A 57,671-nucleotide genomic window follows, 5' to 3' on the forward strand; every position below is an offset into this window, starting at 1 on the left:
GCGGCCTGACTTATACGATAATGCCCGTCAGCTATGGAGGGTACGTCTTTGACCACTGGGCAGACTCGTCAGGTCCGTCGACAAGGAACATTGCAATAAGTTCGGACACAACGCTGACGGCCGTATATAGAAGCTCGTCAGAAGCTCCCACAGCTTGCGCCCCCCAACCTGCTTCCCCTACGGTGGCCCCCGCGGCGAAAGCCGCTCCCACCAGTACTGCGGCTTTGGCGCCCATCCAGTCAACACCGTCCCCCTCATCAGTAACGACAACTGCTGCAACTTCTCCCCAAAGCACCCCTTCAAGCCCTGCACCCGCTGCTCCATCAACGCCCCAGCCAGCTCCTCAACCGCCATCTACTCCTCCCCCCACTCAAGTCTCGGTATCGACAGGCTCATTGACCAAAGTCAGCTCCGGAATCCAGGAATATGATTCGCTCACCAGTGGGAACTTTGACTCGGGTCAACTTGCAGCAAACAATCCAAACTCCTGGATCTACTTCGGCTCCGGGCCATCTCAAGGCGCGCCATATTCATATTCTATGGATGCGTCTTCAGGGCTGAAGCTGGCCGTTCAGGCTCTCGGGCCGGGCCAATGGGCAGGCCTCTATGCCGAAACTCCCAAGGAGCCCTCAAACCTCTACCATGCCGTCCTATCTCTTGGCTCCTCATCTCTTGGCGACAACTCATTCAATACAGGTCTCTATGTGCAGACCGCAAACGGCCTGATCAACTATGTCACCTGCGTGGGCTCACTTACACCATCCGGCCCGGTCTGGGCAGTAATCAGAACCACCGGCAACACTGTGCAGGCAACATCGTTCCAAACACTCTGGATGGATACAAGTTCAGGCCAACCATCATCAAGGGACTGCACTATAGTCACCAACGGCTCCAACTATCTGCAGGTCTACCTGGACGGCAGCCTCGTTTATTCGAGCAGCAGTTTAGACCTCCAAATGCCTGCGCCGTTTAACGCCTACCTGGAGGTCCAGTCGTCAACGCAGTCTGGAATGCTGTCTAGTTCATACAGGGACTACTACTCGGCTGCAAATCAGTACATTACCGTTACAAATGCGCCTCCAGGTGACGTTGTAAAGGTCGTGGGCACTGACTCGAGGGTAGTCTCCAGTGCTACTGTGAGTTCAGATGGCTCCGCGCGGGTCGATGTCGGCGCCTACCATATGCCGCTGGCTGGATCAGTGGTGCTTTACGGCCCTGATGGGAGCACGGCCATTGCCTCAGGCGGCTCAGGCTCGCTGTTCGCCGGCGATGTATACAGCATGTCGGGCGCATAGGACGAAAAGGAAGTCCGGCAAGCCCCGCCCTTCTCTTTTTTTTGCCGTTCTTGCTGAGAATCTCAAGCCGGCGAAATCCACACCGGTCCGCCTCCGTAAGTAGTAGTACTAGCATACACACACAAATTATCTTAAAGCAAACCAGCAACAAAGCGATCATGCTCAGTCCGAAGCGCATTGTCATTTTCGCGCTTCTCGCAGTTGACGGTTTGCTCGCGTTCAGCGTCCTGATGAGCGGACCTACGATCCAGTCAGTCGTGGGGCTGATTTTTCTCAATGCAGTAGTCGGCGGGCCTGCGTACGCAGCAAGCTACTTTTTGTCCAAGCGGTCGCCCAAGATTCCAGACCTCAATCCAAAGCCAAAGACCACGGGTGGTTTGTCACTCAACCTTTCGGGCTTGTTCAAAGCAAAGCCTTCCAAACCAAAGAGCTCAAAACCTGCGGTTCATGCCCCGGTACTTACAAAGAAAGGCGAATCCGTCAGCAGCATTGCAGAGCAGCGAATTGCAGACCACCTATCTGAGAAGGGCGTCTCGTACGACTACCTTGTCCTGTCGCGCCTGGCATCGGGAAGGAGAGTCAAGAGATCAGCATTCTATCTCTCAGACTACTCGGCTTTTGTCCTCTTCCGCACTCGATTAAGCTCTGCAGACGGAGGCGAAGGACTCGCGTCTGACGAAGAGACGGAATGGCAGAGAATGAGGCCGGAAGTGCAGGACCTCAAGTTTATTATATTCAGACAGAAGGACTTGAGGAATTTGGAAAGCTCCCTAAACTCAGTTTTGGCTCAGCTTGACAGCCTGCGGATGCCAAGCTGAGAACTACCTTCTGCCACGCGAAGAACATCACGCCGGCGCAGCTTCCGGCTCGCCCTGTCCTTGCGGGGGGAAGGTGTGGGGTCGGCCCCTCCAGGAGACAGGCTTGGCACCCTTGCCAAATATTATTGGCGCAACTGAATAGGCTGCGCAAACTACCAGGAACAACGCTCCCATGGCGCAAAGCAGGGAGTAGGCTGGCGACTGCCTGTACTTCCAAATGCCCTTCACGGCGGTGGTAATAATGACCGCAAGGCACAGCGCCGAGTCAGCGATAAACAGCGCCGACCACACGCCCGCAGGTTGGTGTGTGCCTCCAGATGCAGCAAGCCCATGGATTGCAGAAAATGGCCACAGCAAGAATGGGAAGATTATCATTCCGATCATGGCAAACTGCTGGAGGAGGGGCGCCCTCTTTTGCCGCATCGCAATCGGAATCACCGTCCGCCTGATTCCGCTCCAAAGAGTCGCAAGATCCCGCGACCACAGTGCTGTCACCAGAGAGTCTATTTTGAACATCTTGATCCTGTATCCGCCCTGCTTGAGAAGCCTGCCCATGCTTGCGTCTTCCTGGATCTCATCCTTGACGCGCGCATAGGTTCCGACACTTTCAAACGCCCTCTTTCGTATCATAAAATAGCTGCCCATGACAAAAGCGACTTTTGATCCCGGATCGTTTGCGTCTGCAATCCCCCTACCAGACACTTCAGAGTAGAGGTTCCAGACTGGCATCACGATCTTTGACCAAAAGTCCCTGAGAGGCAGAAACGGCACACCTGTGAGAACGTCGAGATTCTCTGACAGCATCGCCTCAAGCGTGAGGCGGATAGCTTCCGGGTTATCAAGGTGGCCGTCGGCATCCATGAACAGCAATACCTTTCCCCGGCTGTGAAGATAGCCCTGCTGAGACGCCCATGTCTTCCCGGTCCATCCGTCTGGTTTGGTGTCAATGCTCAACACCCGCAGCTTGCCGCTGAACTGCGTCTGCGCTTCCAATTCCCTCATGATGGCAAGCGTCCTGTCGGTGGAATTGTCGTCTATGGCTATGACCTCGAAATTTGCGTCGCGCTGGAGTAGAATTGAGATTAGGCACTCGCGGATACTTTCCTCTTCGTTGCGGGCCGGGACAATAACACTTACGAGCGGAAGCGGTATTGTGCGGAGCCGCCTCAGCGCTAGCCAATCGCGCTTTGGACGTACGGGGTTCTTTCTGCCCGCTGATTGGATTGAAGGAGTCCTGAAGTGCGAGCTCAGGGACTTTGAGATTAGTACAACCCATGCAGCTGCGGCTGCTAGAATACCGCCCAATAGCGCCGTAGGCAGCACATCGTAATTCTGTACAACAAACAACGAGACGGCGTTCAGAAAGGGGCTGTCTAGCATGCCAGATATGTGGTCAGAATTTGATATAAGCAAAGGCACGAAAAGTACAGTTCAAATCTGACACCTAGTCCGAGACATTCTTGTGCTAAGTCGACTGAGCGGCACCTGACGAGGGTGATTTCTTCATACAGTTGTCCTGGTAGGAAAAGCCCAGCTTCTCATAAAACCGCATTGTCGAGTCGGAGCAGTCCAGGACTATCTTGATACAGCCAGCCTTTTCAGCTTGGAGTACTGCATGTGATACGAGTTTTGCCCCGATGCCTAGCTTTTCAAAGCCCGTTCGAACACTGACATCTTCGATGTGTCCCACCCTGCTTCCTCCAAGAATGAACTTGGGTTCGATAAGGAGGGTTGTCGTGCCAACGACCTGCCTCGATGCAAAGGGTGGCCTCTCCTCTTGAGTCGGAGCACTTGTCGTCGCGACAAAGATTTTGTGTAATGGATTTGATTTGATTTCTTTGAGGATTTCCCTGGCATGTCCGGGCTGAAGCCGCGAAGTGCCAGGAATGAGATTGTCTAGAGAGTCGAGAAAACCCAAAGTAATGTCCTCCTCTTCAAGTTCAGATATCGCGATTTTCGGGATAGCGGTTGCATCAAGAATTCCTCTGGTGGTGCCCGAGGGAGCGGTTGTACTTTGTTCAGAACCAGAGCTTGAACCAGTGACTGGAAGGTCATTCGGCATTATGGCTAGATCCTCCGCCGCAATTCTTATTTGGATTTCAGGCCGCCTCAGCCAAAGAAACGCGTCAGGTTAGTATAATCAAGGAAATTGTAGTTCATTTCTTTGAGGCTCGTTATCATTTCCGACTGGTCTGCCAGCGCGCGGTCGTCATCCTTGGGATGAATAGCCAGTCTGACCATCTGGCTGTTATTCAGAATCTTGTCCCTGAACTTCCGCCTGTTAAGGCCCAAACTCAATGCGTTGAAGTAGGGGGATCCCCTGTCCCAGTTAAGAATGGAGCAGTGAAGCCGGGTATTTTTTCTGAGCAGGAGGATCTCCTGATCAGTTTCAACCAGCGAAAAGCCCGTTTGTTGCAGGGCATCGATGGTGTACTTGTTTACCGCCCATGTTGGCGGAACAAAAACACCCGGGGTGATTCCGGACTTTGAAAGGATTGCTTGGCCTTTTCTCAAGTGGTCAACTGCAGCGACGTAAGAGAAATTGTGGAAATCCTCGATATTGCCCTGGACATCCTCGTGGTAGAGGCCGTGCAGAACTACGGGTTGGTTGTATGACAAAATACTTCCTAGCCATCTCTGATTGTTGCTGATGTCAAACTTTTCATTTGACCTGAAGAGGGGTATCATGGCAAAGCCGAAAGGAACTTCAAGCTTGCTCAGGAGCTCTGCAGCACGAACTATCCTGCTCTCGTACGCGGGAGTCACGTCATGGATTGTAACTGTGGCAAACTTGCTCTTGAGCGCATGTTCGGCGACCCCGAGCTCGTCCATTTCAATCGTCGCCATCTTGTAGTTGACCCAGTAATCCGTGACTACGTCCTTCATGCCGAGCTAGCTTGGAGCTTGAATTTTATTTAACAATGATAAAAGAAATTCATTAGCTAATTTTTCAGCTGTATCAAATGGCAGAGACTGCAGCTCGACTAAAAATTTTATAGCATGGCTCTGCTCTATGGCTACCTGCATGAGTTCCAGTGGGAGTGATGCTAACAGCGGCAAGACAAAGCAAAAATTTGCGTACGCGACAATAAGAATGCCCGACGGATCTGAGCACGAGATACCGCTTGCGCCAAAGCAGTTCAAGACCGGCCGCGAGGGTTACTATTCGCAGGTGCCGTCATTTGTATATGATGGTGAAATCTATGGCGGCCAGATCCAGCTGTGGAAAAAGACAAAGACCGAGTGAGTATTTACGGGCTGCCATAGACTAAACGCGGGCTCATATCAGCCCAAGGTACGCGAGTACGAACCATATCTTTGTCCGAAATGCGATGTACGCCTCTCGCGCAGTGCTCCGGATTAGCATTTGCCAGATAACTTCCTTGGTCGTGACCATCTTGTACTTTTTGTAAACATGGCCCTCCTCGATCTGCTGCTTCTTTGGTACATACCTGGGAACCGTTGCTATCACGGTGCCGGTGCGGCGATACACGTTTGTCTCGAATTTGGGATAATGCTCTGCAAGGTAGTTCTCGACCTTGAGCCACTTCAGGCCTTTGGAGTCAAAATAGTGTTTGGTTGCTGCATCCTCGCCATGCGGGAGGTCGAGGTTGATGTCTTGAAGGTAACTGCGTTTTAGCAACGTCTGTCCGAAAACACCATAGCGCACCTTGGTCAAGTTCTGCACTCGCCTCAGCCTGTAGTACTCTATCCTGCAACCCTCTATGGCGTCGGCCTGGTCCATGTACTTGGACATCTCGTCAAACCATCCCTTTTGAAGCACCATATCCGAGTCAATCACGGCGACCCAGTCCGCCTTTGCGACGCTAAAGCCGAACTGTGTTGCTTGGCCCAGGTTGAGTTCCGGCTTTACGTATATCTCCACGCCGGGATAGCTGGAGGCTATTTTCAGCGTATCGTCAGTCGACCCGCCGTCAACTATGATCACCTTGCGGACGGGGATCTCTGCAAATATCGAGTCAAGACATTGACTCAAGAGTTCTGACGAGTTGCGAGTTCTAATTACAACATCGACAGCGGCATTCTTGTTCTCCTGAGACGATAACAACACTCTGATTCTTGCTTCCTGCAAATTTAACGGTTGAGTGCATTCGTACAAGTGCAAGTAGCATAGTCGGATTAGTGATGATTCAATTCTAAAACTCTTCGCAGAAGCTTTTTGAAGTTCAAGTTGCCTCTGAACCGGAAATTCCATTTGCGCTGCTGTCGCTGCCTGATGAAACGGCTTGAACAGGCCTGTCTGTAGCAGGCAAAACACCTGAATCGGGGGCAACTGCGTTCAGGGTTGCTCTAACCTCTGCAAATTGCTGCAGCCACTCCTGCTGCTTGACAAGTCTAAGCTCATCAATTTCCTCAGTCAGCCTGGGAAGGTTGCTCATTGCTCTCCTGACCGCGGCAGCTATCTGGCCCGGGCTATTGTCAACATAAAGTGTGCCCCTGTCAAAGTATTCCTTCAGTGCAGGCCATGAGGAAGTTATGAGTGGCCTTGCAAGCCCCAGCGCCTCGGCTGCTCCGGAAAGCATCGTGTCGTCGCGGTTTGTAAGTGCCATTACAGCATCGGCGTCTGAGAGCAGCGAAAGGTAGTCGGACTTGGGCAGGTATCCTGTGAAAACCACGTTGCCGTCATTATTTTTGCCGCGAGGAGCCACCCCGAATTTTTCCGCATGCCTGGAGTCGCCTGTGATGTAAAACGTTGCCTCCGGCACTAGGCAGGCAGCCGCGATTACCTCTCTTATTGGCTCGTCGGGCGCAAAGGAACAGACCACTGCCACCTTGAAGGATGATCTTGATGGTTTGCTGAGGTCATTGTCGGTTCGAATCCTTTCAGCAGTGGCAGGCACTCTGTCTGCAAGCACTTGACATCTCTTCACAGAGTACCTCGACATTACCCTTTGCTTCAGCCCGTTATTTGTAACTATGACCAGGCTCGCTCTTCCCAGGATTTTCCTGTGAATGGCCATTAGCCTCGACCAAGGAGGTTCAAAGTCGGCGGTATGGGCGTCCACAATTATTCTTGCATTTCTCTCAAACAGTGAGCGATACAGCAGGGCAGAAATTGTGCAGAAAGGAGACGGCTCCTGGCATATTATTAGGCGAGGTCTTCTCGCTTTCAAGGCTGAAATGCTTTTCATAAGCAGTAGCGGATATTTTACCGGCGTATACCACTTTCTCTTGAACCTGTAGCTAAGGAGGATTAGCTCGGCGCCGAGAGCACTAGAGAGACCTTCTGCTCTTGGGCTTGACGGTGCCCAAACAAGAAACACTGGTCTGACGCGAACGCTGCTTTTCTGAATTGCCGCCTTCGCGGCAACGCTGCCGCCGTCAGATTTTTGTTCATGGTCCCTGCTAGGCTGTTGCATCCGCACATCGCGACGGACGCCGGGCATTTACCAATTAGACAAGAATTCATACACTGATTTAGCCGGAACACATAACCGGAGCGGGATTTCTAGGTTTAACACCCCGGTTGACCAGCCTATCAATTGAAAGTCTGTCACGGCCTCAATTTGCTGAATCTACGTGGCGTTTTCGAGGCTTGTGAAAGTCCGAACTGTCTTCGGTCTGGTTCTTGTCAGCTTCTGCTTCAGACTCGACTATGCTTCCAAACGCGTCAAGGTCTATGGGTTTCTGGAGGCAAACAACCGGGTGCTCGAGTGACCTTACCGACTCGTGCACCACGTCATCCACAAAAGCGCTGATCAAAAGTATCTTTTGCCGCGGCCAGCGGGACTGGATCTCGGCTGCCACAGCAACACCGTCTCTTCTCGGCATCCGATAGTCCAGAATCACTATATCATATGGTTTTTTTGCATTTTCAATCATCTGGAGGCATTCGATGCCATCCTTTGCAATCTCAACCTCGTGGCCTATGGACTCAAGCAGGCTCTTGTAGACAAGAGCTATTGGCTCCTCATCCTCGGCTACCAGCATTCGCAATTTGGGACTAGTTGCGATCCTTGCCCTATAGGCTCATGTCTGTTTAGAGCACTACACTAAACCACAATTTCCCTTTTTGAGGGCTATTGCTTTCAGATATTGTGCAAGAGGCAGAGAATCCTGCTCTTTCTAAGGATATGTATGGATAACATAGTTAATTCACATAGTTAATCTACTCTTAATAGCCCGGGCAGGTGCGGGTATAACCATGGAACCTTCCGCAGGAATGGTGCCCGAGAGGAAACGGCCGGTTATCAACAGCGACAATACCTCAAAACATAACGAGGCCTGGGATAAATTCATGAGAAGGCCCATCTCGCAAGACGTTGTGCCTCCTGCGCGGCCGGATGACGAGGTCTACGTGCACAAGCTGCGCGTGGGCGAGGCAAAATCCACCGATGCAGGTCGCAACATAATCAGGATTGACGCCTCGTCATTAATCCTGCTTGGAATCAAGGTAGGCGATATTGTGGTTATTGCGGGCGCCAACGGTTTCAGGGCCGCAGCCCTCTGCCTCGACTCCGAGATAATGGAGGTAGAGCCTGTAATCAGGATGGATAGGGTGATGCGCACCAACCTTGGCTTGGCACTGGGCGACCTCATGCCCTGCTCATCTATTAAAGTCGTCCAAGCTGTACCCGACTCAACTGAGCGCGAAATAATCCTAGACCCGTTGGTCCCCAAAGTGCCAGCGGCGATTGACGAAGCTTATCTCGCCCGGGCTTTGAGGGGGATGCCGCTTGTGGCAGGCCAGGCTATTGTCGTTCCGTACTTTGGCGGCGTCTGGTATCCGTTTATAGTGCTCCGCATACTTTCCCCCACCTCGACAGACGTGCTGCGACGCAGCAACCAGCCAGAGTTTGTGGCAATAGTCGGCCCAAGCACGCGGCTTGTATTTGGCGCATCAGGCCTTTCGACCTGAACGGAACCCGAAGGCCGACTCCGCGGCGATCATTCTTAATAGCAGGAGGAACGGCTCTAGCAAGGTATTTCAGGAATGAAAGAAGCTATCACTGAGCGCGTCGAGCAAATTTCCAAGCGCCACGACACAACCGATACCCAGCCCGGCTCAATGAAGCCGCTTTTCCCGAAAGCAGAGTTTGAATCGCGGCTTGAAAGACTCCGCCTGGCGATGAAAGACTCAGGGCTCGACGTGGCCATTGCGACGGCGCCTGTCAACATTTTTTGGACGTCAGGTTACCTGGGTTCGCCCTCCCATCGAAAGACTCCTGAATTTATTCATGCCGCAAGCTATCCTTGGGTCCTAGTGCCTCAATCCGGCGAACCCGTGATAGTGGGAAACGCTGGTGCCCTGGTCTCCTATGAAAAGGAGACCACTATCTCCCGGATCTACACCCATCATCCAACGAAGGACAGGGTTCCCTCACTTGTTGACGCTCTGAGAAGCGAGCATCTTATCTCGGACAGCTCGGATGGAAAGAGAATCGGCCTAGATTTCGGAGACTATGAGTCCATGTTGGTGCCTCAATATCAGAACCTAGCCAAGCTGCTTGCTGGATCCGCACGTGTAACTGATGCCACTGATCTTTTTCAGCGCACTCGAATTTTGCGGTCAAACCGGGAGATAGAATCATTGAGGATCGCTTCAGACATCCAGAACAGGGCCTTTGCCATGTTCTTTAGGAATGTGCAGAAAGGCATGAACGAGCTGGAACTCACCGCACTTATGGAAAGATGCCAGTATGATTGTGGTTCCACCGAGTCGGGAAACGCACTCGTATGGACTCACCCCTCATACGCCCTTTTCAAAAGGCAGTACCCCGACAGGCTGATGAAAGATGGCGATGTGCAGTGGGTAGACGGCGGGGCTGTTTACAACGGCTACCATGCGGACTATGACCAGCTTCTTGTCTACGGAAGCGCCAACTCGAAGCAGCTGCACACATTTGGCGCAATGAAAAAAACTTACGATCAGGCAATACCGGATTTCTTCAGGCAGAACAAGCCTTTTTCGGAGATTGCCCGGCAGGTGATGGCTCTCATGAAGAAAAACGGTCTTCAGAATCCGCTAGAGCCAGAAATCTTTCTCGGTCACAACTTGGGTTATCTTATGGTCGAGCCGCCATACTTTGGCACTTTCACTGACCCGAGTCTGGTACTGAAGCCGGGCATGGTGATTGCGCCGGAATGGTTTACCATGACAGAATACGGGCCAATACTCTATGAACGAAATTATGTCGTGCGCCAGGACGGAAGCCTCGAAGAGATCTCTCGATTTGAAAAGGAGCTTGTAGAAGTAGGAAACCGGTAGCGGCGCACCTGTAACCTACACAGATGCGCTGATTTTATTTGAGGCGAAATTATGGTTCAGGTAACGCAGTAGCCGCTGGGCGTCACGCTGCGCAATCCGAATATTATCGGCAAGTACTGCCTTTTTCCCTTTCACAATGCTGACCTTGACAATCGATTCTTCGCCTTGCATCGAAATTGACATATCGAGTTCAGGGCCTTTCATCATGAAACCTTTTATGGGCTCCGCAATCAGGCGGCGGCCCTCATCCGCTAATCGTGGGGAAGAGAACTCCATCTCATGCCGGTTGATGCTGTCCTCGACAGTAAATACGAGTCCACCGTTTTCCTTCTTTAAGAGTCTGAGGACGTATTTCTCTATCGCCTCAACCTCGATAGAGTCGGATACTGGTTCATCGTGAACTTGTGCTACTGCCTTGGGTCGCCAGACCATGCCCTGCCGGGCAACAGTGATGGAGTACTTGCCCTCGCCCCCGCTGACGCGCAAATGCTCGTCAACTGTCTTTTGCAAATCGTCAAGAGGCATAGGGCGGGTCGGGCCCCGGAACCACTGGTTGCGAGCGTCCTCCGTATCCTTTTCGCCGGTGTATCCTAGGATGTAGGTGTCCTTTGCATTCCACCGGCGAACAAGGTTGTACGCCTCGGAAACCGATATAGTTCCAGTCGACGGGTGCTCGTTATAACTCTCCGTTCCGACAATGAGCAGGTCGGGATTCCACATCAGGTTTGCATCGACGTTTGGCAGCGTGAGAAAATCCCAACCACAGATTATCTTACTACCGGCGTACCTGACTACGTAAATAACCGCACCCGGCGAGCTTCCAAAATCGCCCGAGTGCTCTGCCTGAACCGGTACGATCGAAAAGGGGCCGAGATCAAATGACTGAGAAGGAACTACGTGCGAAATCCGTCCGGACAAAGCCGGCGAGTCTTTCAAAATCTGGTCGGCACACTCTTTGGTGCAGTATACCTTCAATTCCCTGCCTTGCGCAGCCGCAAGGATGGACTCGATCCCGGCGTACTGATCCTTGTGCCCATGAGTGATAAGTATCGCATCCGGAGAAGATCCGATGTCATCTGAAGCTTGCTTCAAGCTAGATTCAACCCCCGGACCCGCCCCGACGAGTACGTGAAATCTTCTTCCGTCCGAATTTCCAACTATGGAACAAGAAGAGCATGCGCCTTCTTGTGACTGCTTCGTGAGCACCCCGTTTACACGAATAAGCAAGGCACCTTCCATGTCTAATCCAGTACTAGACAAGGAGCATCCTACTTAAACCTAAAGGCTGGTTCTTCGCTGATTTTCTAGGCCGCCGCTGCCTGACCTGCGATCACCGGCTTTTCCACTTTAGCCTTTACGAAGTGAATCCTCTTGTAGTGGTTCCTGAGTTCGCCCAGGCTGCCGCCAACAACCCTCTTGCATCTGGGACAAACCCACTTCTCGGCGCAAATACCCATGAGACGGTTTATCATGTATGGCTTATAGGAGTTATAGCAGCTGGACTGAGGAGCTGCTATACTCCTGCGAGCTTCACGTGCCCGTATAGCCGGGCATTGTTCAATTCTCCAATCTCGCTTCTCTTGTGCTTTCTACGCTCAAGGACGTATCCGCTGGTGGAATGATAGATTATGACCATGTCTTTTGGATAAAACGAAAGCATTTCGTGGTTCTCAAAATCCGTAGCCATGTGTCTCAAGTGAATCCGCTCCCAGGAAAATAGGTCGTCCATCTTGCCTGCAAAATGAAAAGTGCTCCCGCAAGGGCAGTCTACATCACGCCAGCTGCCTTTGAGGTTGCGCAGCCATACGGAATCATTAGCCCGTTTTGCGTTGTTTTCCATCATAGCAGTGTAGCTAGGACATTGACATTGTCCGATTATTATAGCTAGCCGCCCGTCATTCTCGTGAATCTACTCGTGCTCTGGGTTTCTCTGATATAATCAAGGTTTGCAAGCGCCACCTCTGCGGACTCCCTTACCTCCTCACTCTCGTCTTTTTCCAGGGCCCCAAGCAAGATTTCGCGTGCATCCTCAGACCCTATGACGCCCATGGCCACTGCCGCCTCATGCCTCACGAAAAAACTCGGGTCATGCTTCACGGCCTCACCAAGGGCTCCAATGCCGCTTGTCAGCCCGAGCTGGCCCAATGAAAAAGCCGCCTCGTGACGTACAAGGGCATTCCTGTCGTGAAGCAAAACCCTGCCAATGGGCTCTACTGCGTTCTCGCCGGCAATTTCTGCGAGAATGCATACTGCCCGCGTGCGGACTATGCTGTCCGGGTGCGTTAAAAGGCCCTTAAAGTATCCTTGATTATTGCTCTCAAATTGCCGTTCCATCTCTTCAAAGAGTGAAAGCCTATCCGGTGAGGCCGCACCAGTAGTTGCAGAGGAGGCAGGTTTTGTCGTCATGTTGCAAACCCACTTGTGTCGGTGTTACTTTTTTGTGTTTTGAATCTCAAGGTTATTATAAATAATGCCTGAGGTATCTGTTGCCGATGCGCGTAAGGTTCTGGCGTCTCACAATAAACGACCTGTTAAATGCAAACTATCCGGCCGAAAAAGCCAACCATTGGGATATCAAATGCATGCAGGGCGAGTTCGAGCATTTCGGGGTATTCTGGTTCAGGTACGGAATCCCGTTTGACAAAGAGCCGGTCAACGGACTTGGAGTGTACTTCAACGAGATTCCTAAGCAGACAGTAGAAGGCGTCCTCGCTTTCCTTCAGTCAAAGTTCGGCGGGAGGATAAAGTACCGCCAGTCAAGGGCGTTTCTTGAAGGAGCAAGAGAATTCACGGACGCAAAGTCGATAGGTCTCCTGGCAAACGAGCTGAGCCTCAAGTTCAACGCCCCGGTGGAGCTGACGGTTGAGTTCGAGAAAGCAGACAAGGATGAGGTGGACCAGGACAAGTTTGGCCTGCCTGCGTCAAAGGCTCTCCCAATAACTGGCCCCGATTAGGGTTAAGATCCGCACATGTCTAGCAAGAATGGACAGACAATAATTATATCCCGTCTGCCTGCTAGTACTCGCTGAAGGGAAAGACTCGATGAGCGGAGAAATGACCCTGATGGAGCACTTCCACGAGCTCCGCGGGAGGGTAATTCACATTGCCGTCTCGGTAATTGTAGTCTCGCTCTTCTGCATGAGTTTTGGACTAAGGACGTTCGAGTACGGTGGCGTAACTTTAGTTTATCCATTCCCAGACCCGATTCACAACGTTGCCGTAGGCTTGACTCATTACATGCAGGAATCGCTTCTTCCACATGAAGTGCGCCTCATTCAGACGGCACCAGGACAGGCATTTTTCGCGCAGTTTAACGTTGCATTGCTTCTAGGCGTGCTAGCTTCGCTCCCGGTGATAGTAATGGAAATATCGGGCTTTGTTTCACCGGCTATCAGCAGCAGGACCAAAGGCAGCATCGCCAAGGTCCTGTTCTTCGTCTTTGTTCTCTTTGCGGCAGGAATAATTTTTTCATATCTTTTCGTAATTCCATTTACGCTTGACTTCCTTTACAAGTACGGGCAGGCAATAGGCGTGGAGACATTTCTCAACGTGAATGACTTTATCGCTTTTGTCATGCAGTTCTTTGTGGGCTTTGGCGTGGCGTTTCAGCTCCCGATCATAATGTACGTGGTCTCTCTGACTGAAGCCATTTCACCGAGATTCTGGCGAAATAACTTAAGGTATGCGATAATTGCAATAGCAATATTTGGCGCTGCTATTACCCCAGACGGAAGCGGGATAACGATGTGGTTTGTTTCTCTGCCCATGATCGGGTTATATCTGGCAGGAATGTTTGTCGTTGAGCGCAGAGCCCACAGCCTTCAGGGCCCGGAACGTCAGACCGGCGAAAGACCCGTGCAACTGTGAGTCCCCGGATGCGGACACCTTTACGATAAAGACTATATGCCGGGGAGCGCATTTTAGGATTGGCTATGGCGTACGAGAATGTTATCATTGTAATCGTGGCCGCCGGCATTCTCCTATTCGTCGGGTCGAAGAAACTTCCCGAGCTTGCGAGGGCAGTTGGCCGCGCACAGGGCGATTATGAAAAAGGAAAGAGGGAAGCAGCCGAGGAAATCAAGCGGGCACAAAATCAGGGCTCCTCAGTGGGCAGGGAAAAACTTGAGGAGCTAGCCGTGAGCCTCGGGATCGACTACTCTAACAAGAATGACGACGAGCTGCGTGCCGCGATAGAGTCTGAAATTAGCAAAGGCAAAGCAAAGGTCTGAATGCGCTCTGCATAAGGGGCTTCTTGTATTGCGCCTGCGACCGTCGTACGTCACCATCACCTGCAGTATTCATTAAATATGGTCTGCCAAATGCAGAGCTTTGAGCTAGTATTCATTTGATAACTTTACAGCAGGTATCGTCAATTCTTAACCAGTATGATCCCAAGAAGGTTTCAGTCGCTGCAATAGGCAGCCATTCGGCCCTTGAAATAATGGACGGGGCAAAGGATGAAAACCTCTCCACCATATGCATATGCCAGAAGGGCCGCGATTTGCCGTACAGGCGGTTCAAGCGGCTTGCAGACGAGATAATGCTGGTCGAAAAGTTCTCCGACGTTCTTAACCGAGAAAATCAGGAGCGGCTAAGGCAACAAAATGCAATAATCGTTGCGCACAGAGCATTCACCGCCTACCTCGGATACGACAATATAGAGAACAACCTGAAGGTGCCGGTTTTCGGAAATAGGATGTTGCTGAGGGCAGAGGAGAGAACAGCAGCGCGCAACCAGTACTACCTGCTTGATAAGGCCAAAATAAGGCACCCGAGGATCTTTGCCAGGCCATCGGACATCGACGGACCCGCAATGGTGAAGGTTCAGGAAGCAAAAAGAAATCTGGAGCGAGCCTTTTTCATAGTGACCTCATATGAGGATTACAAGCGCAAGTCTGCAGAAAAAATAGACAGCGGCCGCGTGACGAAAAAGGATTTGGACGCGGCGACGATAGAGGAATACGTTCCGGGCACGTACTTTAACCTCAACTTCTTCCATTCGCCGATTACCGGCGAGACCGAATTTCTTGGGATCGAGCGCAGGCTACAGACGAACCTTCACGACCTCGTTTCAATTCCAGCGCGGCAGCAGCTGGAATTTGACGCCGAGGTCCGCAATATAGAAGTGGGCCACATGCCGGCGAGCATCAGAGAGTCGTTACTTGAAAAGGTCTTTGAAATGGGCGACAAGTTTTCTGTCGCCGCAAGAAAAGAATATCCGCCGGGAATAATAGGGCCGATTTCGCTTCAGAGTATAGTGACTGTCGACCTTGACTTTGTCGTCTACGATGTTTCGCTTCGTGTCCCTGGAAATCCAATCTTGGCCACTACCAGTCCCTACACTAAATACTACTATGGGGAAACCTTTGGAGTCGGACGCAGGATAGCTATGGAAATCAAGAGCGCCACTGCCCAGGGCAAATTGGGCGAGATTGTTACCTAACGCTCTATTGCTTCCTTGAAAAGGCCGCTTCGCACCTTGATAGGCGCGTCGTAATAGGCCGCCAGCGCGATGGCGTCAGATGCCCTGTAATTCCGGAGCACAACTGTATTCCCTCTGTTTCTGAAATACAGATTCGCCCTGATTACGTGCCCCTCGCTGTCAGTTCCGCTCTGGTAGATGTGAACCTCTTCTAGCAGCATGTTTTGAGATACTGCAATTTCCTCTACGAGGTTGTAAATCGTTGGAATGCTGTTCTTGTCGCCCTCCTGGAATCGTGAAATGTGCCGGGCAACCTCCCCGGAAAATGCGCTCATGGTAAACTCCTTTCCGTCAAACGAGGTCAGGACGACAACTCCCTGCAATCCGAGATTGTCCCCATAGCCTACCTTGCTTATCTTTGCATCGACATACTCTTCGCCCTGAATGGAGCTTGACACGACATGATGATATAGTTCACACCAAGAATTAAGGCTTTGTAGAAGCGATATGAATCTGGATTTTTCCTCTTTTCCCATTGTGATTGGGCATTGTCAAGCGGAGTAGCGAGCACGATTATCACCAACGGTTTATTTGGCTGTCCGCGCAAAATCACTGGAAATGGACGCACAGCTCTCGCAGAGCATGCGTGAACGCGGCTTTAGAGTATTGTTCATGGGCGTCTTTTCCCTTGTCATCGCGTTTATCATTTATTCCAGGCTCTCCGGCTCGTCTGAGGGCAATGCGCCATCGCAGCAGCTGGAAAACCTTGCTCTCGGCATGCTGGCCATGACGGCAGCCTCCATGGCTTCAGTTCTATATGGAGCGCGTCTATTGTTCAGGTCCGAGCAACTACGGACCGCAGGAGGAACTGGCTTGATGTCCATGATAACAGGGGCGTTCTTGAGTAAAAGGTCCTGGCAGATTATGGTAGTTGCCGCGCTGGCGTACGGGGTCTTTTTTTCATTTCTGTCTCAAATATTCGTCTATCGACCCGATCTTTCGCTTTCGCAGGAAGGGATTGCGGTTCCCTCAATATCGCTCACCCCGTGCTGCGGAGCGCCGGGTTACATGCCCATGCTTACTGCGTACCTTACCGATCACTTTCTCATTTTGGTAATCCCCGTCAATGTGGTACTTGCTACTGTAGTTTCGCTGATGGTAGGATTCAATGTTTCGCTGAGCGTCTACACGTACGAACTCAGAAAGACAATTCAGGCGAGAACATCGATTGTAAGCGGCATCGGCGCAGCCAGCGGCCTATTCATGGGCTGCCCGACCTGCGCAGGTAGCCTGATTTCCGCGGCCCTTGGAATTGGCGCGGTCGGAGCGGGGACGACGAGCGCCGCGATTCTGGCGCCGTTTCAGACTGTCTTTATTGCTGCGGGTCTTCCCGCACTTGCCATTGCACCTTTTCTAGTGGCAAGGAGCATCAGGGCAATTCATTCCTGCAAGATAGCAGGCAATTGACCGAACGCCATTAGGACTTGATTAAAGCTTGTCTCGCGTGACGCTGCGAGCGGAAGGCGCGCGTGCAGGCATTACTGCTGAAGGATGCGGAACGTTGACCGGTGCCAGAAAGGGAGTGACCTTTTGCGCAATGCTGTCCAAATACATCTGCACGTGGGGCTCCACGTCCCAGATCTTCTTTTCCCCAAAGAGGTATCCGTAGCGCTGTGAGCTGCCAATTTTTTCTCGATGCCGGAGAGCTTCAAGATATACTTTGGTAACGGCGTGTTCGTCGAATCCGTTCTTTCTGGCTATCGCGTCGAGCATCCCATGCATCCCGGAGCCGTGCTGCGCCGCCTCCTTGACCCTGTATGCAATCTCCTTTGGTATGCCAAGAGCTCTGGCAAGATTGCGATGCACTCTCTTGCCGTACATGTCCCTACCATCCCTGATGTTTAACCGCAGGCTGCATTCCATGGCCACACGTATGACTTCTGGATCCAAAAATGGTTCACGGAGCTCGATGCTGTTGGCCATGGTTATCTTGTCTTCACGCTCCAGGGTCTCTTTGTACAGGAGAAGCAGATCTTGCATCATGTGGGACCGAAGCTTGCGATAACCTTCCTTTTCCGCAACTCTGGAATACCATGAATAGCCGCCAAATAACTCATCAGCGCCCTGCCCGGTTAGCATGACTCTCACACCGTCAACGCTGGCAAGCTTTACTGCGCCATAAACCGGCAGAGCAACTTCAACCTGACCGGAATTGCTGTCCTCGATGACATTGAGTACCTCGGGGACTAGGTTCTCGACCTGGATTTGGTCAAGCTCGCATACTCGAAGGTCAAGGTCCAGTTGTTTCGCAATCTGTCTTGCAAAGGTAGTATCGTGTGACCCTCTAATCCCACACGTGTAGCAAACCACGCTTGGGACCAATTGTTTTGCGGCGTGCGCTACCATTACGCTGTCGATGCCGCCGGAAAAAATTATGCCTATACTATCAAAGTCCTGCGTCCTCTTTTTCATGGAATTCATAAATGCCTGCTTGTACGCGCTTACGGCGCCGGACATTGTCTTGTACCGAAGCTTGCCAACCGGCGGAACAGGCTGCGAGACCTCGTATCGCTCAATCGCTCCGTCTTCACTTATGAGGACTGCCTCGCAAGGCATGACTCGCTGCGTCGGTTCGGAAATGCCAATCTTCCAAAGAGCCTTTCTCTCTGATGCAAATGCAACCAGGCTGCTGTCCTGCGCGTAGTACAACTGCCTTACACCGAGCCTGTCACGGACCAGCACGGTATCTCCGGTTACTTCGTCTCGAACTACGATCGCATAGACACCGTCAAGTACAGCGACTGTCATTCTGATGGCGCTAATGAGCACGTCCGAGCTTTTAGCATTAGGCGTATTGATGCGGTTAAAGTTGTCTTCAAGAATGTGGACAATCAACTCACTGTCTGTCTGCGTATGCAAAATATGACGCGGGGTGCCATCAGGGGCTTTCGTTTGCTCAATGCCTGCGCGCAGGTCTTTGTAGTTGTAAATTTCGCCGTTATGCTCTAAAGTAAACCGCCCGTCGCAACTCCGAAATGGTTGGGCGCCGCATGTCCCGCCGACTATGGCAAGGCGTGTGTGTCCGATGGCACTCCTGCCGCTTAGCCTTTCCATGTCAAGGCTTTTGATAGAGTCTGACTTGACGATTCTGCCATCCGCAACGATGCCCGCGCCATCCGGTCCCCTGTGAACCATGCAGCCTAGCATTACACGTACCTTGGCCACTGAATCCTCGCCGTTTTTTGATATTACTCCTGCAATTCCACACATTTTGTTAACTACCACCAAATATTCAAAGGTCGATTTCTCCGCTCAACGCCAGCAGGGATATCGACTTCAATCACATTAAGATGGCGTAAATCACTTTTAAGACTTAAGGAAGGAAAGACAGAACTTTGTACAGGTCGCCATCACTGATTATGTTCTCAGTTGCTTTTGCTATCTCTGGGTCCTTGGGCATGAACGCAATGCCGACTCCCGCGCGCTCTATCATGCAGATGTCCGACTTGGTGTCGCCTATGGCAATGGTTTTGTCGATTCCAACCCGCGTCTGATCGGCAAATTTTTCAAGGTGAAATCGCTTGCATACGGATATGTTGCAAAAGCAGCCTATCCTTTCCCATCCAAGAGGCATTTCGACCCTGCCCGTCGCCCTGCCTTGCTTGATTTCAAGAATATTGGCGGCGACAAAGTCAATCCCTAGCCTGCTGGCCACGTAGCCCGCCACTATGGTGTAGCTGTCGCTGATAATTCCCACGACATAGCTCATTTCTCGCAGCGCGGAAATCGTCTTTTCACAGTTACGCGCAAGCGGGATTGACTCCACCGCATTTTCGATATCCTTGGTTGTCGCGCCGGCAAACAGCGATGCAATCGCGGTTGTCTGCTCGAATCCGGGCTTCCCGCCGAATGCACGCATCCTTTCTCTTACCTTTTCCTCGACGCCTAACTGCCGGGCAAGAGAAAGGACGAGCCTGCCATCGAGAAGAGTCCCGTCCATGTCAAATGCTGCAAGGCCGCGATATAGACCTCCAGAGTCTTTTTGCGTCTTGGCGTCTCCCAATGGCCCGGCTCCCCCAGCGCTATTGGGCCGATATGCTTGCCTTTGAAAGCGCCTTTGCAAACTGCCTGACGTCAACGTCCCTGATGGGCTCTATTTTTTGCAATGGCGGCGGCTCCTCGGTGGCCTCAAGCATAGATTTGCTCCTCAGATGTTCAAGTATCTTTTCCCGCAGTTTCGGCGGGCATATCCTGCTATGATAAATGGAGCCGAGCGATGCAACTATCATTTCCTTCAGGTGCTCGTCTCCCTTGTCCTCATGAAAGTGGGGGTTGCGCGTCTCGACCTGCATTATCTCCAGGCCCTTGTCCATCACATCTTGGTAAGCGGTAGGCACGATGCCGCCAAACTCTTCGAGCGCATTGACAATCTCAAAAGATTCGATTGAAAATCCTGACGAATAGGTGAGTAGCTCCGCGAGCTTGATGGACATGCAGTGCTCTCCGGAATTTCCCGTTCTCATTACCTCCGTTTCAAACCCCGTATAGTACGACATCAACGAATTCAGGTACTGGTTGGTAATTTCAGAGACGCGCCCCCACTTTGAAAAGTAAAGGCCCCCTTCGGAGATCTTGGGCTTGTAGATCCAAGAGACGCGCACCATAACGTAGGGCGTCTTTGACATGGCTATGCCGGATGCAAAAATCTTGACGTACTCGTTCACTGCTCCGGGGACATAGTTATCAGAGTCAATAAACCCGACGTATTCCTTGCCAGCCATTTTCGCGAGCATCATGCCGACCACCATTCCCTCCGCCTTGCCGCTTCTCACTGCACCATCAGGGCCTATCAGGGCGCTGTAGCCCGCCTGCGTCAGTGCGGCCGCAAGACCCGGATCTTTCTGGTGAATTATCAAAGAGTCCCGGCCAACGAACCGGTTGAATTGCTCAAGCGCATCTTTTTCAAGTTTGTAACGGTCCACAGGCTGCCTTGGGCTGTTTGACACAATTATCGTGAGGCAATCGTGGGGAATGCCGCTCAGGACGCCTTCAAGCAACTTCAACCGCTCGCCCTTTATGGGAATAACAATTGCCATCTTGCGTTCGATTTCAGCTATCTGGTCGTTTGAAACCTTTTGAACCCATTCGTTCGGAGACCTGCTGCCGTCGTCAAACCCTGAGTCAATTTCGTATACGCGCTGGACCCCGTGAAGGCTTACCGCCCCAAAGCGCTCCGTATATCTTGGAAGATCCAGCTTCATAGAACGTGCGCTTTCAGAAACGTCGGGATCACATATAGCGATTTCCATAAGTAGATCGCAGCTTTCAGGTCGATCTAGTGCATCTATATTCGAGGTTCTACCAGGCAAGGACACCTTCTGGCAGTCTTTCGATAAGCCAAAGCGCCGCGTCTAGCTGAGACTTTGAATGGTTCAGGTGGCCTTCTCCAAGCTCAATGGTTCCTTGGATCGTGCCTCCCGTCAAAGCCGCCAACTCCCTCAGGACGGTGACGAGCGGAATCTCTCCTTTGCCTAGAGGGAGGCCTTCTCCCTGAACGGTATAGCCGGCGGCATCGCTAATGTGAAGCAGCGCCAAACTGCCCGATAGCATCTTTGCGCATTCTTTCCAGTCAGGGGCAAAAGAGTAGATCTCCCTGTCTAGGTCTCCACACAGATTCCCCCTGCCGTCCTTTAGGTAATTTGAATAAAGCGTATAGTGGGAAAGGTCAAGCACGGTCTTTATCCCTGCCTTTTGGAGGGGCTCGAATTCGTGTGGATGAAAAGGACCGCTGCTTGCAAAGCCGCTACCGTACTTGGGGTAGCTGTTTTCGACTGCGAATTCGCACGAGTCCCTGTACTCTGCCAGCTCATTTTTGACCAGCCTCAGGTATTCTTGAACGGCCTGTGACATCATTTCAAATTTTTCCGTTCTGGTGATCGGAAGGTTTTCGAGTGGCACGTAGTTGGTCAAATGAGAGATTACCATGACTTTGTTTTCAAGCCCGACCAGCCCTGAAACCATGCTTGCTTCCTCGGCAGTACGTATGATGGATTCCCTTATTGTGGGCCCCGACTTTTCGTCCCAGAGATTTTCGCCCCTCTGGTAGATTATTGCATGGTATGACAGGTACTCGATCCTGTTCGACCTGCAAAACAAAGCAATGTCTTCCGCTCTCTTCCGGACTGATGTCTTGTTAAATATCGACGGTATCTGCTGTACCTCGTGTCCGCGTATCCGGCGACCTGTCGTGTCGGAAACTTTACGAATTATTTTTCCGATGTCTGCTAGATCTCCTGCTTTGTGCGATGACTTTAGCTGAAGTAGTATCAAAACGGGCGGCATCTTGCATAGAATGATCGCCCTTATTGCTTTAGCGCTAGCATTCAGCTACCCAAACATCATAACCCAAACATCATAACATCGACCTCTAGAAAGCAGAGTAGGAAGAGCAGACAGGATGCGATCTCGCCTGCCTTTGCCAAATCAATTAAATTATGCTCGTACCAATGCAATGTATTCGCATTGTGATCCCGAGCGTTTGTACGCGTGCCATGTTCCCGGCTACAAACGGCGTTCGCTTGGGGCTGCTGTCACAATGCGAATGCTTGATTCTCCGAATCAGGATTCTTTTGTAACAGTCTTGATAGAGAGCTTAAAGTCCCTGTTCTGAGGTCAATGCTTGCGCCATTGCGCTCCGGGTTTGCAAATGTGATAGCCCTTGAGGCTGATCGGCCCGTTGCATGCCTGACATACCCGCGGTGTCGGTGTCCTCTTTGGCAGATGCTGAAAATTTCCTCTGCTGACCTCGTTAACCGCCTTTTCAAGCGCGACGAGTTTTGCCTGCAACTTTGGAATGCTCCTCTTTGCCTTTCTATTGTGCATTCTCAGGCGCACTTTGTAAATCTGATCATGCAGGTCGCGCAATTTCTTTTTGCGAATGTGGCGGTTCGGGTCTGCCATGCCTCTTATCTCCGTGCAGAAATTGACACTTTAATGTTTCCCGCCCTCAGGGGCCCGTGCAGGAGGGGAGGAAACAGAAGAACTTATCACTAATCTTTTATACCTCTCAAGACGATGTGGCATGAGAGGATTCCTATCTATGTTTATACTCAGCAAAGCTTCTGTATGTTTCTTACATGATCCAAGCCTCGTCTTCTACGAGATCGTCCACTTTACAGTCTTTTTGTCCGGCCAAGGTGCAATTACGCAATGATCGCTTGGCGCAAGTACCGGAATCTGGGACTGACCCTGGCGCTGATTTCGGTTATCCTGACAACTTGTGCTACTGCTGTTTTTTCTGCAAATCTGCGCCAGGTTTCAGGTAGCACCACTAGCGAAGTTCAGCAGTATGACTATATCATTTACACCGATGGCGCAACGACTTATGCGAAGAATGGAACTACCGGTGCAATAGACTATTCCAGTGTGGACGCGGCAACCGCTATTCAAGAAGCTGTGAATTCGCTGCCAACTAAAACCACATACGGCAACCACTACATTTTCATACAGCCGGGACCGAATAATGACACGTATTCTATTGCAGAGACTATCAACGTAACCGGCAGTGTTATGTTCGTGGGAACAGGAATCGACGACGTTTTGGAGCTTCAAAATGGAACCAACAAGCCAATGTTTTCATTCACTAACGGCGGCATTTCGGACGGCCACAACGCCGGACTAGAAAACCTTCGCCTTGAGGGCGACAAAGTCAATCAGAGCGGCGGCGACTATCTCGTGACAATTAGGAACGATTATGATGCGATAATAGAGCACGTCTGGTTCTGGCAGGCGTACGGAGGTGCCTTGCATTTGCAGAACACCGTCCAGGCTCAAGTGTACCGCTCGTGGTTTGAAGATTCGGGTGGGAATGGAAAGGTGGTTCTCGGCGGCAGTGCAGGGACTCAAAGTCCGCCTGCACTCTACGTCGACCAGGGCACTTCACCCAAGATTATTGACAACATTTTCTTTGACAATCCCCACAAGGACATCTATACATACCTGGTCACAACGGACCCCCAGATTCGAGGAAATATTTTTGTAGATTCATTGACCGGCGCCTTGGTGCTTGACGCTTCGAAATACGGGCAGGTGTCAGAGAACTGGTTCGAAGAAAACTCGTTCAACAACGATGGTCTGTATCCTGCAATACTTGTAGATTCCACTTCTCCGGGCAACCGCTGCTCGAACATCGAAATATCCAAGAACACAGGATTTGCCGAGGCTCCAACAAGGCCAAGCTACTTTGTAGATTCAGACGGCAATTGCGATCAAATAGATATTGTTGCAAACGACTTTAGCGGTGCCACCGTTGGCTTGTACCGGCAGGCAACCGGGTCGACCGCCTTTTCCGTATCCGAGAACCGCGGGAATACCAACCAGGGTTTACTCGACTGCAGCTATCAGGTATCGATTACGGGAGCTTCATACTCCGCTCGCAACGGCAGGACGGGCGTCAATGATTTCGTCGACTCAAATGCGACTAGAGTGATCAATAATGCTCTGGCAGCTGGGCCGGGAACAGTCTGCCTAGACCCGGGAACATTCAAACTTACCGGCGAAGTGCAAATGAACTCAAAGGGCGAAGGGCTTGTGGGCCAAGGTCCGGAAGTGACCATCCTTAACCAGACTCGCAGCGGTTATAGCGCACTCCATATCAACGGTGCAAATTATGAGAGGGTATCTGACCTCTCGCTCTATGTGCCCCAAGCCGGCGCAACAGATCATGTCTTGAAGATAACACCATTGACATCTAGTGGAACGACTGGCAGCGTGTTTCAGAATCTGCGGATCCAGAACGGCGATGCAGTTCACTATGGAATATTTGGCCAGAACGTCGACCAGAGCAAGTTTGACAATATAGAAATCTCGAAAGGAATCAACGGCGTCGACTTGGTCGGCAACGATGCCTCAACTACACACGGCCACAATACGTGGTCAGGCATAAAGATACTTACAAGCGGAGCGCCCGCAGGCACGGGTTTTAAGATCGATAAGGTGGGCTCTTTTGCCGAGCGGTACAACAGCATTTCAAACCTCGAAGTCAAGCCAGCCTTGTACACCATCGGTAGCACTGGAGTATCGGTTGCAGGCGATTACAACATCGTTAACACGGCAGACATCGAAAACGTTGATACTGGCATAAACGTCTTTTCCGGAAATAACGTGGGAGTCGTCGGGGCAGAGATTATCGCCAACGGCGAAAGTTCAACATTCAAGGGTGCTGTTTATGTCCAGTCTGCCGCGAGGAACTTTTACCTCTCAGATGCTGATATCCTGCCGGTCGCACCAACATCGGGGAACACCGGGATCCGCGACCAGGTTACTCAGCCTCAGGGGGGATCGGTTTACACTGACGTCCGCGTTGGCAACTTTGCCTCCGGCAGCAGAATCCTGCTTTCGGCGGTATCCGTAACAAAGGGACTTGGGTTGGTAGACGTGCAGTCAGGAAGATATTCAGAAAATGGTGGCACAGCCACGTTCAGCGGAACTGGCTCGAGAACTGCGTTTAGCATCAACCACAACCTCGTCTTCACTCCTACGAACTACGAAGTGGTGCCATGCTCCTCTGCGGCTGCAATCACATTCTACGTGACAGCTTCCAGTACGCAGCTAACCGTAACCTTTACGACGGCGCCGCCTGCAGGCACAAACAATGTTGCTCTCTGCTGGAGGGCATCTTGGACAGACAATTGACTAACCAAGGCCCTCTCTGCACAAAGCACCGTCCATAACGCCTTTTTTCAAATAAAAAATACAAAATCTTGCAAGAAAGTTATTGAAAACTGTAATTGCCTTTATTCATTCCGAAAACCTTATCACCATGGTTGGTTATTTATCCAATTATCTTGGAAAGAGCCGTCCAACACATTCAAGATGCCAAAACAGGCGACCAAAATGCTCCACCTACAAATGATGTCGTCACTCTAATGAGCTCTCCCGTTGGCGAAGTAATGAGAACTGACGTGGCAGTACTGGAATTTGACGCGAGCGTTCAGGAAGCGCTGAACAACATGCAGGAGAAAAACCTCCGCAGCGTACTAGTCGCACATAAGGGCGAAGTCGTGGGCCTGGTAAGCAAGACTGATGTCCTGTTCAAGGTCACATCGCAGGGCAAGAATCCCTCAAAAGTCAGGGTCCGTGAAGTAATGAGCAGCCCCGTCGTTGCTGTCAATCCTCAGACTACCATTCAGGAGGCGCTTGAGATGATGGACAGAAAGAAAGTTCGGCAAGTGATGGTGCATGCGTTTGCGGCCGTCCTTGGGATGGTAACTCGCGAGGATATTTCGGAGAGGATTGAGAAAGCCTCCTTGGCTACCGAGTCAAAGGCAATTTCCGGCGCAGCGGTCTGCATAATCGACACCAAGACTATATCTTATACCCGTGATACGTCAAAGGCAAATTATCAATGCCCCTATTGCGGCTCGCCGTTTGATACAAAGGAGGGCCTGTCAAAACACATCGACAGGCTCCATGAGGAGTCCGGCCTCCTGGAAGGCGATTACCGCAAACTTCACGAGCTCTAGGGCCAGCGCCTTTTCAACCGTTATGCCGTCGCCTTTCCTGCCCGATATGTCTGCCTATTATTACCATGGCGCCCAGCGCAGAGGTAACCAGCAGCGTCGTGAACGTTGACGGAAATTCAGGCACAACCTGTTCGCCGGTTATCACGATGCTGTGAGTGCTATGCATGTAATTTACCGTTATTGAGGTTTCATTAGTGTCGTCATAGTGCTCAACCGTGTAATTCTTAGTCGGCTCTCCGTCTATCGTTACAGAAAGATTGTCCCGGAGTACCGAGCTTAATAGGACTGTAGTGGAGCCACTCGTTCCATGCTCACCGCTAACTCTAAAAGAGATTTGCTTCCTTCCTTCGTCAAAGGCAAAATCTGTCAGGTTAGCCGACGATGTCCTCAGCGCCACTGTGTAGGTGCCGTTCTTTGCAGAAACTGTCTGGTTATAGAACCTGTCTCCGAACAGCTTGTCATAATGGCCCGGTCTGAATGCGTCGATTGAACCTGGCAGCGAGATCGATTTTATTGATTGCTTAAACTGAGGCAACACGCTCTCCCTCGTATCGTTGTCACTTGCAATAAGGCCTATACTGATACTCAAGTCACTGGTAAAGGCGTGGTACTCTTCGATTACTTCTGAACCCAGACCGAACATGTCGCATCTATAGTTCACCTTGCTAAGCGAAAGCCCTCCATTTTCAGTGAAGATGTGTGTTTCATTGACCGGGCCGCAGACATGCCTGCCTGATCTCGGTTTTTCGTTCAACGCCTTGCCGAGGTCCTTGATACTGATATAGAGCGTCGCTTTGGAGCTGTGATCTGGGCTCTGTGGAGCGTAGGCTAGATAGGATGTAAAGTTTCCAATTTCCTGTTTGTAGCCTGTCCAGCCATCCGGCAGGTTAATCGTTAGCCCACTTTGCTTGTCCGATATGGTACTGCCAGAAAGCTTCGTGGAAATATCTTGTGGGATTATCTGGACAGAACCGACTAATTGATTTGCTGTAGGCAAGTAATCAAGGTAGTCAGCGACCGAAGTGGCGTAGGTGGCCATATAGGCTATCCCGTTCCTGACGGCAACGATAACGGCACCCTTTACCTGCAGGCCGCCTCCGGCTGCCGTTCCGAGGTAGGCATCCGAATTCTGCATACTTGCAACGTTGTACGCCACCTGAAGGTTCTGACCTCCCCTCTGATCCGTAGGTTCCTTGACAAACGCGCTAAACACAACCTTGTATGCGGGAAAGCCGCCCAAAGTCGTGCCGGCCGTGTCGACCAACTTGAAGCCATCAAAATTATCCGCGAGCGTATAGGGGAGCACATCCGCAAATTCCTTGGCAGTCATGTTCAGAAACACCGGGGATGCGGCTATGTTGAAGATTCTTGGGGAGCTAGCATCTGTAAAGGTTACGCTGGATGGTGACCCGAATTCTGATGTTTTATGCACGTGCCAGTCTCCGGGGTACTGAAGTTGCATTCCAAGTTCCTTGCTTGAGTACAGGTCAAAGCCAGTCTCGATTTGGTTAGTGTCTATCTTGAAAGAATGTACCATCTGCTGTAGTATCGGAGCGTACAATGAACCATACTTGGTGAATTCTCCAACGAACATTACTACGTATACGCGCTTTTCGACTATTGTCCATATGACGAAAACCGTAACGCGCGTTCCGTCCCTGCTGTAGCCGGATAGCTGAAGCTGCTGGCCAGGATATCCTCCAAGTGAACTAAGTTGAGAACCAGTGGTCGTGACATTTGAAAGGAATTGAGATTGTTCTATTTCGGACGTTAGGCTCTTGGAGTAATCATACAAGCTGATGTCGTACGTAAGATCCTGTACTGAAACTAGGACCGATTCACGGATTACGTCGTTTGCATTATCCAGGGGAGCCTCAAACCCGACCGGAAAGTCTGGCGGTTGGTACTTTGACCAGGTCGACGGATATTGGATGCTAAATCCATAATCCGTGTTGTTGTAAGTCAAAAATTCTGGAAGTCCTCCGGACGTTGCGTATGTGGGAGGCGGGCTGGTGTCAGTCGGGATGTGAAAGCTTGAAAGCGCCGCGTTTTTCTGAGCAGCATAGTCCCCGCTGATATTCTCGGAAACTATGAATGCGAACTCGTATGACTTGCCATTCGCAAGAGCAAACTCTCTGTAAGCCTCAAAGGTTTCAGCAGACGAGGTCTTGTAATTGATAACCAGCAGCCGACCTGCGTCCCCAGAAAGTGTTACCGGCTGCCAGCTGTAACTGAAAGAGTCATACGTGATGTTGTAAAAGTTGACAGTGTCCGCCTGATAAGAGTCAAGTGTCTCTCCTCCTGTCACATTCCCGACAAATACTCGGGCAGTTGCATAATTGTTAAAGAAATACCCATGGTAGGGCGAATAAAATGAAACGCCATCAGAAGAGCTTTCCACCTGCCAGTTTTTGTCATATTGGATTGAATAGCCCAGCTTGTTGTCGGAATAAGAGGCTAGCACGGGCACCCGGGGTGACAGCGGGGTAAGCGTAGTTGCAATGAGCGACGAGAACATCGCAGTGAATGACGGTTCATAATCAGACGCTTTTGATTTGTCAGTAACGGCTTGCATCAGGTATGCGCGGTTTCCGTTGATCGACCAAATCGCCCATCCTTGAACTTCGCCCGTAAATGCCGGGGTGTTTACGTAGGAAGAATAAATTATTTCATGCGCAGGATTGCCTGCGAGCCACTTCCCGGTGGTGAGGTTCTGGATAATGTGAAAATCAGGGTCTGCGGTTTCCCTATAATTGATGTATACGCTTCCAAACTGGTCCAAGGTGACAGAATTGTTTAACTTTTCCTCGACAAAGTTCACGTGTGTGGGGTAGTTGTGGCCAGTGAGATCTGATAATGCAAAGAAAGAGATCGTATTTTCGAAAGCCAAGTAGGTCGAGTTTATCATCCAGTCGGTGGGGTAAGAAATCTGCACTCCCATCGTAGAATTTACATATTTGTTCCAATTCGCCGTCGAGGGAATGGCACTCTGAGCAAAAGCCCGGTTTGAAATGGTTGAGAAGGGCAAGAAAGAGAGACTTGCAGGGACGCCAAGCAGAAGCACCACTAGTGAAATTGCTATTATCGTCTTGTAGATACTTCTAGAGTTATTATCCATGCCCTGACCAAGTACGGGATTTATTTAAAGATACTATTCTGCGCACGGTGGATGCTCGTCAGCTTATCGAAAACTCCGCTTGTGCTGAAGCAATGGGAGAGTAGCCCGAAGCGGTGTGAATGGATGCCGTGTAATTACCGCTGCCTGCACCCGAGTCAGCCCACTCGATTGTCTTTGACTCTCCTGCGTGTAGCAGAGTAATCACCTGGCCGGACACCGGGCTGTAAATCTGCCCGGTGGACTGATTTTTCACCGAAAGCCCAAGATTGAGGTCCGGAAAGGCAAGATCGCTAGGGCCTGAATTCTTTGCCGTAAATGACACCAGCCCGCCTCTGCTATAATGTACCTTTTCGGAACTTAGGATCAAACCCGTATTGCCGCCAGGTTTTCCACTTTCCGAACTCTTTTGATAAAATGCTGCCAAACCCAACATGAGTCCCATGACCGCAAAAGTCAGGATAAAGAGAGCAACGCTTGAGCGCATTCCTATGTAAAATCTAACTGAACGACCATGCAAAAAATATTTCTTCTATGACCATCGGATGCAGGCGTCGGACATCCTGAAGTCATAATGAGACAATGGTGAGTAGTTCCTGTCTGAGGCTCTCAATGATGATCCTTGATGCGGCCTCACCCAAGAGCTTTCCAAGCTTGTCGACGAACTTGTCGGGCTGGGAAACGATGTCGGTATCGCGTAATTTGTATACGAGCCTGAAGGTGTCAAAAATAAGCTCCGCGGTTTCCGCGTCCAGCTTTTTCGCTAGTACATTCCTTATGGCTTCGACAAGTTTCAATCGCTGCAGCGGGCTTATGGTAAAGTCTCGGCGGAGCGAACCATCGTGCTTATCAAGCAGCGCTATCAGGTGGGCTAGAGAGAGTTTGTCGAGCCATTCAGTCAAATACCCGCAAACGAATTGAACATTTTCTGGCAGCCGCTGCGCAAGTATCGATTCATAGTCAATTACCTTTGAATGGTGGTTTGATTGGTCAAAAAAAAGGTCCCCAAGCATTCCGACCGCCACCGCACCGGCGAATCTATTTGTCCTTTTCATTTCGAATAGCTTCTCCCATTGTTTAAACAGGATTGTGCATTCTGTGTCAGCGGAGAAGAAGATTCTGGGCTCGATTATCGTCAGGGCCCCTGTTTCAACGTAACCCTCGATGCCTCCAAGGATCCTCCCCAGTACGGGTATGACATCGACGGCTCTTGGCTCTGCGATGTAAATGACGGCATAATTCGCTTCGAGCAAACCTACGATGTGTCGATGGATAAGAGGACGAAATTCGTCAAGCTTCTGATGGCGCAGAGTGCGTGTGCATGAGGCGAACCATCCATTCTCCTAAAGTGGAGAATTTGAGTATAAATGCCTTGTTAGTCGAATCCTACTATGACAGAGGCGCAGAATGGATGACAAATGGCGTAATTGTCGCCCGTCGCAGACAATACCGTGGACTGATGTTTGAAAAGATACAAGAAATATTGGAGAAGGCCATCCGTGACGCCTATCTCCTCTTTGTGCTTTTTTTGGACTTCTTGGAAGATGGCTTTGCGGGCCGCTTTACCATGCTCTGCCACAGCGCGATCATGTTGCCCTCCGGGTCAGCCCCAATAAATGACCAGCCCATACCCGGTACCTCATTCTTGCCTACGACCTCTGTTCCGCCAGCTGCTTTGAAGGTCTCTATGGCAGAATCTATCTTGTCGACATTGATGTAGTTCCTTGGCGCCTCGTTTGGGGCCATTCGCTTGTACATGCCGCCGCCTACACTCTTGCCCTGGGGGCCAGTAGAAATCAGCCAGTATTCAAATCCTGGCATCTTGGCATCTTTGAACTTCCATCCAAAGCACTTGCTGTAGAACTCCTTCTGCTTTTCAACGTCGTTTGCTGGTATTTCGAAATGGACGACAGTCTTTACGACCATAGTCGCTTGGTAGAAGTGCATGTTATTAAGTTTGATTGCATCGGTTCTCATGCAGCCTCGAAACTTTACTGGGGTCGCACTAATCTATTCAGTACGGCGTTTGAATTCCGCATTGCGCCTAACCATACGAACGGCCGCGTCCGCCTTGAGTGTGTCCTAGAGTAATTCAAAAGTTTGCTCTCTTGCCGGCTTTGCGTGCACCAGGAAACTGATTATCTGCGTCAACTTGCTGGTATTCCCTTCAGCAGACCAACAAGCCGAGAGGCGGTAAGGCCCAATTATCAAGAAACTAGCATCTCTGCAGCCTTTAGGCCGAGTGCCTCACGATAAGGACCGGGCACGATGCGCGCTCGGCGACGCTCCTCGACACGCTCCCGAGCATACCCTTGTTCGAAGTGACGCCGGATCCCACATTGCTTATCACAACAAGTTCCACGCCTTCCTTCTTGGCAAACTCAACAATAGAGTCGACAACGTGGCCCACCCTGACGGCGATAGTGATGCCTATGCCTGTGGTGCGGTACTCTTTCCTCTTTGCTTCAAGCTCTAGGGTGGCTATGTCAATCATTGTATTGTATACTGATCTAATCCTCTCAGAGAGTGCCAACTCTTCTTGGAGCTCCCTTGGGGGCCGCATTGCCGGGTTCTTTTGGGATTTCGGAATCTCGGGTATGACGTGAAGGATAATCACGTGGGAACCAATCACCTGAGCGAGTTTCATCGCGTGCTCTAGAGCCATCAGAGATGCTGTCGAAGAGTCGTATGGAACGAGAATCTTTCCATACACGGCCTAATAACTCCCTGGTCCGGCCAATACGGGGGCTGCGCGCAGGATGCATAAAATGATTGTCTTGCTATTGAGGTATCGTATAACGAATGCCTTGCATTAGACGCTCTGTTCAGATTCTGGTTCTACAAGAGCATGTGTTCAGGGTGTGACATCGACTGGCCGGCTGTTTATTTAGCTCATCTCATAATCTCTCATCGGCGCCGGTGAACCAATTATATTAGTTTTTTCTGAATTTGCTTTATACTTCTTAGTTCGCTGACCACTCATGACAGCAAAGAGGACGTTTCTCTTAGCAACCGCCTCATTGGCAGCAGTTTTTGTTGTTTCAATGATGGCAACACCGGCCTTAGCAGCAGGAACCTACGCGCAGCTCGTTGCGTTTGCGGTTCACAAATTCGGACCAGTCAATGGATATGGCATCCAAGCAGCGACTCCAATACCTAATTCGCCAGCGTCAATTTCGGAGCTTTCTTCATACGCTGTATTCGGTTACGGCTGGCTTGACCACCTGCCGTCGGCTACAAACCCGGCTACCGCAGTACTCGCTACGATCCATCCTGCATTTACCGATTCAACTTATGCAGCTGGCTCGCAATGGCACGCCCACACCGCGACTCTGGTCCTGGACAAGGTAGGAGAAATTTGTGTTGCGGCAATTGCAAGCCCAAGTTTCAAGCTGGGAATTGCAAATGACCTGATGGGCGAAACATTACCGTCGTCAACTGCAGGTGCAATAACCGCAGCAGGCGCAGCCGCATCATATGGCGTAGTCCTGGACGGGTCTAACAGCTGCAGCCCGATAGAGGTAGAGTTACAACAGCCCGATGGGAGCTTTGCGCCCTCAGCTCATACACTGGAGGTCGTCCCCATTTCTGCTACGACAAACAATGTTTTGCCGTAGCCCTCTTTCCTTTTTTGCAAAACCCGCGTCGATGCAGGCGAAGCAGCTTCCTCTTCGAACCAGTTTTTCGGAGCTAGCGCCTATTAGAATTCTGAGCATTGTCCCTCGCCACAATGCCAAAAGGCTGTGGGGTGCGACTGCACTGAATGGCAAAGTACACAAACGGCTTTTATCTATTTCCGAGGTTCTGGCTCATGTTGGAAAATGACCGACTTGAACACAAAATCAATGCCTGAGGGGATGGGATGGCGAGTTGGTGTCACTATACTTGGCTTTTTCGGCATGATTATTGCAGTCGTTCTGTGGCTTTTCTTCTTTGCGGCAAGCTATAACGTATACCAGAACATCGCCGTTCTTATTGCCATTGGCCTGTCGTTTATCGCAACGATGGCTGCCACTTGGGCTTCGTGGGGATTAAGACAGGCCCAGAGGTGCGACCCTGCATGACAAAAGACGAGAACAGGGTTTTAGGGCCCACAGTCATTGTAGCATACCCTTAATCGTCGTATCTGCCATATACTTGCCAGTTCCTTGGCAATTAGACCTCCATTCTATGGCAACGAGTTACAATCGGGAGGCTACCACAAGATGAAGAATAGAACGTCTTTCTACTCTTTGTCTATGAACTCGTCGGGATTTGGCGGCTCTGGATTCAAGCCCTTTCTCTTTCTAATGTCCGCTATCAGGTTCCTGAATACCGACTGCGGGACCGGCTGCCAGGCTTTGAAGAATGTGTTCCACATTGCCTTGCCAGCAGTTCCTCCCCTCATGACCTCGGAAAGGTCGAAGGTCTCTGATGCCGGAACCTCTCCTTGAATGATGGCAATGATGCCCTTCTGCTCTACGTTAATGAGTTTGCCGCGCTTGCCTGAAAGAATCCCAGCCACGGTTCCTATCTGCTCCTGCGGACACTTGATTTCAATCCCGAGCACGGGCTCGAGCAGAACGGGGTCAGCTATCAGCATCGAACCAAGCATGGCTCTTCGCGTAGCTGGCATCAATTGCGCCAGCCCCCTGTGCGCCGGGTCCTCGTGCGGGACAAAGTGATGCAAGACAAATTTCACGCCCCTCACCTGTTCCTTTGCTATTGGGCCGTTGTGAATGACATCGTCAAAGCCAGATCTGATAGAGTCCATAGATTCCTGAAGGAACTGAACACCCTTGGTCTCGTCGATAAGCATGTTGCCCGTTATATCTACGGCTGCAACGCTCCTTGCCTCATCCGCGCTCCAGCCCTTCTCCCTTAGCAGCTTGGCCATCTCCTTCTTGTCCATGTCTTCCTTTATCTTTCCAGTCCGAATCATATCCAGAATGTCGTCTGGAAGCGGCTCGATTCTAAGGAAGATCTTGTTGTGCTTGTTTGGAGACTTGCTCATGATAGGGCCAGCCTTGGCGCGAATTGTCTCCCTGTAGTTGATTAATGGCTGGGTGGTGGTGATCTCAAGTCCCGCTTCCTGCAGAAGCGACGTCGCGATTTCGAGGTGCAAGACTCCCATGCCGGCCATCAGGGTCTCCCCGCTCTCCTCGTTTATCTTGACAACAAGGTTCGGATCCTCAACGGTAATCCTGCGCAGCGCCTCAACGAGCTTTGGAAGGTCCTTCGGATGCTTCGGCTCAACGGCGATAGTGACCACCGGCTCTGAAACATACTTGATTGACTCGAATGCCTGTGTTCCCTTGACGGTCGAGACTGTCTCACCGGCTACGGCATAATCCAGACCCAGCAGCGCGGGAATGTTACCAGCAGAAAGGACGCTTACTACCTCGCGCGTGTTGCCCATGTAGATGTTGACGGACTGTACCTTGCCCGTCCTCTTGGCATCTATCAGTTGAACCTCGTCTCCGTCCTTGATGGTGCCGGAGAAAAGCCTGCCTGTAGCGACCCTTCCAGCCTGAGGGTCAACATTGATGGTGGTGACCATCATCAGGACCGGACCCTTTTCGTCGCAGGCAAGAAGCGACTTGCCGATATCCGAGTTCAAGTCACCGGGCCATATCTTGGGAATCCTGTACTTCTGTGCTACGTGCGGGGGCGGGTGGTGTTCCACAACCATTCCGAGAACCGCGTCGTGCAACGGGGACCTCTCGGAGAGCCCCTTGACGACCTTGGGGTCGTCGCTCGTGTAGGCCTCATATACGTCCTTGAAGCCGACGCCCTTCTTTTGCGCCATCTTGAAGTTAAAGCCCCACCTATCTTTCGCGGATCCAAAGGCGACGCTGTTTCCCTGGATGCTTACCTTCCACTTCTCCTTGAGCTCAGGTTCTGCATACAAGTCCACGAGCCTGTTAAAGTCGGAAATGATATTGGAAAGCCACTTTTGCATGCCCTGAGGGTCAAGTCTCAGCTCCTTGACGAGCCTGTCTATCTTGTTGATGTACAAGACCGGTCGGACGCGCTCTTCAAGCGCCTGGCGCGTCACCGTTTCGGTCTGGGTCATAATGCCCTCGACAGAGTCCGAGACAACGACCACACCGTCAATCGCGCGCAGTGCTCGGGTGACCCTGCCTGTAAAGTCAATGTGGCCAGGAGTGTCGATCATGTTGATGACGTACTCCTTACCTTCGGTCTCGTAAAACAGCGTGACGTTTGCCCCCCTGATTGTCATCTGCCTGTTCTGTTCAAGTTTCATAGAGTCAAGAGCAAGCGCCTGTCCGGCAACCGAGGGTGAAATGATGCCCGACGCAGCCAAGAGGCTGTCACTCATGGTAGTCTTGCCGTGGTCCACGTGAGCGATTACGCCGAAGTTACGGATCTGATCCTTGTTACCGATAATTCTCAGGATATCCTGAGTCGACTTGAACTTTGGCATGAGGGGTGTTTGAAAAAACTTTTGCGCAGGTCTATTAAATGTTCGGTTGGGAGGGCTGTGCCTCACGCGGCCCTTCAGAGCTAATTAAATTACAATTTATAATGTATCCAAGAGCAAGTTAGGAGGCCGGATTGCAATGAAGAAGATACGCCTTGGGCACACGCCGGACGCCGACGACGCGTTCATGTTCTACGGACTTGCATCGGGCAAGATTGCATCAGAGTTTGAAATTGAACATTTCATTGAAGACATAGAGTCGTTGAACAAGCGTGCGATAAACCACGAGCTTGACGTAACAGCAGTATCTGCCCATGCGTACGCGTATCTCCACGACTATGTGATACTTCGCAGCGGCAGCAGCTTTGGTATCGATTACGGCCCGATTGTGATTGCTCCCAAGGAATCGGGAATCACAAAGGATAACCTGAGCAAAAAGACGATTGCCATTCCAGGAAGAATGACTTCTGCAAACCTTCTTCTGCAGCTTGCAATCGGCAGATTCGCCGGAAAAGAGGTGTCCTTTGAAAAGATTCCTGACTCCGTAAGGGCGGGCACGGTCGACGCGGGTTTGATAATTCACGAGGCGCAGATTACCTATGACAAGAACGAGTTCGACGCCGTGCTTGACTTGGGAAAGTGGTGGTCGAATGAGACTCAGTCGTTGCCTGTTCCGCTTGGAATTAACGTAGCAAGCACCAGGACCATGACTGACGAAGAGATACAAGCGTTCAGTACCCTTTTTGCACAGTCGATTGATTTTGGCCTAAAAAACATCGATGCTGCAGTCGACTACGCAATGAAGTACGGCAGGAACCAGCCGAGAGAGACTATTCGCCGTTTTGTAAAAATGTACGTCAACGACTTTACAACGGACATGGGGCCGGATGGCCGAAAATCTGTCGGCACTTTCTTTGACATGGCCTATCGACGCGGGCTCCTGGAGCGGCTGCCTGCAGTAAAGGTCGTCTAGCTAAAGCCGACGCTGACTGCTAGTCGTATCTTTTCAAGATATTAAAGTAAGTGTCTCGCTGCGCGGGCTCTCGCTTGATTTCCTTTATCATGTTCGCAAGTTCCTGAATCGAGGTGCCGGCAGACTTGCCCGCGGCTTTGAAGATTTCCTCTGAAAACGCCGTCCCGACGAGATCGTTTCCGCCGTACGACAGAGCCACTTGGGCGATTTTCTTTCCTAACGCAACCCAGTAAACGGAAAGGTTGCGCAGGCTCCTGCCGAGGAGGAGTCTAGAGACCGCAAGCACGCGCAGGTCGTATGGCGCAGGACTTTCGGATTTGATTATTCCCTTTTGCTCAAGTTCGGTATTCTCGAGACTGAATTTCAGCGGAATAAACGTGGTAAAACCGCCTGTCTTCTTTTGGAGCTCGCGGATCCTGATAACGTGGTCTACGATGTGCTCGGGTTTTTCTACATGACCAAAAAGCATGGTGCAGTTGCTTTTCAGGCCGACCTCATGCGCCTGCTTGGCCGTGTCAAGCCACTCCTCGCCGGAGCACTTGCCAACCACTATCTGCTTTCTTGCCTCCGGATGAAAGATTTCGGCGCCTCCGCCTGGAAGTGCATCGAGCCCCGCCGCCTTGAGCCGGAGAAGCACTTCCTTGACTGAATTGTGGGTAAGCCTGGCGATAAAGAAAATTTCTGCAGGGGTGAGCGCCTTTATTTTGACCTGCGGATAATCTACCTTGATGGCCCTGATCATGTTCTCATAATAGTCCAGGCCCAGCTTTGGGTGAAACCCGCCTACAATATGCAGCTCTGTTGCTCCCATCTGCTCAACGGCGATTTTTGCCCGCGCCACAATCTGCTGGGTGTCCAAGGTATAGGCGTCAGACTCGCCACCCTTTCGATAAAATGCGCAGAGGGGGCAACTGGCAGCACACACGTTAGTGTAATTGAGATAATACGATGCAACAAATGTAACGACGCTGCCGCACAGCTCTTTTCTAAGGCTATCAGCCGCGGCGGCAAGGAGGAAAAGGCTCTCCTCATTCATTAGCTGCACCCCGTCGCTATGATTCAGCTCCTCGCCGGCAAGCGCTTTCTCAAGCGCCGGCGTTCCAGCGGATAGGTTGCTGTCATTCTGGCGGCTTGCCTGCAATGAGAACATTTGCCACTTTACGTCATTATAAATCAAGTCTTTGCTTGCTCGGAAATCGGCGCGCTCTGGTTTGTGCCAAACCGTCAAAGGATTAAATATAAACGTGAAGCCGTCGTTTCTGATACCTGTTTGCCCTATAGCAAGACTGTCCAAGCTCTGATGAGCAGATCTGATGTTGGTGACCTTTTGGATGGCGTCCTGTCGGGCCGCCGGCTAGGGCTTGATGACTGCATCAGGCTAATAAAGTCGGACGACCCTTACTCGATTGGTCTTGTCGCCGGAGCGCTCCGCGAGAGGCAATTTGGAAACACTGTCACCTTCGTAAACAACATCATCCTCAATTACACGAATGTCTGCGTCACTTATTGCAAATTCTGCGCCTTCTACAGGCCGCCGGGGCACCAGGAAACTTATACGGTGCCTGTCGAGGAAATCGTACGCAGAGTCGCGACATCGCGGGAAGCGTTTGGCATTACACAGGTGCTTATACAGGGAGGCCACAATCCTGGCCTGAAAATAGAATACTTTGAAGAGGCTTTCAGGGCCATACACGAAAAATGCCCCGGAATGGGCGTGCACGGTCTGTCTGCTTCGGAGGTCGACATGATTGCTCGGGTAGAGCGCAGCAGCACAAAGGAGGTGCTCGCGAGGCTCAAAGCGGCCGGCCTGGATTCGCTCCCGGGCGCGGGGGCAGAGATCCTCGAAGACTCGGTGAAGGCTCAGATAAGCCCGCTCAAAATAAAGAGCAGCGAGTGGCTGAGAATAATGGAAGAAGCCCACGAACTTGGGCTCAAGTCTTCTGCCACAATGATGTACGGCACTGTCGAAACCGAGGAAGATAGGGCCCGCCACATCATGAAAATAGCCGCGCTTCAGGAAAAGACCGGGGGCTTTATGGCGTTTATCCCATGGAGCTTTGAGCCGAACAAGACCGAGATGCAGGAGGAAGGCTTGGTCAGGTATCCCTCGGGGGGCCTGCAGCTGCTCAAAATGATCGCAGTCTCGCGCATAATGTATTATGGGTTGATTGACCACCTCCAGTCGTCGTGGCTTACAAATGGAGTCGGAATGGCGCAGCTTGCGTTAAACTACGGGGCAGACGACTTTGGGGGCACGCTAATCGGGGAGGAAGTGGTAAGCGCGACAGGCGCTCGCTCAACCGAGCTCACGTCAGAGAGGATAATCGCTGCCGTCAAGCAGGCAGGCTTTAGGGTTGCAGAGCGCGACAATGCGTACAATATCATAAAGTACTGCTAGCAGGCTCAAACCTGCCTGCCAAGGGGGTGCACGTGCGCCAGCACCGTCTCTAGGTTTTCATTTGAACAATATTGACATGGGCCATTGGGAAGGTAGACGAAAACAAACCCATCAACATAGCCCGAGCTCATGTCAACCGCCTTGATTATGTCCTGTGGATCTGTGAACCGAAACGACATCTGGACAAAAACCTCGATATTGGGGTTCTCGGCTCGCGCAAACTCTGTTACCTTCTTGACGTCTCCCGCAAAAAGTGTGAAGTTCGCCCGGTCGGCAAGTTCGCGCTGGAACTGCATGTTAAGATAATCGACTTTCCTCCAGTCGATGCTCTGGTAATTGTCAATAAGGTATGTCCTGTCGGGAGTAACGCCAAACTTGAGACCCGCCCCGTGCACAGCGTCTGCAGCCTTGCTAACCGAACCCGCAATGTCCTGCTGCTCCTGCTCGGGCGTCTGAGGCCAGTGCTCCGGGTCGTATACAATGTAGTCAAGCCTGATCCCGCGTGATCGGGCGTCGCTCGTAGCTGTCGCGATCCCATCAATCGAAGGTGTCGGCGCAATCTTCTTTGCTGATGGTATGTCGCGAGCAAGAGGCGAGCCAGGGCCAATCACATCGTCGCCAGGCCCAACGTATTTTTCAATCAGGCCTATCGTCGCCGCATCGCGGGTGGAGGTAAACACGCTGAGTACCTTGCCACTTGGGCCTGCGGATGCCGAGCTGTTGCCGTTCTCCGGGGGATTCCTCTGGCCGTCCTGCAAAGCAGGATTTGGCGGGCCGTAAGGTCTGGCCAAATACACCGCGGCGATTGAAGCGCCAGCGACAGCAATGGCAGCGGCAGCCGCAATGATTATGACGAAAGTTATGCGCACAACAGCGCTAGCGGCATTGCCAAACTATTATCATTTGCGTCCGGAGATTGTCAAAACAAAGGACTAATCACTTATCATGAACATTGCTGGCTATGCCATGCCATCAAAATAATCCTTCCACCTGGTGTCGACAAGCTGCCTGGTTTCCTCGTCGACAACTGCAAGCTTTTGAATTTCTCTGTGGTAGCCCTCCTCGCGCCATTTCGTCGTTGCATCAATGCCCAGTTTTGAGCCGAGGTTGACCAAGGGCGACGCGGGATCGAGAGTGTCGGTGGGAGTGTTGTTTATGATTACTGTATCGCGGGCTGGGTCTGCTCGCGTGGTCACTGCCCATATTACGTCGTTCATGTCGTGGATGTCAATCTCGCTGTCTACTACAACAAACATTTTTGTCAGGGACAACTGCCCCATTCCCCACAATCCCATCATCACCTTCTTTGCCTGGCCGGGATACTGTTTCTTTATCGAGATTACTGCAAGCCCCTGAAACCAGCCTGCCGCCGGCATGGCAAAGTCAATAACCTCCGGATGAAACATCTGTATGAGGGGAAGGAATGCGCGCTCGATGACCTTGCCAATATAGGCGTCCTCGAGCACCGGTTTGCCAACGACCGTAGTGAGGTAGACCGGGTTCCTTCGCCTACTAATTGCCGTCAGCGTAAATGTCGGATATGGCTCGGCCGGGGTATAGTACCCAGTGTGGTCTCCAAACGGGCCTTCCATCCGCAGGTCGTTTGGATCGACATAGCCCTCAAGCACAATCTCGGCGTTTGCCGGGACTTCCAGGTCCACGGTCTTGCATTTTACCAGCTTTACTCCGCGTTTTCTTGTGATGCCGGAGAACAGGTACTTGTCCATGCCCTCAGGCACGGGGGCTACAGCGCTGAACACAGTTGAAGGATCCGCACCAATGACGATCGCAGCCTCTATCTTGCGGTTCTGCTCCTTGAGCATCCTGAAATGCTGGGCGCCGCGCTTGTGCGTCTGCCAGTGCATTATCGCATGCCGGCTGTCGACCAGCTGCACCCTGTAGACTCCAAGGTTCCTGACCTCCGTCTCAGGGTGCTTTGTCACGGTGAGCCCAAAGGTGATAAACTTGCCCGCGTCGCCGGCAAAAGACTTTAGCACCGGCAGCGAGTCGAACGAGGCCGCCTCGGTTTCATAGACCTCGTGCACGGGTCCGTCGTCAGCATACTTGGGCCCGTACTCGCCGATTTCCTGAAGCTTGGGAAGCATCTTGAGCTTACTTAACATCCCTGCAGGAACCTTCATCTTTGTCAAATCGGAAATCCTTTTTCCGATTTCCGTAAAATCGTCGGTTTCCAAGGCAATTGACAACCGCTTCATAGTTCCAAACGCATTGCCCAGAATTTGCATCTCGCTCCCCCGAACGTTCTCAAAGAGCACTGCCGGGCCGTCGCCCCGGTACATCAGCCTGCGCATTATCTCGGCGACTTCGAGGTCTGGATTAACCTGCATCTTGACCCTTCTGAGCTCTCCTGCATTTTCAAGCGCGTCAATGTACTCGCCGAGGCTTTCAAAGGGCATCTCTATTCTTGCTTGCAGCAAAGGATGCACAATATAATATCTTGCTGTTTGAGGTTTTGCACCGCCGTCAATTGCAAGAACCGCGCACGCTCCTTTCTCTTCAATGAAAGCCAGCAGTGTCGCGGGGGAAAAAGCATATCTACAGCTCCCTCAAGCCTAACTCGTGTCAAGAAAGAAATCCGGCACAAAGACCTCCAAGACTCTATACGACCTGCTGATTAAAGCCAAAGTTTCACTAACATCAATTGAGGATGTAGGGTCTGATTCGGTCGAAATCAAGAACCACGTCAGAGGAAAAGTCTCGGGCAGGTATTATTCCGGTGCACACATCGACACAACTGAGGGAACAATGATGATGGATGGCTCGATGCAGTTTAACGTTAAATTCATCCACTTCACATCAAAGGGAGAAATGGTCGTCGGACAGGGCGCAGCTTCGCAAGATCCTGTGGACCGTAGTGGCAAGGCCATGTTCTCAGGCGAGGCCACAACCTGGACGCGATCGACCAGGCTTTCGAGTTTAAACGGCGCTCGATGGCAGTTCGACGGCACATACAACTCATCCGGAGAATCAATCGAGGCCAGGTGCACTCTGGTCGAGAAGGGCCGGCCGCAAGGAACTGAAGACGAGAGCTCGTCACAAAGCTCCTGAGCGGGGAGCCCCATCGGCTGTTACTAATAAAGTCCACAAGTTACATGCAGACATAAAGGCACACCCTGGCGTTCAGATTTTTCTACGTGAATCTAATAATGCAGAATGGTTAGCCAATAAGTAAATACCTTCTCGCACTGCGGTAGCCATGTCTGAACAAAAGCGTGAGGACTCCGCTTCAGTTGAGGATCCAATGAGTCCAGAGAATATCAATGCTCGCGAGCCAGCGGCAGTCGATCGAGAAATGTCGGACCAAAAAATAGTCGACAAGGGAAGCACAGGAACAAATGCTGAAGAGGGGTCGGAAATAGTACAAAAAAGCGGCATGGCAAAGGGAACGGACGGTGCCTGGCAGACTGGCAACACATACGAGCAAGGCGCTGCCGGAACTAACCAGTAGACGTGGCAATCTCTAGCTGGGTTTTTTGTTTTTCGACAGGTGATAATCAACGGCAAAATCAAAATCATGTGAGCGTAACAACACAAACGAGGAAATTCCTAAAGAAGCAATAGTAACACCGGAACAGGAACACCCTGTGCAGACGACCATAAGGCCCGAAGAGGTCGAAAGCAAGGATGAGCGCGACTATGACGCACTGACGACAGTCGACCATGATGAGGACTCGGACGACAATCCGGATTATGACCCGGCGGTTTAATGCAGTTCACCGGCAGTGAAGGGATTGGCCAATAAAAGCAAGAGATACTCCCTTAACCATTCAGCCTATCTCAAGAGAATTGGCACAACACTGGCGGAGGAGCGCTTTCGGAATACCAGCGACGGTTTTTGGTTTGCGCTGGAGCGGGATGTAATTGTAAACCCTTTTGACTTTGTCACGGTTTCAAACGCTCTTGGGACAATTACTGTTGGGATGGTAAAACAGCTCGAAGCGGCGCCAGGCGGATTTAGAAGCGAATCGGCATCTAACGGCCGCGTAGGTTTCGCAAACCGGCAAGAGAGCGTCATCCTGGCCAGCGTGGCACCGATGGGAAACAGCGGCTACGAGGGCGAATTTGCGAGAAACGTACCCGTCGAAATGCCGGTGGGGGCAGGCCGTCCGGTCAGATTTTCAAGTGAGCAGGAGGTCCTCTTCGCGCTGGGCACACCGGACATGAAGAATCCCATCCCCGTCGGTGCGATTGAAATGGCAAACGGCCTGTCAATACCGATTTCCTTTGACGTTTCCTTTCTGCTGGGGCCGGATACCACGCATGTTAATGCCGCTGGAATCTCAGGCAACAACAAGACAACATACCTGCTCTTTCTCCTGCAGGCCGCCTATCAGAGGTTAGAGGAAACCGCGGTTATCATTTTCAATACCAAAGAACAGGATTTGCTGCACATCGACGACGGCGGCAGGGTCAAGACAAAGGACAAGCTGGCGTTTAGCATGGTCGGCATCGACTTGGAACCTTTCGATGACGTGACGTACATGTTGCCGAGGGGACCCGATGGCCGGCCAAATTCTGCTTACCTGCCCAAAAACTCAAAGACTTACTCTTTTGAACTCGGGGACGTTTATGAGAGCCTTGACCTGCTCTTTCTTGGAAATCAGAGCTCGCCCTTCCACACTCCACAGCTCATGTCTCTGGCTTCAATACTCAACTACATCTACGAATCCTGGCCTCTGGAGGCACAGGTGTCCGGAGGTCCGCCAAAAAAAGTCCGGACTTGGAGCGACCTGTCAGAGTTCCGGGGTTATCCTCAGGAAATAGCTGCACACCAATTCACTCTGCTGCGCTTCTTCGAGAACCTGCGCAGAATCCGCAAGTCCCCGCTTTTTGTTGATCGCAAAAAGACAAGCACTTACCTTGGCGACGAGATAAGGAGGATAAGAAACAAGCAGGTATATGTCATCGACATTGCCCGCATCCCATCACTAGACGAGCAGGCGTTTATCGTAGGTGACGTGATGAAGTGCATCGACGAGATTTACTCTCTGAAGCGAGCAGAAGGCCCTGATGGAAGAGAAAAGCAAGGCAGAAAATCCCGCATGCGCAAGACCAACGCTCCAAAGTACGTCCTAATCTTTATCGACGAAATAAACCGTTTCGTCCCCCGGCTTCCATCAGGCGTAAAGATGGCGCCGGCCGCCGAACAAATAATGAAGACGGTAATGACTGGCGGCTCGCGGGGCACCGTACTATTCTCTGCGCAGCAGTTCAAGAGCGCAGTACATCAGGGAATCCTTGAAAACACCGGCCTTCACGTGTGCGCGAAACTCGGGTTGCAGGAGCTGGAGAGCTCTCCCGCCTATTCTGGGCTTGACGAGCACATGAAACTATGCGTCACTAGGCTTAACAGGGGAGAGATGGTGCTCCTACACCCCGCACTGCGCCAGCCTGTAAGGATAGTTTTCCCAAGGACGCCTTTGAAACTGTGATCACTTTTTCAGCTTGGCGACTAACTTTGCCTTGTTCTTTTTCACAAGCGGGATTATCTTTTTGGTGATCAACTGTTCCGTATTGCCAGGTTTTACGTCAAACGACATCAGGAGCACATAATACAAGTCGCCGGACTCGCCGGTAATGGGAACCGTCGCCCTTATGACCTTCTCATAATGAGATGTCGCAAAGTTGATCTTGCCAAGCATATACTCCCATCGAAGGCGGGTATGCTGCCGGTTTGCCGCGGTAATTGCGTACTGTGCCCTCTCTTCAGGCGTAAGCAAGGCCTTGAGGCCCTTTCTCTCTGCAATGCCCACTAGCTTGCCGTCATCCTCGGCTATGCCAACAAACCTGATGGACTTGTCAAGAGCAACCACCTTGCGGCAGAACTCTGAAAGAAATTCCGTCATCTTCATCTACCCTCCAGCGGGTAGCTATATTTGATTTTCTGGCTTGCGGAGAGCTCTGCCTCAATCGCACTGCCAATCTGCGTAGTATGCAAGTTCGTGCGCGGACTCGTCCTGAATATACACTTATATGCGATGCTCCAGCCATCCTGTTTTACTTTGTCGACGCAGGATCTAGTTGTCATCGAGGATAAAAAGAACTCACTCCTCGGAAGGCGCGAAGTAAAGGCCCTGTTCAAGGGCGCGGCAGGAACCATGAAGCGCATCGACGCTGCTGAAAAGATTGCTGGTGAGCTTCACATTGACAAGAAGAACGTGATTCCGATTAGCTTGGTCTGCGAGACAGGCAAGATCGACGTGCATGCATCATTTTACGTCTATGACGATGAAAAGGAAGCACAAAAACAGCTTCCCCGGTTCAGAATGCTGAGGACAATGCCAAAGGCAGACAGAAAGAAAATTCTTGACGAAGAAAAGGCAGCCAGACTCAAGGCAAAGCAGGCTGCGACTGCCGAGAAGGGTGCAAAGGGCGGCGGAGGTGCCAAGAAGTAGTGGCAGACAAGAAGGCAGCCCCAAAGGGCGAGGTCGCTGTATACAAATTCTACAAAGTCCAGGGGGATAAGGTTACTCGAAGCAAACGTGACTGCCCACGGTGCGGCAAGGGCACCTTCATGGCAGAACACAAGGACCGGCTCACTTGCGGCAAGTGCGGATTTACCGAGTTTGTCCACAAGGAACAGCAAAAGAAGGGCAAAAAGTAACCTACCTAGCGATTTCTGGGCCTCATTTCGCGGCCCTTTTGATTTCGTTCTTTATCGCCAGGGCCACCTGCGGAGTAAGGACAGGATAAAAGGACTCAAGGTGCCTTCTAGAGCCCGCAAGTTTCTGTACTACCTCCTTTGGATGCAAGCCTTCCGCAAGGTATCCTTGGAAGAACTTGCGAACGAGCAGGCAGGCAGACTCGGCGCTTGAACTCCGCTTCAGCGCCCAGGAGAGAAATTGCGCAATATCCCAAGCCTGATCCTTGGAATCCCTCGAGAACTGCTCAAGCTCCGTGAAATAGAGGCTGCCGTCGGACAACAGGATATTCTTGGGCTTTAGGTTGCCAAAACTTGCTCCGTGCGAGTGAACCCTTGAAATTTGCTCGCCGGCGATCTCGATAAAAAAATTGTCTCGGGACTGCTCCCCCGACTTCAAGAATTCGGTTATGATTTGTGCCATAGAAACTCCCTCGATATACTGCGTGACGACGAGTTTTCTGTCCAGTACTATCGCTTCTATCTTGGGAGCCCTAAGGCCGACATGTTTCAGGAACCTCAGCCCCTTGTACTGCGTCCCGAGCAGCACAAGGGGTTCGACACTGTACCTCTTTACCGGGGCAGTCCACACATTTAGCGCCGACCACTTTAGGCTCTTTGAAACGGCAAGCGACTTTACAACCAGCTTCCTTACGATATTGGGGCTATCGCTGCTTCCCGCGCTTGTGAGCTCCAAAAGCCTGGTCTGGCTGCTGCTATTTCCAAGCCTCGTCCGTTTTGAAACCACCAGACCCGCCCCAATCCCTGCCTTCAGGCAGTACTCGTCTATCCAGCCGCGGCTGCTCTCCGCGATGAGTTGGCCTTCTGGCAGCGTGCAAAACTGCCCGACGGGATCTGATATTGAGAGCGGCGGCTCAATCCTTGAAGTGCGCCTCCTCAGCTTCGATTCAGCCTCGCCGACCGACCTGTGCATCACCTTGAGGCCTGCGTATGTGTGCACAAGATATGAGCCAAACTGCTTCAGCCGGCTTGAGAGTTTCAATTGTACAGTCCCTCCTTCGACCTTTATACTCCGCTCTGATATGCCGATACGGTCCTTGCCTCGGCTCTCAAAGAGCGCAGGGTCCTCGCCCCTGATTTCTTCAAGCGAGCGCTCGTAACCCAAAAGCGTCGCGCCGAGATTTCGGTGGCTATTTGTTCCTGAATAGGTCTTGTAGTAGCTGTACGCAGCGCTTGGATAATGGGCCGACCTTCTCTTTATCTTTGAAAAGTGAATATACTCCAGCGGAAAGGCGAGTTCAGTGCACAAGGTTCCTGAAATAGCCGCGAGCTCTTTTGTTTCTTCGAGGATAACCCTCTTTTTGTAGGCCCTTTCCAGCTCTGTCAGGTACCTGGAGCCCTGCAACGGCTCGTAAACGTGAAGCAGCCTGCCGATTACAAACTCTCCTAGCATGCCTTTTGTCGCGTCGGCTTCAATGGCGCGTTTATCAATAACAAGCGCGGAGACGTCTCCCCTTGACCTGTCGCGGATGTAGGTGTAGCTTACGCCAAAGGCAAAGCGTTCGAGTACCAGCAGAAGGTCGATGTCGCTGTCCGGCCTGGAATAGCCCGCAACCCTCGAACCATAAAGACAGGCCGCAACTACAGACCTTCCCCGCGCAAGCCTCGCTATGCATTCGTGAACAAACTCTAGTTCCGTGGGCGAGATACTAGGCATAACCGGATCTTCTTTTCCGAAGCCTGATGCTCTCAAACTCGGCGAGCTTGTCCTTGACTGCCTGCTCCACCTGCAGCCTGGCCATCGCCTCTATCGGGATCTTGATGGTGTTGGCGTCAATTGGGACATGTACAGTCGGGAGCCCCTTGTTCATCCACTGCTCGATCACCTTGTCTTCAAGCTTGTAGTCCCTGAAGCCGTCGGGAAACCGCGCTGTTATGTGCTTTATCAGCCCGGGATCGGATTTGAAAACTGCCCGCTCATCAAGCAGCTTACCCGAGTCAGCATATCTCCCTTCAAATAACGTCCCTGAAATCTCGTCAGAGATTACATTCATTTTTACGATTCTCCCCACAAGCTCCAGATAGTGCATGAACTCGTGGGCAAGTATGGCATGTATCGTGCCCTTGAGTCCAAATGCAACAAGGGGCGCGGTAACCTGGATGACGACGCGCAGTATGCCTCCCTCCTGAGCATTGACCACGGGGACAGTACGTGCGAAAAAAATTCCCATGTGTGAGAATTCTGCCGCTGAAGTCGAGACTACAAGGCTTGGCTCGACATAGTAGTAGGGATAGTCAAGCCCGGATGCCTTTTCCACCCGGGAGATTCCTTCTCTTACCAGGTCAATTCTGTCTATAATTTTGGAATAAATAGAATCTGGCAGCTTGCCTGCATCGTGCAAAGAATGTACCTTGTAAAGTGGATCAAAGCTCAAGCAAATGACAGCTTGTCGGCGTCAGACAAAAATGTTACTGCGAGAATGTCAAAATTTACACAGTGGCATTTTGCCCCAATTATCTCCGAGACGCTGGGCTTTGAATACTGCTCGCCTCCGACGAATTGTTTGATCGAAAGGCCACCGTCGGCGTCAATTACGAGCATGAATTCGCTATTATCCTTGCTTTGGGCCTTCGTAGCCCTGGCCGCATATACCTTTTTTGTAACCATCCTGCCCTTGTTCTCAAGGGAAACCTCCTTGCCTGCCAGCGATTGTTGAAGCCTGATAAGGTCTTGCCGCAGTACGGGCCGCTCCGCACGGATTATTATCCTTGTCCTGACCGCGAACCGGATTTGCGCCTCTATCTGCTCTTCTGAATCGTCCACAAGGGACAGCTTGGCATAGATCCCGGCACCCCTGACGTGCAGCTGCCGGAGCAGTGCTCTCTTTTTTGGATCAAAGACGCGAACATAGAACGGCCTGCCTCTTCCAAGAACCAGGCTGTCCCGATCCTCGCTGCCAATCCAAGAGTACCTTGGAACCTGACCTCCGGTCCTTGACACCAGGGCACGTGAAACGACTGACTCGACAGAGTCGTCGCCTTTCTCGAGGCCTGTAAGCTCGCAGGTTTCGCAACCCCTTCCCTCGCAATGCCTGCAGCGCTGATGCTTCTGTGCAAACCCGCGGACCTTCTTTGTATAATTGCCCAGAAACATCAGCGGCCTGCTGCGCATCGCAATCGAGACTGAATTCTCCTTGTCCACGGTAATGCTTATTGTAAGGTCTGGCCTCTGGTAGTCTACGATTCTGCCGGTCGACCGGGCCAGACGCATACCAAGCTCCCTTGTGAACTGCCCCTTTACGTTTTCAATTCCCCTTATCTTGAGCAGGGCTCTCAATGCGTCCTCGCGCTCGTATATCTGGGTGGGCAACACGGCTCCTATCAAGAATGTCTTGAAGTCATAGCGCCCTGAGGCGGCAATTATTTTAGCGGTTATTGAATCAAGTTGGGGCATGAGGCCGCGGCAGATGTCGCATCGCGCCTCCGCGGTTGGAGGCCTTCGTTGCCTTGGGCGGACTGGCCCTGGATTTCTCTTCAGGCACAGGCGGCAGAGGGAATAGTCGTCCCGCAGCCGAGTCGCAGGATGCGGGGTCTGTCGTCTGGTCTCCAGCAGGCCCTCATTGCGTTTACCATTATCCAAGACCAAATCTCCTAAAGAAGCCCTGCATGTTTCTGCCCTTCGACTGCTTCATTATCGCTTTAGAGTTGTTGTAGTGCTTGAGCATCTCTTTCACCTCGCCCTCAGACATACCTGCGCCCCTGGCAATGCGTTTCTTCCGGGAGTCGTTTATCAGGTCGGGATTTCTCTTTTCCTCCTTTGTCATCGACTGGATTATGAAGCGCCAGCTTTCCATCCTGTCCTGCATCTCATCGAGCTTTTCGTCGTTTACCATCCCCGAAAAACCCGGCATGTTCTCAATGACGTTTCTAAAACCAATCTTGCTAACCTGTTCCATCTGCATGTAAAAGTCCTCGATTGTCATCTTGCCACTCATTACCCTCTTTGCCTGATTCTCATCGGCCTGTACCTCAAGTCCCTTTGCCATCTCAAGGAGCGCTTTGATGTCTCCCATACCCAAAAGCCTCCCTACAAAGCGAGTAGGCGAGAACTGCTCGAGGTCGTCGATGCGCTCACCTGTTCCTATAAACATGACCTTTGCGCCAGTAGCAGTCGAAGCCGCCAAGGCTCCGCCACCCTTTGCAGTGCCGTCAAGTTTTGTCAGCACAATGCCGCCGACCGGCGCGGCTTTGTGAAACGCCTCAGCCTGGGCCCGCGCTTGCTGGCCAAGAGTCCCGTCTATTACTAGGAGCACCAGGTCAGGAGTCGAGACCTTGTACATGTCGTTCATTTCTTGGAGGAGGCCTGCCTCTTCCTTGTGCCTCCCAGCCGTATCAATTATTATGATGTCGAGGTTCTGGGGCCTGAAATAATCAAGCCCTTTTCTTACAATTTCGACGGCGTCCTTGTTTGATTCCTCGCCGAATACCTCGACGTTTATTTTGCTGCAGTTCATCTTCAACTGAGTCAGCGCCCCCGGTCGCCAGGTGTCCGCTCCAACCACACCGACCCTGTAGCCGTGCCTTGTAAGCCATCTGGCCAGCTTTGCGGTCACCGTGGTCTTGCCACTGCCCTGGATGCCAAGCATCAGGACGATGTTCTGCTTGCCCGGCTTGAAGAAGGTGGTAATGCCCGTCTCGTCCTCCTCTCCTGCACCTCCGCGCGCGGACTTGTCGATGGTCTTGATGGTATCGCCGGCATATCCTAGCATCTTTGCAAGCTCTCCGTAAAGGATGGTTACTATGTGGTCCTTTCTGGAAAGCCCCTTTGGCGGCTGCTCCTTGAGTGACCTTTCCTTGAGCGTCGTCGTAATTGAGAGTACAAGTTTTACGTTCACGTCGGACTGCAACAGAGCGCGCTGCACGTCTTTGCATAAGGCATCAATAAGCTCCTCGTTTATGTCAGACGCGCGGACGATTTTTTTCAGCGCACTCCTAAGGCCATCACGAAGGTTGTCAAACATGCTTGGATTCCTGCTTGTTTTTGCTTAATAGCGCGGCTTCCAGTATTTCAAACATTCCCCGCTGGCCGTCCCAGTGGGAACGGGAGCTAATAACTGCAAGCCTCTTCTCAAAAAGGGGGCAATCAAGAACCAGTGTCTCCGCCTCTCCTCCCTCAAAGGCCAGGTTGAATCCATACTTTGCGCTGAATCCTGCCAGTCTGTCAAGCGACGCTGCGTCAACCACTACTCCCAGCCAGCTCTTGTCTAGTCCCATGGCAGAGACAGATACTATCATTACCTCAAAATGCCTCTCAAGAAGCTCCCGCATGTATGGCAGCGGTTCTGCCTGCCATAATGGAGAGACGAGCTGCAGGCCAGTGCTATCGCACACGGACTGGAAGGCGACTCTCTGGTAATTGCTCGCGATGCCACCGCTTACAAGACCTTCAATCCTGAACTCGGAAACGGCTTTTCTTACGGCTATTTCAAGACCCTGTTTCTCGATCTCACCCGTTGCAGCAGGTTGCATTGCAGAGCCGGCTTCAAATTCTATAATCGGCAGTTGCATTGCTTTAGCCTGGTACCGCGTTATCCCGGCGTTTGGGTAGTGAAACAGCATGCTCTCATCCGAGGGTGGCCTCGCTCCTATCAGGCAAACTACAGAGTGACCTGACTCTATCGCCTTGAGAATAGCAAATGTGCTGTCTTTGCCGCCCGAAAAAAGTGCCGCCAGCCGCATCTGCCTCATGCCCTGTCGTACGGCATTGAAATTGACAACAAGACGCAGGTTGCCAAGTGGCAAATTTTCGCCGAATTGTTTTTATCTCCAGGAGTAGGAGTGAAATGCGGTACTAGCACTGCTAGTAGTGGTCATAGCTATTCATTTGAGTGTTCTTCTTGAGGTCAACAATCTCTCCAAGCACTATCCCAAGAAGGCAGGCTTGCTAAGCGCGCTTGGAAGGTCAAGGCCGGAGTGGCACAAGGCAGTCGACAATGTTTCCTTTAGCGTTGACAGAGGAAAGGTGCTCGTCATAGCGGGCGAGTCAGGCTCTGGCAAGACTACTATTGCAAAAATGGTGACCGGCGCGACCGCGCCGACTTCCGGCACCGTCACTTTTGACGGCGTTGATGTGTGGAAGCTCAGGGGCCACGAGCTGAAACAATTCCGTTCCAAGGTTCACATGGTCTATCAGGACCCATACTCCTCGCTTGATCCTAGGATGAAAGTGATGGACATCGTGATGGAGCCTCTGAACATCCATGAGGGAAGGAAGTCGACAAGGGGCCAGAAAGAAGAGAAGGTTCTGAACTCGCTGGTCGAAGTCCGCCTTGCGCCCGAGATAGCCCAGCTCCTTCCGCAAGACCTTTCGGGTGGCCAGAGGCAGCGCGTGGCAATTGCAAGAGCCATAGTGCTGCGCCCGCAACTGATAGTTGCCGACGAGCCCGTGTCGATGCTCGATGTGTCTGTGAGGGCGGAAATCCTAAACCTGATGATGAATCTGAAGGACCAGCTCCAGTCCGCATTTATCTACATCACCCACGACCTGTCGACAGCCAGGTACGTGGGCGACAGCATAATCGTCATGAAGAATGGGACGGTGCGGGAGAAGGGCAGCATCGATCAGGTTCTACTGCAGCCTTCAGATTCGTACACAAAAGCGCTTATCAGTGCTATCCCTGACATAAGCTCGGCGTATCAGGACGTCGGAAACTAGGAAAGAAAAGTGTTCTATAACCACAATGGTTTTATGAATCCGGTTAAGCCTACTAGTACAATAGATGCAGAAAGCAATTCTGCTCGGTTCGCTGGCGACACTTTCTCTGCTCGTTTGCGCTTTTGTCTCGTCAGTTGCGTCAAGCAATTCCGCCTTCGGCCAGGCCGCCAAGGGTCCCGTTTCAGACTCGGTAAAGTTTACACAGTATTCTGACGAGAATATCGCGCTCAAGGCAGTAAAGTCCGGCGACATTGATGCTTACCTTTACAGGATTCCAATCGAGCTGGTATCGGACGCGCAGAAAGATCGCGGCCTCGCAGTCTATGACCGAGACGCGGGCTCTTTCGGCCTTCTAATGAACCCTGCCCCGTCGAACGATTCCAGCGTGCTTAATCCCTTTCAGTTCAGGCAGGTGAGGTTTGCCATGAATTACGTGGTAGACAGGCAGTTTACCGTAAGCGACATTCTGAAGGGCTCCGGAACGCCAATGTCTGATCCCTTCGGCATATCGTCACCAGAGTACACCACCATAGCTGACATTGTCGAATCCTTTGCATTCCGCCACGACCTTTCGTTTGCAAACCAGACCATAAGTGCAACCCTGAAGAGCGCCGGTGCCACTATGCAGTCAGGCAAATGGCAATTCAAGGACAAGCCGATTACGATCAACTTCTTCATCAGAAGCGACGACCCAAAGAGGAATGCAATCGGCGAAGCTATTGCGTCCGACCTTGAAAAACTGGGCTTTACGCTAGACAGGATATACGGCGACCTTGCCCGCGCACAGCTTGACGTCTACGGTTCCGATCCGCAGGAACTCAAATGGCAGCTCTATACTGAAGGCTATGCGGGAACCGCCACGTTCGTAGCATACAACCCGACCGTTACTGCTCAGATGTACGCTCCCTGGTACGGAAACATGCCCGGCCGTGGATCGTCGGCGACATGGCAGTACGCAAACAAAACACTAGACGCCATAACGCAAAAGATCCTGAACCTGAACTTTACCTCAAAGGAGGAGAGAACCCAGCTTGTAAGAAGCGCGGTGCAGCAGGGGATGCAAGAGTCTGTCAGGATTTTTATCGCGCAGACAAAGGAGCCTTATGTGGCATCATCCTCGGTCAAGGGGCTTGTTAACGACTTTGGCGCGGGCATTTCAAGCAGGTTTTCCATAATTGACGCCAAGGCAGACGGCAAGTCCGACCTCAATATTGGAGTAAGAAACCTTGCACAGGGTGCATGGAATAACATCGGAGGGCTAAAAGACACCTTTACAATAACACTGTCCTCGCCCGTTGAAGACCCGGCGGTCATGTACCATCCTTATCTCGGCACTGCAATTCCAGTCAGAACCAACTGGACGGACATTACAACACATGGGCCGACCGGCTCGCTCAACGTTTCAGCGGACGCCATCAAGTGGGATCCTTTTGCCGGGAAATGGCAGCAGGTGGGAAGCGGCACAACCGCAGAGAGCAGCGTCACCTACAAGATTCTCTATGGAAACTGGCATAACGGCATAGCGATGGACAAGAACGACCTGCTGTATTCCTATTATTTTGGCTTCCAGTGGGGGACGAATACAACCTCGAACGGCAAGCCATACCTGACGTATGACCCCGAGTACACCCCCTCGGCTGCGCCCAGCCTTCCCACCCTGAAAGGGATAAAATTCACCTCCGACGATACGGTCGTCTCTTATGTAGACGCATGGCATTTCGACAGCAGGGAAATAGCCAGCCTTGCATCCATATGGGCGGTTGAGCCATGGGAAATTACCGCCGCGGAGGAGAGGCTCGTCACTGCATCCAAGCTGTCGTTCTCAAGCAGTGGCGCCGTACAAAAAGGCGTCGACTGGCTGTCGCTTGTCAACCCTGTCCATGCACAAATGATAAGCGACGAGCTGCAAAAGATGAAGGACGAACGCTATATCCCGACCGCGCTGCAGGGGCTCGTGACAAGCGATGAGGCAAACAAGAGGTATGACGCAAGCATCAAATGGATATCCGAACACCACCACGCTGTAATTAGCAACGGTCCATTCTATCTCGATACGTTCAACGCAGCGGGCCAGACGGCGACCTTGAAGGCATTCCGGGACGACTCGTACCCGTTCCCGCCGGATTACTGGTCAGCAAAGTTCGGCGTTCCGCAGGTAGCTTCTGTTAAGAGTATCGATACAACAGGCCCTGCGACAATCGGCAAGCCCAAGGCAGTGAAGATCGTGGTGAACGTCGCAGATCAGCCAAGCAGCGACGCACAGGTCCTCTACTTTTTGTCCGGCGACAAAGGGGTTTCGGCATCCGGCAACGCAACTGCGTCGGCGAATAATCCAGGCGTTTTCGTGGCGACCATGAATTCGAGCGTCACCGGGCAACTTGCGCCGGGCGCATACCAGTTCAAGGTATTTGCGATTGGCAACCAGGCATACAAGCCAGCATTCGCGTCCGTCCCGCTGCTGCTCATGACAGCTACCGCGAGCGGTTCTGGCCCAGGCGGCCAAGGCAACGGCACTGGCTCCGGAACGACAGCGGGCAGCAATACCAAATCTGGCTGCCTTATCGCAACCGCAGCGTTTGGCTCAGAGCTAACACCACAGGTCCAGTACCTGCGTAATTTCAGGCAGAACTATATCCTGCAGACGGTCTCCGGATCCGCCTTTATGGACACCTTTAACAACATCTACTATTCATTCAGCCCACAGGTTGCCGATTATGAAAGGGGCCAGCCCTGGCTTCAGGAAACGGTCAAGGCGTCAATATACCCGCTTTTTGGGATTCTCATGGCCTCGGAAAGAGCACATAACTCAGTCAGTGGTGGAGAAGCCGGCGCCGTACTTGCCGGGGTCACTGCAAGCTCCCTCATCGGAGCAGTCTACCTTGCTCCGCCGATAGCTGCATACTCGATTTTCAGGCGGAAATCCGTCCGGACTCGCTGGCTAAAGTTACTGGCCGGGCTTGCTGCGTCTGCACTTGTGGCAACTGTAGCTGGAATCATGGCGCACAACTCAGAATGGCTGTCGATTAGCACGGCAGCTTTTGTGGCTCTTACTGCCGCAACAAGCGCCATGGCTTTTGGTGTGTTTGCAATACCGAAAGTCGCCTCGGCAATAAGACTGCGGGTGCACGCGAGCAGACAAAAGCGAGCGCAAGAATTTTAATATAAATCCAAGGCCATAGACCCGGCTGCTTTGTTTTGAAGGGTCTTCAGGCCTTTATCCTCAAGCGGGCGGTATACCTTGTATTCGTGCTTTTCGCTACCGTGGTCGTCACGGTGGGCCTCTTGGGGCCTACATTCGACAAGGTGCTGGCCGGCGTTATCCGAGACCACTGCACAGAAGACGTCAACATGAATCCAAAACTATCAAAGCTGCCTCCAATTGAACGCAATAAACTAATCGCAGACTGTGATCGTACTCAGACTGTTTCACAGGGAATCGACCAGCCATGGTACTCGCCAAACCGGCTCTACAACACGGTCGAGAAAGTCATGTTTTTGGACCTGGGAAGGACGGCAAACACCTACCAGGGGGGCGCTGGAACGCATGACATCCATGACCTCATAATGGAACGTCTGCCAAGAACAGTACTTCTCTTTGGCAGCGCCACGGTAATCGTATCTGTCATTGGAATCTATCTTGGCACGCACGTGGCTGGCAGGGAAGGCTCGATAAGCGACAAGGCAGTCTCCGCGGTGACAGTCGCGAGCAGCAGCTTCCCGACCTGGTGGGTAGGGATGCTCATGATCCTGGCTTTTGCCTTTGCGCTCAGGGTATTCCCGGCGCAGTCGCTGATACAGACGTCTCCCACTGATCCGATGTACGTGCCCGACCTGCTTTACCACATGGCCCTGCCGCTCATTACGCTTGTGATAATCGGGTTTGGTGCCTGGGCGTATTCAGTGCGCTATTTTGTCCTCCTTGTGCTTGGCGAAGACTTTATCCGAGCCAAGCGGACCGCAGGCGTGCCGGAGCGCAGAGTGCTCTATTCCCATGCACTGAGAAATGCGGCGCCTCCAATTCTCACTTCCGTGGCACTGAGTCTTGCCGCATCGTTTGGAGGAGCAATCCTGGTCGAGACCGTGTTTAACTGGCCCGGCATGGGGATGCTCTACTACGAGGCAATCGGATACTTTGACATTCCGGTAATAGTCGGGCTGACATACGTGTCTACGGTCATTTTTGTGATAACCGTATTTGCAATAGACCTAGCATACGGCATCTTTGACCCCCGGCTCCGGCTCGCACAGGAGGGGCAGGCATAGTGTCGGAAAAACCGTCAGACAGGATACTTTCAAAAAGCGAGATTGTGTCTCGGCTCCTTCGTTCGAGGGCCGGCTTGGCGGGCGTCATCCTACTGCTGCTCCTTACTTTGATTTCTGTATATGCCGCAATCGCCGTGCCCCGCGAATCGTACGACCAGTGGAACAATCCAACCTTCTGGCAGGATTATCCCAAGACCGTGCCGCCTGCATGGACGGACCTGCCATTCCTTGGTAGTAGCGCCGCCAAGACTATAGTGCTCACGCGGTCCGACGCAACCGTAACCGAATCCCAAATGCAGGGTGGCAGGGCAGTCAGTTATTCTTGGAATGCGGGCTACTCATATGACTCATTTCCAAGCCGCTTCAGCCTTACCGCCAAGGCGGAATACTCAAAGCTCCCGCTAATCCAGCTGGACGTCACGAGACCCGACGGGCAGACATTTACACTTTACTATTCCGCGCTGCCATCAGTGCAGGGGACAGGCATGACCGTAACGGACGTGCGAATAGTCTCAACCGACAGCTCGATTTCGTCAAATCTGCAAAACTACGTTGGACAGTTTAGCTGCGACATAGACGTTGCCAAACCGCAGGTGATGATCTTTTCAGACGCCCACGACTGCAAAGTTCTCAAGGGCAATTATGTCTTCAAAGTCACAGCTTACTTTTTCTCGCCTTCCGACTCTATACGGGAAGTCGCGTTAATTTTTCCCGGCCAGGTCTTTGGCCTTATGGGTACCGATGACACAGGCAGAGACCTCTCTATCGGCATACTCTGGGGTGCGCCAGTGGCTCTGTTTATCGGGCTCTCGGTTGCGTTTGCCTCAACCTTCATTGGACTGTACTATGGCGTAATTTCCGGCTTTAAGGGTA

At 51.8% G+C, this 57,671-nt stretch carries 57 protein-coding genes (1 of these 57 running past the window's edge); 26 read left to right on the forward strand and 31 right to left on the reverse strand.

Annotation, left to right across the window (positions count from 1 at the left end; genetic code table 11):
* Both ABI361_07085 and ABI361_07090 read left to right on the forward strand, forming a co-directional pair.
* Positions 1-1,295, forward strand: a 1,295-nt coding sequence (locus ABI361_07085; GenBank protein MEO9320420.1) for a hypothetical protein, incomplete at its 5' end; no start/stop codon positions are given.
* A gap of 158 nt (positions 1,296-1,453) precedes the next feature.
* On the forward strand, positions 1,454-2,113 hold the full coding sequence (locus ABI361_07090; GenBank protein MEO9320421.1) for a hypothetical protein: 660 nt from the start codon (positions 1,454-1,456) through the stop codon (positions 2,111-2,113).
* Positions 2,114-2,140: 27 nt separating this feature from the next.
* Here the strand turns inward: ABI361_07090 and ABI361_07095 are convergent, their stop codons facing one another.
* The 3 genes from ABI361_07095 to ABI361_07105 all read right to left on the reverse strand — a co-directional run bounded on the left by ABI361_07095 (position 2,141) and on the right by ABI361_07105 (position 4,999).
* Positions 2,141-3,493 (reverse strand): glycosyltransferase family 2 protein, encoded by a 1,353-nt coding sequence (locus ABI361_07095; protein ID MEO9320422.1) that lies wholly within the window; start codon positions 3,491-3,493, stop codon positions 2,141-2,143.
* Between the two features lie 85 nt (positions 3,494-3,578).
* Complete coding sequence (locus ABI361_07100; GenBank protein ID MEO9320423.1) at positions 3,579-4,175, reverse strand: GNAT family N-acetyltransferase; 597 nt, start codon at positions 4,173-4,175, stop codon at positions 3,579-3,581.
* Between the two features lie 47 nt (positions 4,176-4,222).
* Positions 4,223-4,999 carry a DUF2334 domain-containing protein gene (locus ABI361_07105; GenBank protein MEO9320424.1) on the reverse strand — a complete coding sequence of 259 codons (777 nt, stop codon included), beginning with the start codon at positions 4,997-4,999 and terminating at the stop codon, positions 4,223-4,225.
* 139 nt (positions 5,000-5,138) lie between these two features.
* Here ABI361_07105 and ABI361_07110 point away from each other — a divergent pair, with 139 nt between their 5' ends.
* A complete protein-coding gene (locus tag ABI361_07110) occupies positions 5,139-5,360 on the forward strand; it encodes a hypothetical protein (protein ID MEO9320425.1) in 222 nt (73 codons plus the stop codon).
* A 33-nt stretch (positions 5,361-5,393) separates the two neighbouring features.
* Here ABI361_07110 and ABI361_07115 read toward each other — a convergent pair whose 3' ends face one another.
* The 3 genes from ABI361_07115 to ABI361_07125 all read right to left on the reverse strand — a co-directional run bounded on the left by ABI361_07115 (position 5,394) and on the right by ABI361_07125 (position 8,065).
* The gene (locus ABI361_07115) at positions 5,394-6,182 is read right to left on the reverse strand and encodes a glycosyltransferase family 2 protein (GenBank protein MEO9320426.1); all 789 of its coding nucleotides are present in this window, start codon (positions 6,180-6,182) and stop codon (positions 5,394-5,396) included.
* Between the two features lie 118 nt (positions 6,183-6,300).
* Complete coding sequence (locus ABI361_07120; protein ID MEO9320427.1) at positions 6,301-7,494, reverse strand: glycosyltransferase; 1,194 nt, start codon at positions 7,492-7,494, stop codon at positions 6,301-6,303.
* A 142-nt stretch (positions 7,495-7,636) separates the two neighbouring features.
* Positions 7,637-8,065 (reverse strand): response regulator, encoded by a 429-nt coding sequence (locus ABI361_07125; GenBank protein ID MEO9320428.1) that lies wholly within the window; start codon positions 8,063-8,065, stop codon positions 7,637-7,639.
* Between the two features lie 214 nt (positions 8,066-8,279).
* Here ABI361_07125 and ABI361_07130 point away from each other — a divergent pair, with 214 nt between their 5' ends.
* Together ABI361_07130 and ABI361_07135 are read left to right on the forward strand one after the other, a co-directional pair.
* Positions 8,280-8,993 (forward strand): hypothetical protein, encoded by a 714-nt coding sequence (locus ABI361_07130; GenBank protein MEO9320429.1) that lies wholly within the window; start codon positions 8,280-8,282, stop codon positions 8,991-8,993.
* A gap of 75 nt (positions 8,994-9,068) precedes the next feature.
* The gene (locus tag ABI361_07135) at positions 9,069-10,343 is read left to right on the forward strand and encodes a M24 family metallopeptidase (protein ID MEO9320430.1); all 1,275 of its coding nucleotides are present in this window, start codon (positions 9,069-9,071) and stop codon (positions 10,341-10,343) included.
* 15 nt (positions 10,344-10,358) lie between these two features.
* Here ABI361_07135 and ABI361_07140 read toward each other — a convergent pair whose 3' ends face one another.
* From ABI361_07140 to ABI361_07155, 4 genes are all read right to left on the reverse strand, one after another.
* A complete protein-coding gene (locus ABI361_07140) occupies positions 10,359-11,582 on the reverse strand; it encodes an MBL fold metallo-hydrolase (protein MEO9320431.1) in 1,224 nt (407 codons plus the stop codon).
* Positions 11,583-11,647: 65 nt separating this feature from the next.
* Positions 11,648-11,800 (reverse strand): hypothetical protein, encoded by a 153-nt coding sequence (locus ABI361_07145; protein MEO9320432.1) that lies wholly within the window; start codon positions 11,798-11,800, stop codon positions 11,648-11,650.
* Positions 11,801-11,856: 56 nt separating this feature from the next.
* Complete coding sequence (locus ABI361_07150; GenBank protein ID MEO9320433.1) at positions 11,857-12,186, reverse strand: hypothetical protein; 330 nt, start codon at positions 12,184-12,186, stop codon at positions 11,857-11,859.
* A 41-nt stretch (positions 12,187-12,227) separates the two neighbouring features.
* The gene (locus tag ABI361_07155) at positions 12,228-12,749 is read right to left on the reverse strand and encodes a HEAT repeat domain-containing protein (protein ID MEO9320434.1); all 522 of its coding nucleotides are present in this window, start codon (positions 12,747-12,749) and stop codon (positions 12,228-12,230) included.
* An 86-nt stretch (positions 12,750-12,835) separates the two neighbouring features.
* Between ABI361_07155 and ABI361_07160 the strand changes: the two genes are divergently transcribed.
* The 4 genes from ABI361_07160 (at position 12,836) to ABI361_07175 (ending at position 15,786) form a co-directional block, all read left to right on the forward strand.
* Positions 12,836-13,297, forward strand: coding sequence for a hypothetical protein (locus tag ABI361_07160; GenBank protein MEO9320435.1), 462 nt, complete (start codon positions 12,836-12,838; stop codon positions 13,295-13,297).
* 88 nt (positions 13,298-13,385) lie between these two features.
* Positions 13,386-14,210: a twin-arginine translocase subunit TatC gene (gene tatC, locus ABI361_07165; GenBank protein ID MEO9320436.1), complete on the forward strand. Its 825-nt coding sequence runs from the start codon at positions 13,386-13,388 to the stop codon at positions 14,208-14,210.
* 65 nt (positions 14,211-14,275) lie between these two features.
* Positions 14,276-14,572: a twin-arginine translocase TatA/TatE family subunit gene (locus tag ABI361_07170; GenBank protein MEO9320437.1), complete on the forward strand. Its 297-nt coding sequence runs from the start codon at positions 14,276-14,278 to the stop codon at positions 14,570-14,572.
* 116 nt (positions 14,573-14,688) lie between these two features.
* The gene (locus ABI361_07175) at positions 14,689-15,786 is read left to right on the forward strand and encodes a formate--phosphoribosylaminoimidazolecarboxamide ligase family protein (protein ID MEO9320438.1); all 1,098 of its coding nucleotides are present in this window, start codon (positions 14,689-14,691) and stop codon (positions 15,784-15,786) included.
* On the opposite strand, the gene ABI361_07180 is transcribed toward ABI361_07175, so the two are convergent.
* Complete coding sequence (locus ABI361_07180; GenBank protein MEO9320439.1) at positions 15,783-16,223, reverse strand: bifunctional nuclease domain-containing protein; 441 nt, start codon at positions 16,221-16,223, stop codon at positions 15,783-15,785. The two genes, ABI361_07175 and ABI361_07180, sit on opposite strands and share 4 nt — an antisense overlap.
* Before the next feature lie 160 nt (positions 16,224-16,383).
* On the opposite strand from ABI361_07180, the gene ABI361_07185 reads away from it, so the two are divergent.
* Positions 16,384-17,232, forward strand: a complete 849-nt coding sequence (locus ABI361_07185) for a hypothetical protein (protein MEO9320440.1) — start codon at positions 16,384-16,386, stop codon at positions 17,230-17,232.
* Between the two features lie 21 nt (positions 17,233-17,253).
* Here ABI361_07185 and ABI361_07190 read toward each other — a convergent pair whose 3' ends face one another.
* The 5 genes from ABI361_07190 to ABI361_07210 form a co-directional block, all read right to left on the reverse strand.
* On the reverse strand, positions 17,254-19,035 hold the full coding sequence (locus tag ABI361_07190; GenBank protein MEO9320441.1) for an asparagine synthetase B: 1,782 nt from the start codon (positions 19,033-19,035) through the stop codon (positions 17,254-17,256).
* A gap of 103 nt (positions 19,036-19,138) precedes the next feature.
* On the reverse strand, positions 19,139-19,828 hold the full coding sequence (locus ABI361_07195; GenBank protein MEO9320442.1) for an HAD-IB family phosphatase: 690 nt from the start codon (positions 19,826-19,828) through the stop codon (positions 19,139-19,141).
* Positions 19,829-19,847: 19 nt separating this feature from the next.
* Complete coding sequence (gene mpgS / locus ABI361_07200) at positions 19,848-21,026, reverse strand: mannosyl-3-phosphoglycerate synthase (protein ID MEO9320443.1); 1,179 nt, start codon at positions 21,024-21,026, stop codon at positions 19,848-19,850.
* A gap of 97 nt (positions 21,027-21,123) precedes the next feature.
* The gene (locus ABI361_07205; protein MEO9320444.1) at positions 21,124-22,095 is read right to left on the reverse strand and encodes a hypothetical protein; all 972 of its coding nucleotides are present in this window, start codon (positions 22,093-22,095) and stop codon (positions 21,124-21,126) included.
* A 342-nt stretch (positions 22,096-22,437) separates the two neighbouring features.
* On the reverse strand, positions 22,438-22,725 hold the full coding sequence (locus ABI361_07210; GenBank protein ID MEO9320445.1) for a hypothetical protein: 288 nt from the start codon (positions 22,723-22,725) through the stop codon (positions 22,438-22,440).
* Between the two features lie 249 nt (positions 22,726-22,974).
* Here ABI361_07210 and ABI361_07215 point away from each other — a divergent pair, with 249 nt between their 5' ends.
* Positions 22,975-25,458, forward strand: coding sequence for a hypothetical protein (locus ABI361_07215; protein MEO9320446.1), 2,484 nt, complete (start codon positions 22,975-22,977; stop codon positions 25,456-25,458).
* Positions 25,459-25,691: 233 nt separating this feature from the next.
* Positions 25,692-26,288, forward strand: a complete 597-nt coding sequence (locus ABI361_07220) for a CBS domain-containing protein (GenBank protein MEO9320447.1) — start codon at positions 25,692-25,694, stop codon at positions 26,286-26,288.
* Positions 26,289-26,301: 13 nt separating this feature from the next.
* On the opposite strand, the gene ABI361_07225 is transcribed toward ABI361_07220, so the two are convergent.
* From ABI361_07225 to ABI361_07245, 5 genes are all read right to left on the reverse strand, one after another.
* Complete coding sequence (locus ABI361_07225; protein MEO9320448.1) at positions 26,302-29,406, reverse strand: hypothetical protein; 3,105 nt, start codon at positions 29,404-29,406, stop codon at positions 26,302-26,304.
* Between the two features lie 58 nt (positions 29,407-29,464).
* Entirely contained in the window at positions 29,465-29,890 is a 426-nt protein-coding gene (locus tag ABI361_07230) for a hypothetical protein (GenBank protein MEO9320449.1), read from the reverse strand.
* An 82-nt stretch (positions 29,891-29,972) separates the two neighbouring features.
* Positions 29,973-30,656 (reverse strand): hypothetical protein, encoded by a 684-nt coding sequence (locus tag ABI361_07235; GenBank protein ID MEO9320450.1) that lies wholly within the window; start codon positions 30,654-30,656, stop codon positions 29,973-29,975.
* Between the two features lie 253 nt (positions 30,657-30,909).
* A complete protein-coding gene (locus ABI361_07240; protein MEO9320451.1) occupies positions 30,910-31,329 on the reverse strand; it encodes a VOC family protein in 420 nt (139 codons plus the stop codon).
* Positions 31,330-31,636: 307 nt separating this feature from the next.
* Positions 31,637-32,116 (reverse strand): universal stress protein, encoded by a 480-nt coding sequence (locus ABI361_07245; protein ID MEO9320452.1) that lies wholly within the window; start codon positions 32,114-32,116, stop codon positions 31,637-31,639.
* A 268-nt stretch (positions 32,117-32,384) separates the two neighbouring features.
* Between ABI361_07245 and ABI361_07250 the strand changes: the two genes are divergently transcribed.
* A complete protein-coding gene (locus ABI361_07250; protein ID MEO9320453.1) occupies positions 32,385-33,020 on the forward strand; it encodes a hypothetical protein in 636 nt (211 codons plus the stop codon).
* A gap of 204 nt (positions 33,021-33,224) precedes the next feature.
* A complete protein-coding gene (locus tag ABI361_07255) occupies positions 33,225-33,467 on the forward strand; it encodes a hypothetical protein (protein ID MEO9320454.1) in 243 nt (80 codons plus the stop codon).
* Between the two features lie 161 nt (positions 33,468-33,628).
* Here the strand turns inward: ABI361_07255 and ABI361_07260 are convergent, their stop codons facing one another.
* A complete protein-coding gene (locus ABI361_07260) occupies positions 33,629-35,830 on the reverse strand; it encodes an elongation factor EF-2 (protein MEO9320455.1) in 2,202 nt (733 codons plus the stop codon).
* Positions 35,831-35,966: 136 nt separating this feature from the next.
* Between ABI361_07260 and ABI361_07265 the strand changes: the two genes are divergently transcribed.
* Entirely contained in the window at positions 35,967-36,800 is an 834-nt protein-coding gene (locus ABI361_07265; GenBank protein ID MEO9320456.1) for an MqnA/MqnD/SBP family protein, read from the forward strand.
* A 19-nt stretch (positions 36,801-36,819) separates the two neighbouring features.
* On the opposite strand, the gene ABI361_07270 is transcribed toward ABI361_07265, so the two are convergent.
* Entirely contained in the window at positions 36,820-37,950 is a 1,131-nt protein-coding gene (locus tag ABI361_07270; GenBank protein MEO9320457.1) for a radical SAM protein, read from the reverse strand.
* A 150-nt stretch (positions 37,951-38,100) separates the two neighbouring features.
* Between ABI361_07270 and mqnC the strand changes: the two genes are divergently transcribed.
* Positions 38,101-39,198: a cyclic dehypoxanthinyl futalosine synthase gene (gene mqnC / locus ABI361_07275; GenBank protein MEO9320458.1), complete on the forward strand. Its 1,098-nt coding sequence runs from the start codon at positions 38,101-38,103 to the stop codon at positions 39,196-39,198.
* 5 nt (positions 39,199-39,203) lie between these two features.
* Here mqnC and ABI361_07280 read toward each other — a convergent pair whose 3' ends face one another.
* On the reverse strand, positions 39,204-40,067 hold the full coding sequence (locus tag ABI361_07280) for a hypothetical protein (protein ID MEO9320459.1): 864 nt from the start codon (positions 40,065-40,067) through the stop codon (positions 39,204-39,206).
* A gap of 90 nt (positions 40,068-40,157) precedes the next feature.
* Positions 40,158-41,615, reverse strand: a complete 1,458-nt coding sequence (locus tag ABI361_07285; GenBank protein ID MEO9320460.1) for a menaquinone biosynthesis decarboxylase — start codon at positions 41,613-41,615, stop codon at positions 40,158-40,160.
* Between the two features lie 163 nt (positions 41,616-41,778).
* Here ABI361_07285 and ABI361_07290 point away from each other — a divergent pair, with 163 nt between their 5' ends.
* From ABI361_07290 to ABI361_07305, 4 genes are all read left to right on the forward strand, one after another.
* The gene (locus ABI361_07290; GenBank protein MEO9320461.1) at positions 41,779-42,267 is read left to right on the forward strand and encodes a hypothetical protein; all 489 of its coding nucleotides are present in this window, start codon (positions 41,779-41,781) and stop codon (positions 42,265-42,267) included.
* Between the two features lie 148 nt (positions 42,268-42,415).
* Positions 42,416-42,667 carry a hypothetical protein gene (locus ABI361_07295; protein ID MEO9320462.1) on the forward strand — a complete coding sequence of 84 codons (252 nt, stop codon included), beginning with the start codon at positions 42,416-42,418 and terminating at the stop codon, positions 42,665-42,667.
* 136 nt (positions 42,668-42,803) lie between these two features.
* Complete coding sequence (locus tag ABI361_07300; GenBank protein MEO9320463.1) at positions 42,804-42,926, forward strand: hypothetical protein; 123 nt, start codon at positions 42,804-42,806, stop codon at positions 42,924-42,926.
* A gap of 24 nt (positions 42,927-42,950) precedes the next feature.
* A complete protein-coding gene (locus ABI361_07305) occupies positions 42,951-44,651 on the forward strand; it encodes a hypothetical protein (GenBank protein MEO9320464.1) in 1,701 nt (566 codons plus the stop codon).
* On the opposite strand, the gene ABI361_07310 is transcribed toward ABI361_07305, so the two are convergent.
* Complete coding sequence (locus ABI361_07310) at positions 44,652-45,065, reverse strand: hypothetical protein (GenBank protein ID MEO9320465.1); 414 nt, start codon at positions 45,063-45,065, stop codon at positions 44,652-44,654.
* A 156-nt stretch (positions 45,066-45,221) separates the two neighbouring features.
* On the opposite strand from ABI361_07310, the gene ABI361_07315 reads away from it, so the two are divergent.
* Both ABI361_07315 and ABI361_07320 read left to right on the forward strand, forming a co-directional pair.
* Positions 45,222-45,614, forward strand: a complete 393-nt coding sequence (locus ABI361_07315; protein MEO9320466.1) for a hypothetical protein — start codon at positions 45,222-45,224, stop codon at positions 45,612-45,614.
* Positions 45,614-45,823, forward strand: a complete 210-nt coding sequence (locus tag ABI361_07320) for a 30S ribosomal protein S27ae (GenBank protein MEO9320467.1) — start codon at positions 45,614-45,616, stop codon at positions 45,821-45,823. Before ABI361_07315 ends, ABI361_07320 begins: the two co-directional genes overlap by 1 nt.
* A gap of 22 nt (positions 45,824-45,845) precedes the next feature.
* Here ABI361_07320 and ABI361_07325 read toward each other — a convergent pair whose 3' ends face one another.
* The 5 genes from ABI361_07325 to ABI361_07345 are packed head-to-tail and all read right to left on the reverse strand — an operon-like array spanning position 45,846 to position 51,622.
* Positions 45,846-47,537, reverse strand: coding sequence for a nucleotidyltransferase domain-containing protein (locus tag ABI361_07325; GenBank protein ID MEO9320468.1), 1,692 nt, complete (start codon positions 47,535-47,537; stop codon positions 45,846-45,848).
* Complete coding sequence (locus tag ABI361_07330) at positions 47,530-48,255, reverse strand: hypothetical protein (GenBank protein MEO9320469.1); 726 nt, start codon at positions 48,253-48,255, stop codon at positions 47,530-47,532. Before ABI361_07330 ends, ABI361_07325 begins: the two co-directional genes overlap by 8 nt.
* Complete coding sequence (locus tag ABI361_07335; protein MEO9320470.1) at positions 48,252-49,460, reverse strand: hypothetical protein; 1,209 nt, start codon at positions 49,458-49,460, stop codon at positions 48,252-48,254. Before ABI361_07335 ends, ABI361_07330 begins: the two co-directional genes overlap by 4 nt.
* Positions 49,453-50,841, reverse strand: a complete 1,389-nt coding sequence (locus ABI361_07340) for a signal recognition particle receptor subunit alpha (protein MEO9320471.1) — start codon at positions 50,839-50,841, stop codon at positions 49,453-49,455. Before ABI361_07340 ends, ABI361_07335 begins: the two co-directional genes overlap by 8 nt.
* Positions 50,834-51,622 carry a diphthine--ammonia ligase gene (locus tag ABI361_07345; protein ID MEO9320472.1) on the reverse strand — a complete coding sequence of 263 codons (789 nt, stop codon included), beginning with the start codon at positions 51,620-51,622 and terminating at the stop codon, positions 50,834-50,836. The genes ABI361_07340 and ABI361_07345 overlap by 8 nt, the downstream gene beginning before the upstream one ends.
* Before the next feature lie 82 nt (positions 51,623-51,704).
* On the opposite strand from ABI361_07345, the gene ABI361_07350 reads away from it, so the two are divergent.
* The 4 genes from ABI361_07350 to ABI361_07365 form a co-directional block, all read left to right on the forward strand.
* The gene (locus ABI361_07350; GenBank protein ID MEO9320473.1) at positions 51,705-52,535 is read left to right on the forward strand and encodes an ABC transporter ATP-binding protein; all 831 of its coding nucleotides are present in this window, start codon (positions 51,705-51,707) and stop codon (positions 52,533-52,535) included.
* Positions 52,536-52,599: 64 nt separating this feature from the next.
* Positions 52,600-55,695 (forward strand): ABC transporter substrate-binding protein, encoded by a 3,096-nt coding sequence (locus ABI361_07355; protein MEO9320474.1) that lies wholly within the window; start codon positions 52,600-52,602, stop codon positions 55,693-55,695.
* Between the two features lie 35 nt (positions 55,696-55,730).
* Positions 55,731-56,798 (forward strand): ABC transporter permease, encoded by a 1,068-nt coding sequence (locus ABI361_07360; protein ID MEO9320475.1) that lies wholly within the window; start codon positions 55,731-55,733, stop codon positions 56,796-56,798.
* Positions 56,798-57,671 carry the 5' portion of an ABC transporter permease gene (locus ABI361_07365; GenBank protein ID MEO9320476.1) on the forward strand. Its footprint extends 542 nt past the window's final position, so the window shows 874 of its 1,416 coding nt (coding positions 1-874); its start codon is at positions 56,798-56,800; its stop codon lies beyond the right edge, outside the window. The genes ABI361_07360 and ABI361_07365 overlap by 1 nt, the downstream gene beginning before the upstream one ends.

This window comes from Nitrososphaera sp. (assembly GCA_039938515.1).
GTDB lineage: Archaea > Thermoproteota > Nitrososphaeria > Nitrososphaerales > Nitrososphaeraceae > Nitrososphaera.

Excerpts from the sequence above, each read along its gene's own strand:
- ABI361_07090 (MEO9320421.1), top strand. The coding sequence starts at position 1,454 with ATGCTCAGTCCGAAGCGCATTGTCATTTTCGCGCTTCTCGCAGTTGAC.
- ABI361_07160 (MEO9320435.1), top strand. The coding sequence starts at position 12,836 with ATGCGCGTAAGGTTCTGGCGTCTCACAATAAACGACCTGTTAAATGCA.
- ABI361_07210 (MEO9320445.1), bottom strand. The coding sequence starts at position 22,725 with ATGGCAGACCCGAACCGCCACATTCGCAAAAAGAAATTGCGCGACCTG.
- mqnC (MEO9320458.1), top strand. The coding sequence starts at position 38,101 with ATGAGCAGATCTGATGTTGGTGACCTTTTGGATGGCGTCCTGTCGGGC.
- ABI361_07250 (MEO9320453.1), top strand. The coding sequence starts at position 32,385 with ATGACAGCAAAGAGGACGTTTCTCTTAGCAACCGCCTCATTGGCAGCA.
- ABI361_07140 (MEO9320431.1), bottom strand. The coding sequence starts at position 11,582 with ATGGAAGGTGCCTTGCTTATTCGTGTAAACGGGGTGCTCACGAAGCAG.
- ABI361_07230 (MEO9320449.1), bottom strand. The coding sequence starts at position 29,890 with ATGCGCTCAAGCGTTGCTCTCTTTATCCTGACTTTTGCGGTCATGGGA.
- ABI361_07190 (MEO9320441.1), bottom strand. The coding sequence starts at position 19,035 with ATGTGTGGAATTGCAGGAGTAATATCAAAAAACGGCGAGGATTCAGTG.
- ABI361_07130 (MEO9320429.1), top strand. The coding sequence starts at position 8,280 with ATGGAACCTTCCGCAGGAATGGTGCCCGAGAGGAAACGGCCGGTTATC.
- ABI361_07145 (MEO9320432.1), bottom strand. The coding sequence starts at position 11,800 with ATGGGTATTTGCGCCGAGAAGTGGGTTTGTCCCAGATGCAAGAGGGTT.
- ABI361_07270 (MEO9320457.1), bottom strand. The coding sequence starts at position 37,950 with ATGTTCTCATTGCAGGCAAGCCGCCAGAATGACAGCAACCTATCCGCT.
- ABI361_07260 (MEO9320455.1), bottom strand. The coding sequence starts at position 35,830 with ATGCCAAAGTTCAAGTCGACTCAGGATATCCTGAGAATTATCGGTAAC.
- mpgS (MEO9320443.1), bottom strand. The coding sequence starts at position 21,026 with ATGAAGCTGGATCTTCCAAGATATACGGAGCGCTTTGGGGCGGTAAGC.
- ABI361_07220 (MEO9320447.1), top strand. The coding sequence starts at position 25,692 with ATGAGCTCTCCCGTTGGCGAAGTAATGAGAACTGACGTGGCAGTACTG.
- ABI361_07185 (MEO9320440.1), top strand. The coding sequence starts at position 16,384 with ATGGACGCACAGCTCTCGCAGAGCATGCGTGAACGCGGCTTTAGAGTA.
- ABI361_07295 (MEO9320462.1), top strand. The coding sequence starts at position 42,416 with ATGTCTGAACAAAAGCGTGAGGACTCCGCTTCAGTTGAGGATCCAATG.
- ABI361_07225 (MEO9320448.1), bottom strand. The coding sequence starts at position 29,406 with ATGGATAATAACTCTAGAAGTATCTACAAGACGATAATAGCAATTTCA.
- ABI361_07120 (MEO9320427.1), bottom strand. The coding sequence starts at position 7,494 with ATGCAACAGCCTAGCAGGGACCATGAACAAAAATCTGACGGCGGCAGC.
- ABI361_07285 (MEO9320460.1), bottom strand. The coding sequence starts at position 41,615 with ATGCCCTTTGAAAGCCTCGGCGAGTACATTGACGCGCTTGAAAATGCA.
- ABI361_07240 (MEO9320451.1), bottom strand. The coding sequence starts at position 31,329 with ATGGTCGTAAAGACTGTCGTCCATTTCGAAATACCAGCAAACGACGTT.
- ABI361_07110 (MEO9320425.1), top strand. The coding sequence starts at position 5,139 with ATGAGTTCCAGTGGGAGTGATGCTAACAGCGGCAAGACAAAGCAAAAA.
- ABI361_07170 (MEO9320437.1), top strand. The coding sequence starts at position 14,276 with ATGGCGTACGAGAATGTTATCATTGTAATCGTGGCCGCCGGCATTCTC.
- ABI361_07265 (MEO9320456.1), top strand. The coding sequence starts at position 35,967 with ATGAAGAAGATACGCCTTGGGCACACGCCGGACGCCGACGACGCGTTC.
- ABI361_07355 (MEO9320474.1), top strand. The coding sequence starts at position 52,600 with ATGCAGAAAGCAATTCTGCTCGGTTCGCTGGCGACACTTTCTCTGCTC.
- ABI361_07340 (MEO9320471.1), bottom strand. The coding sequence starts at position 50,841 with ATGTTTGACAACCTTCGTGATGGCCTTAGGAGTGCGCTGAAAAAAATC.
- ABI361_07095 (MEO9320422.1), bottom strand. The coding sequence starts at position 3,493 with ATGCTAGACAGCCCCTTTCTGAACGCCGTCTCGTTGTTTGTTGTACAG.
- ABI361_07325 (MEO9320468.1), bottom strand. The coding sequence starts at position 47,537 with ATGCCTAGTATCTCGCCCACGGAACTAGAGTTTGTTCACGAATGCATA.
- ABI361_07150 (MEO9320433.1), bottom strand. The coding sequence starts at position 12,186 with ATGATGGAAAACAACGCAAAACGGGCTAATGATTCCGTATGGCTGCGC.
- ABI361_07125 (MEO9320428.1), bottom strand. The coding sequence starts at position 8,065 with ATGCTGGTAGCCGAGGATGAGGAGCCAATAGCTCTTGTCTACAAGAGC.
- ABI361_07100 (MEO9320423.1), bottom strand. The coding sequence starts at position 4,175 with ATGCCGAATGACCTTCCAGTCACTGGTTCAAGCTCTGGTTCTGAACAA.
- ABI361_07215 (MEO9320446.1), top strand. The coding sequence starts at position 22,975 with ATGATCGCTTGGCGCAAGTACCGGAATCTGGGACTGACCCTGGCGCTG.
- ABI361_07105 (MEO9320424.1), bottom strand. The coding sequence starts at position 4,999 with ATGAAGGACGTAGTCACGGATTACTGGGTCAACTACAAGATGGCGACG.
- ABI361_07155 (MEO9320434.1), bottom strand. The coding sequence starts at position 12,749 with ATGACGACAAAACCTGCCTCCTCTGCAACTACTGGTGCGGCCTCACCG.
- ABI361_07135 (MEO9320430.1), top strand. The coding sequence starts at position 9,069 with ATGAAAGAAGCTATCACTGAGCGCGTCGAGCAAATTTCCAAGCGCCAC.
- ABI361_07255 (MEO9320454.1), top strand. The coding sequence starts at position 33,225 with ATGACCGACTTGAACACAAAATCAATGCCTGAGGGGATGGGATGGCGA.
- tatC (MEO9320436.1), top strand. The coding sequence starts at position 13,386 with ATGAGCGGAGAAATGACCCTGATGGAGCACTTCCACGAGCTCCGCGGG.
- ABI361_07310 (MEO9320465.1), bottom strand. The coding sequence starts at position 45,065 with ATGACGGAATTTCTTTCAGAGTTCTGCCGCAAGGTGGTTGCTCTTGAC.